This is a genomic window from Nodosilinea sp. LEGE 07088, from assembly GCF_015207395.1.
GTDB lineage: Bacteria > Cyanobacteriota > Cyanobacteriia > Phormidesmidales > Phormidesmidaceae > Nodosilinea.
This window is the reverse complement of record NZ_JADEWX010000007.1, coordinates 1-56,037: the sequence shown is the minus strand read 5'-3', so window position 1 is coordinate 56,037 and position 56,037 is coordinate 1. Positions and strand designations below refer to the sequence as shown.

Here is a 56,037-nt window from a genome sequence, read left to right as displayed (position 1 = left end):
GGGCTTGCCCTGGTACTCGGGGAAGTCTCGCTGCTCTACCGACGCGTAAAACGCATCCATGTCGATGTGAAGAATCTTGCGCATCGGCTCGCCTGACACCTGGGCTGGATGGCGGTTATACCCCCCCCAGCTGAGGGCTTTTCCCACCTGTGTAAGCGGGGGCTAGCCGCGATGATCTAAGTATAGAAAGATAGGGAGTTCTCGCTATGGCTACGTGGCTGTCGTCTCGGCAACTCTACAATCAACCGATTTGGAATCCAGGTGCGGCCCAGGCCCAGATGGATGCGATCGCCGCCGCCCTGATGCCCCTAGGGGTGTCGGCCTCGGGTCGGGTACAGGTGCCCTCAGTGGAAATCGAAGACACCGCCGAGGCCCTAGTCGTGACCGCCTTTTTACCGGGGGTAGATCCCCGGGCAGTCCAGGTACGGGCCACCCAAAAGTCGCTGACGTTCTCGGGTCAGCGGCAGTCGGGCTTCCGTAGCCCCCTCATGCAAGGGCTGGGCATCAACTACTTTCAGCAGACTGTGCCGTTGCCCACTCCGGTGATCGATCGCCAGATGCAGGTGGCCTACCACAGTGGGGCAATTATCGTGACCCTACCCAAGCGCGGCGATTGGGCACAACAGCTGGTTCAGAGCTGGCAGCGTACTCGCCGCTGGCTGGGGCACACCCTCAAAGCCTGGGGCCAGCGTCTGTTAGAAGATCGGTAACAGAATCTAAAGCCTAGGTAAGAAAAACCGCTAGGGGCCGACATCTGATCGACACTAAACAGTATTCCAAGCCCTAGGATTTCTTACCCTCTATGAGTGACTTCGACGATTTTCTCCGCCACAAATACGCCTACGTAGCCATTGGTGAATTTAAGCCCGGCTGCTTTAGCGAAGCTCGCCAGCTCTACGAAAAAGCTGTGTCTACCTTTAGCAAAGGCTTTCAGGGGGCTTACCTGCTGCAAGAACCCGGCAGCGATCGCGGCATTGCGATCATCCTCTGGGACAGCATTGAAGATATGGACGACCACAACAGCGACCTCTATAAGCAGACCCTGGGCAAAATTGCCCACCTGTTTGAGGCCCCGCCTGTAACTTCCTTTTACGAAGTTTGTAGCGAAATTGGCTTACCCCAGGTGTTAGCCACTGCTGCTGTCGCCCAGGCATCGTAGCCAGGTTCCGCCTGAGTTCGACAGGAGTGCTAGCGGGGCCAATGCCTGTTCAGCAGGTTCGGTATGAACCAGACCCTGTAGATTAGGGCCAGATTGTCCCTGTGGGGCGGCAATGGCCAAAGATCTCGTGCCAGCTCACAACGGGGCCAATCACCGCCACCGCTGGGGCTTCAAACCCGACTTCGGCCACCTGGTCAACGATGGTTTGCAGGGTACCAATCAGGGTCTCTTGTTGAGGGTAAGTGCCCCAGCGAATCAGCGCCACTGGGGTTTCAGGGCTGAGGTCAGCCGCCAGCAACTCAGTGGTAATGGGGCCGAGATTGTGAATGCCCATATACACCACAATAGTTTCTGACCCCTGAGCCAGTGCCCGCCAGTTGACCTTAGGACGATACTTACCGGCTGCCTCATGGCCCGTGACGAAGGTCACCGATGAGCTCTGGCTGCGGTGGGTGACTGGAATACCGGCGTAGGCGGGCACTGCCACCCCAGCGGTAATGCCAGGTACGATCTCAACCGCTATCCCCATCTCTACCAGGGCCGCCATTTCTTCGCCACCGCGACCAAACACGAACGGGTCGCCACCCTTGAGGCGCACTACCACGGCATGGAGTCGGGCCTGCTCGATAATGAGTTGGTTAATTTCTGTTTGATTGAGCGAGTGACGCCCCCGGCGCTTGCCCACGTTGATGACTGCGGCCTGGGGGTTGATCATCGCCAAAATTGGGGCACTGACCAGCGCGTCGTGAATCACCACCTCGGCGCACTCTAGCAGCCCTTTACCCCGCAAGGTAAACAGGCCTGGATCGCCAGGCCCAGCCCCCACCAGGTACACCTTGCCGTAGACTGATCTGTTCCCAGGTCTGGTCGCTGCCGACACCATACACGCTGTAACTCCGCTATAGAGAAACTATTCGATCATCCTAAGAGCTGCTGTAGACGTAGCTCAGACCCAAGCTAAGATACCATCGACGACGAACGTATGGTGTGGCGAAAGGCTACCCGCTGCATAGGAGCCGCGGCTTGCTGTGCCTTGGCGGGCACTCGGCCTAGGGCTAAATCAACCACCAGCCGGGCTAGTTCAGGCGAAGGCCCTAGGGGCGGCAGCAGGTGAAAGCCCATGCTGGGAAAGCGCTCGGCCAGCTCTTCAGTGAGGTGAGTAATGGCGTCGGTGGTACGGCCTGTAAACAGAAAATACGGCAGAATAGCTACTCGCTGTACCCCCGACTGCAGATGGTGAATGACCTGAGATTCGAGGTTTGGCGCTACGGCCCAAAAAGCAGCTGTGCCTCCTAGCGATCGCGCCAAAGCAGACACCGTTGCATTGCCGCCAGGACGACGACTGCCGTGGCCCAGCAAAATCAGCGTTTCGCTAACGGCGGTACGGAGCTTGTGGCGCAACACCCCCTTAATGCCAGGATGACTGCCCAGATGCGAGCATACTTCGAGGGTAAGGTCGGGCACCAGCTGCTGTGCCCGATTTACCTCGGCAGGGATATCGTCTAGAACGTGAACCCCAGCCAGCAAAAATAACGGTACCAGGCGTATTCGCTGCGCACCAGCTGCCTGGGCACGACGGCTAAAGCGGGCGATCTGCTGGTGAAGCGGCACAGCTCCCAACTCTAGACAGGCAGTACCTACCAACGGGGCGCTGTCGAGCTGAGACAATTGGCTGCGAAAGATAATGGATTTTGCAGAGATCGGGGTATCCCCATCGGTACACAACCAGTCGGTCGGCATGGCGCGACGCAGCGATTGCCCTGCAACCGTTAGGCGCTTGGCGGCGTCAAGGCGGTGATCTAAGCCAGCTTTGATATCAGGAAGACGGCCCCATAGATCACCCTCCGGCGATCGCACAAATTGAGCTAGCCGCTCCATCCCTTGCCCAGGCCGGGGGTCGCGGCTACCGTGGGAAATTAACAGATAAGCTGTCGATGCAGATGCAGATGCAGACACAGGCAAACCCTAAAATCGTTGAACAAAAATAGCTGGCTGCGAAATACTGCACTCCTCAACACCTTGACCCTGGCGCTGCCTTAGGGCGCTGGCGATCGCGCCCGAGCTAGCTACAGGGTTCTTTATTATAGAGAATTGCCCCATAGCCCCTGGTATCAAAACCATCAAAAGGGCTTAAATTAGAGATTGGATCTGACTCAGGGCCCAGTTCTACCCCAGCATTATCGGCCCACCGCCTCGGCTAGCCCAAGCCAGTATGGTAAAATCGCAGCAAATTTGCGGGTGTAGTTTAGTGGTAAAACCTTAGCCTTCCAAGCTAATGATGGGGGTTCGATTCCCCCCACCCGCTTTTAGTACAGTGACGATTTATTTGTCATCAGTGACCCATTAATGTCATTGATGACAGATTGATGTCATCGAGACATAATCATGTCGTTTAACAACGGGTGACACATGATTGGTCGCTTAAGAAGCCTGTAAGAAGGCTAAGGTTTTACCTTTTACCTCTACAAGAGTCTAGGATGCCTATCTGATAGGCATCCTAGACTCTGCGCGGATCGTTCAGGATGACTTCACCCCGTTGAAAACCCTTAAACCCAGTATTGGAGCGAGTGGGCTGATGACGCCCAGCCCAACCTGGGCCAACGTCGCTATGGTCTAGCCCGAGAAGCCCTAGAGCCGCGCTTGCAGTTGGCCAAAGCCTGCTTCGACCAGGGGCAACCTGTCGCTGCGATCGTGGAGGTGCTAATGCCTGCTTAGACCAAATCCTGGTTAGCTATTCCCGATTCCCCAGTGGTGCTCCTGCGGCCCAATATTAGACTTGGGGCTAGCGATCGAGCGAGTCGTACTGTTCGCCCACCCAGGGCATGGTGGCTAAGTCTTCAAAGCTGACCTGGCGGTCTTTTTCGAGCGCTTCGATGCGGCGCTTTTCGGCGTAGATTTGGCGCTGATATTCCGCAAATAGAGCCGGGTCAGTGGTGCAGTCAGTTTTTTCCCACAGGGCCAAGAAGTGACGATAGCGCTTTTCGCAGAGGTTTTTTTCCATGCAGGCGGCGGCGGCACGAATCACTAACGGGGCGCGCAGCACGTCGCGCTTGGTCTTTTCACTCAGGTGCAGCAGTGACTGCAGGGGGGTGGTGGCCAAGCCAGTGTCTGCCAGGTGGTTGCGTAGCTGCCCAACTAAATCAACCCTGGGGTCGTCTGCCTCGGCGAGCAACCGCTGCATCTGTCGCCATAGGGCGCGGTGGTGAGAGTAGCTAAACTGCAAGTCGCGGTCTTCGAGCACCTGGCGGATCTCATCGCGGTCGGCGGCAGCGTGGAGAAAAATACGCAGCAGAGCCGCCTCGGCCTGCTCTAGGGAGCTGGCGCTGGGGGTAGTGGCGGGGGCCGATCGCGTCGGGGTACCTGAGGAGGTGGTGCGGCGCTGGCGACGCACCTGGGTGACCAGGTTCTCGGCCAGCAGGGGCACGAGACGGCTGTCGCCGTTGCTGAAGATTTCGGCGCAGTAGCGCACATAGTGGGTGCGGGTATCGGCGTTGGCAATATCGCTGAGCAGCTTCACCACCGCCTGGCTGGTCTGCTGAAATTGGTCGGCCTGGCGCAGGTCTTTGCCGCCGATCAGGTTGTGAATTTGCCAGTCGATCCACAGGGGTGCGGCTTCGATCAGGGCGTGGTAGTCGGCGGCACTGTGGTGCTGCAAAAACTCGTCGGGGTCTTTGCCATCGGGAATGTTCAGCACCCGCAGCTGCACGTCGCCCCGGTAGGCCATCTCCTCGACTTCGCCGATCGCCCGCTGGGCTGCTTTTACCCCGGCGGCATCGGCATCAAAGTTGAGCAAGATTTGTTTCGACTCGGTGTAGCGCAAGAGCTGCCGTACCTGGGTCGCGTTGAGGGCCGTGCCCAGGGCCGCCACCGAATTCTCTAGCCCGGCGGCGTGGAGGGTGATGACGTCGAAGTAGCCCTCGACGACGATGGCGCGATCGTTTTTGGCGATCGCCGCCCGGGCCAGATCGAGGCCGTAGAGGGTCTTACCTTTGTCGAATAGGTCGGTATCGGGGGAGTTGAGGTATTTGGGCTTTTCGTCGCCCAGGGCGCGCCCGCCAAAGCCAATCACCCGGCTCTGGCCATCGCGAATGGGGATCATCAGGCGATCGCGAAACCGATCATAAAATCCGTCGCCCTTCTGCCGGGGCACAATTAGCCCCGCCTGCTCTACCAGGTTGACCGGGTAGTGCTTTTGCTCGACCAGGTAGCCGTAGAGGGTCTGCCACCCCCCCGGCGCAAAGCCCAGCTGAAACTGCTGAATCGTGGCGTCACTCAGCCCCCGGCGATCGCGCAGATAGACCAGCGCTGCGGCCCCGTCGCTCTGCTGCAGGGCATGCTCGTAGAACCGAGCCGTGACGGCTAAAATCTCGTAGAGCTGCTCTCGCAGGGTGAGCTGCCGCTGAAGCTCCTGGCGTTTGGCGGGTTCTAGGGTGGTGACCGGCACCTGGTAGCGCTGGGCCAGATCTAGCACCACATCCGCAAAGGAGCGCTTGTTGAGCTCCATCAAAAACTTAAAGGCATTCCCCCCCGCCCCGCAGGAAAAGCAGTAATAAAACTGCTTGCCGGGGCTGACGCTAAAGCTGGGCGACTTGTCTTCGTGGAAGGGGCACAAGCCCACAAAATCTTTGCCCTGCTTTTTGAGCACCACGTGCTGAGAGACCACATCGACTATGTCGGCGCGATCGCGCACCGCTTCGATGGTGTCGGGGTGGAGACGAGGGGTATCCATGGGGGCGCTAGATATGGGCCATTGTGCTCAGTAGGCCGCCAGATATTGAGAATGGCTTGATTGTAGCTTACGGGGCTCAATCCTCCGGCCAGATTCGCGGTTAGATCTATAGCGGTGTGCAAGTGAAACAAGTACACTCTGTTCCCTGTCACCTACTCCCTGTTCCCTTGGGACTGCACTTAAGCAACATGAATAAGGCTGTATTGGATTAAATCTCACCCCAATTACCGAAAACTCCCAGGCATGATAGCTACTCTGATTTGATTGACCAATGCCGATGGCGTCGAGCCCTACCAGCCACAAAACCGACTCTAGATTCTAGCCAGGGTAACCTGTTCGGCCTGGTCTTGATACTTGCCTTGGCGGGTGTCGTAGCTCACCTGGCAGGGCTCGCCCTCAAAGAAAATCAGCTGAACGACGCCCTCGCTGGCATACATGCGGCAGTCGGCGCTGGATGAGTTAGAAAACTCCAGGGTGAGATGGCCGCGCCAGCCCGCTTCTGCGGGAGTCAGATTGGCGATAATGCCGCAGCGGGCGTAGGTAGACTTGCCAATGCAAATGACGCTGATGTTATTGGGCACGGCCAGTTTTTCAAGAGCCACCCCCAGGCCATAGGAGTGGGCCGGCAAGATGAAATAACTGCCGCTTTCGTCGGTTTTGAGCTCGGTCGGCTCTAGGTTGGCCGGGCTAAAGTTTTTGGGGTCAACGACCGTTCCGGGAATATGGCGAAAGATTCTAAACTCCGCTGGAGACAGCCGAATATCGTAGCCGTAGGAGGATAGCCCATAGCTAATGACGGGCTGTCCCAGGCTGGCTGCGGTAGCCGTTAGGTGCCGTACCAGAGAGGGCTGAAAGGGCTGAATCATTCCTTCAGCGGCCATTTTGGCAATCCAGGCGTCGTTTTTAATCATAGTGAGTGCTTAATCCCAGGATGGGTTGGTGGGGCTGAATGGGCTAGGGCAGCAGGTTGCGGCGAAACTCGGTGACCTGGTCAGCGACAGCCGTTAACGATTCAGGCATATCTGGGCCAGTGAGAATGACATCCACCTGGGGCGGCCGCTGCTGGATAAACTCGACGACCTCCTCGGTCGGAATCAGGCCATAGTTAACCGCCAGGCTCAGTTCATCGAGTACCACAAGACCGTAGCGCCCCTTAGCCACGAGGGACTGCGTATGCAGCCACAGGTCTTGAATCGCCTGCTTTTCGTCAGCACTGACCAGGGCATCGTGAATACAGCGGGGCATATCGCAGCGGATCCAGTCTAGGTTTTGGCCCAACTGCATGGGGTGATCTGGCCCCTGGTGAATGCCTCCCTTGAGAAACTGCACAATCAGCACGGCTTTACCCTGGTCGGCAATGCGCAGGGCCTGCACCATGACGTTGGTAAAAAAATTGCGGTGTAGGGCGGTAAATACCTGTACGGTGCCTTCTACCGTCTGCAAGAGCGGATGCCTGACAATCGTAGGCCCAGAGGACAAAGACAGGGGCTTGAGCTGAGAAACCATGGACGAGCACACCAGGAAAGGGGCGTTGGCATTGAGTGGCGATCGCGCCTCAAGACCACTCAATCTAGGGCATCGCTACCCGGCGAAGTCAGAGTAATCTCGAAGACTTGGCTAAATATAGCGTAATTCCCCGGCAATGAATCGCTCAGCCACGCCACATACATTCATAGTATTGACGCACTACAGCTATTGAATAGATTCTGTATAGCAGGGAACTCAATCTAGAGGGAAGCTGAAGAAACCTCCTGACAACGTTAGCCTGCTGTATTCTGAACGAGGCAACTCGGTCTTCATTATTATGGCTTGGCAGCGTCCAGACGGTCGACAACCCGACCAGCTTCGTCCCATCTCGTTTGAGCGGCAATTTACCAAGTTTGCCGCCGGGTCGGTGCTGACCCGGTGTGGCCATACCCAGGTGCTCTGCACCGTGTCGGTAGAAGACGGCGTACCTCACTTCTTAAAGGGCTCTGGCCAGGGCTGGTTGACGGCAGAGTACCGCATGCTGCCCGGGGCTACCCCCCAGCGCCAAGCCCGAGAAATTATGAAGCTATCCGGGCGTACCCAAGAAATTCAGCGTTTAATTGGCCGCAGTTTGCGATCGACGCTAGATTTCAACCTACTGGGCGAACGCACCCTGCTGGTCGATGCCGATGTGCTCCAAGCCGATGCCGGTACCCGGACAGCCTCTATCACTGGAGGGTATGTCGCCCTTAAAGACGCCGTGCGGAGCTTAGTCGAGCAAGGCATACTGACGCGATCGCCCCTGGTTCACGCCGTAGCCGCCGTATCGGTAGGCTTAATTGAGACTGAGCCGATGCTTGACTTGCAGTACGACGAAGATGTTGCTGCCGCCGTAGATTTTAATCTGGTGCTCAACGAAAACCTCAATATTATTGAAGTGCAAGGTACAGCCGAAGAGGGCAGCTTCAGCCGACAGCAGATGAATCAGATCCTAGAGGTGGGTGAGTTAGGGATAAAACAGTTACTCGCAGCCCAAGAAGCCGCATTTCTGTAAGTTCTGCTAGCTTTTGCATCCGGCCAAAGGGCGCTATGCGATCAAAGCTCGTTGGTAGATAGTGCTATGGCAAAGCGGCAATGCCCTGAATTTGGTACTAAAATTTTCTCGAACCCTTCATTCTGAAGGGAACGGTCGTATATTTACTATTTGTTTCCCGAGAAATAAATTTAGGATAGAGAGATACTGCGTACACATACTGGCAGCATTCACTGACATCAGTTAATTTGCGGACTAACACTATAAGAATTTAGAAGTAAGCCCTCAACTCTTGTTAAGAAAAAATCAAAATCATCGGCAGAAATTCTCCCCTGGGCAGCCTGGTAATAGACCATGAACTGAGATGGTCTTTCTCATTTAGGAAGGTTTGCCATGACATCTACAGATGAATTTGCGGTGAGAGAAATTACAGTTGACCGGCAGTCGCCAGCCGCAGAACGCCAGGCGGCCCTAGTCCAGATTTATGCCCAGGTGCTCGAACGCCAGCCCTACGCCTTTGAACGCAAGCAGCTCGCTGAAATCGAGGCCGATTTTCTGCGAAAGAAAAGCGGCGTCAAGCGTTTTTTGCGTGATTTAGGCCATTCTGAGGTCTATCTAAACGAGTTTTACTACAATTCTTCTAATCCTAAATTTATTGAGCTGTGCTTTAAGCACTTCATTGGCCGCGCCCCGAGCAACCCTGTAGAAATGCGTCGCTACTGCGATATTCTGATGCGCAACGGTGTTAAGGCGATGATCACCGCCTTGCTCGACTCTGAGGACTACAGACGGCATTTTGGCTGCTTTACGGTGCCCCATGCCTGGGCCGAGGACAGCTATCCCTCGCCGCGAACCTTTTGGGAAACCGAGGTGCTGCTGCACGAACTCCACGGTCGCCGGGGCTGGACGTTGCCGACCATGACCTGGCACAACCTGCACCTCGACTGCGAGGGTGGTATCTGCCATTTGCCAGAGAGCCATTTGCCAGAGAGCTATTTGCCAGAGAGAACCCCAGCCTCTGGGCAACCAGCGGCAACAAACCTAGGGCTAGATGCGTTGCACCAGGTGTTGAGCACCATGGAACCCCAAGACTTAGAAAAATTTGCCGCGACGTTGTCTGGGGCTGAGCGCGACAAACTACGCCACCTGCTGCTGCCTACCCCCTAGCCATGGCGTTGCCCCCAGGTTCTCCCCGGCTTGTAGCTACAAAGCATTGGTCTAGAGGACCAACCGGGAGAACTTCTTCTTCCCAACCTGTACGACTTTGCCAACCAGTTGTTCAGGGCTGTCAAACTCCTGATTTGGGTCGCTGACTTTTTCCCCGTCGAGCTTGACAGCGCCGCCCTGAATCTGACGGCGGGCTTCGCTACTGCTGGCACATAGGGGAGTCGCCCCCACTAAATAAAACAATTTAGCCGGGAAATTAATTGCCGACAGGGAAAACTCCGGTACTCCGGCAGCGGGTTCACCCGTGCCTTGAACCAGGCTGATGGCCGCTTGCTGAGCCTGCTGGGCTGCGGTTTCGCCGTGGAATTGCCGGGTGAGATATAGCGCCAATAGCTTCTGGCGATCGCGCGGATTGTCGGGCAACTGGCTCAGGTCGAGGGCCGTCAACAACTCAAAGTAATCGTGAATCAGGGCATCGGGTACTTTTTCGAGCTTGGAGTACATGCTCAGCGGGTCGTCCTGTAGGCCGACGTAGTTGCCCAGAGATTTCGACATCTTTTGGCTGCCGTCGGTGCCGATCAGCAGCGGCAGCAGCAGGCCAAACTGGGGCGGCAGGCCAAAGTGCCGCTGCAGGTCGCGGCCGACGGCAATATTAAATTTTTGGTCGGTGCCGCCGAGCTCCACATCTGACTGCACCGCTACCGAGTCGTAACCCTGCATCAGCGGGTAGAGAAACTCGTGCAGAAAGACCGGATCACCCTTGCCGTAGCGCTCCGAGAAGCCCTCCTTGGCCAACATTTGCCCCACCGTCATGGTGCTGAGTAACTCCAGGGTTTTGCCCAGATCGAGGGTCGCGAGCCATTCGGAGTTGTAGCGCACCTCTAGGCGACCAGGGGTGTCAAAGTCAAGAATCGGGCGCACCTGCTCCAGGTAGGTTTTGGCATTGGCTTTGACCTCGGCCTCGCTCAGCTGGCGGCGCACCTCCGACTTGCCAGTGGGGTCACCAATGCGAGCCGTAAAGTCACCAATAATTAAAACCGCAGTGTGGCCAGCATCTTGAAAAGCGCGCAACTTACGCACCGGAATGCTGTGGCCCAAATGAATTTCGGCCCCGGTGGGGTCAATGCCGAGCTTAATTCGCAGGGGGCGATCGCACTTTAATAGCCGCTGAGTCAGGTTGTACTCAGGGTCTTTAGAGTCGGGCTGGTCAGGGAATACCTCGCTAATGCCGCGATAGATCAGCTCAAACTGGGCGGGGGGCGAGTTGCAATCGGCCTGGGTCATGGTGAATAGGCGCTAGGGCAGCGGGGATATTTGGCAGAGTCGTGACGATAAACCGGTTATGGGCAGCCGAGGTCAATTCCATAGATTTTTGCAAATTTGGGCCTTGACATCTCCCGATCAGCCTTGGCAAAGCTAGGATAAGCGTGCCTAGAGTGCTTCATCCTCTGCCGCTGACATGTCCTAGCTGCCGTAACTCGGTTCACTTGCCTCGAGGGTCATTATAATGGCCTAACCGTCACCTGCCGATGGGCATCTACTCCTTAAGTAACAGTCCAGTACCCGTCAGTTTTTTAACCGCCCTTGCCATCCCAGCATCGTCCTTTTTAGCCGCCTTTAATAGCCAACGTGTCAACTACTCTTCGCCCTAACAGTCGATCTCAGCCCCGGCCCCTGCGCCGATCGCCCAACTTGCTGAAGTATGTGCAGGACGTCGGCCAAGTGTCGGCGGCGGCTCTGCTAGGCACCACCATGATTGCCAGCTCAGTGCTAGCTGGCGGTCTAGTCGGCTTGGCCATTAGTTTTCGCAACCTGCCCGATGTGCGGGTGTTGCGTAACTATGTGCCGAGCGAAACTAGCTACATCTACGACATCAACGGCACCCTACTCTACAGTCTGCACGACGAGGCCAACCGTGAGGTCGTCGATACCAGCGAAATATCACCTCACTTAAAGCGAGCGGTGTTGGCGGTAGAAGACAGCTACTTTTACTCCCACAATGGCATCAACCCCAGCAGTGTGGGTCGGGCTATGCTCGCCAACGTAGAGGCCGGCTCGACGGTAGAGGGGGGGTCTACCATCACCATGCAGCTGGTGAAGAATTTATTTTTAACTCCCGAGCGGGCTATTAGTCGCAAGGTGGCTGAGGCCGTACTCGCCCTACGCCTAGAGCAAATCTTCAGCAAAGACGAAATTCTGGAGATGTACCTCAACCAGGTCTACTGGGGACATAACAACTACGGAGTTGAGACCGCAGCCCAGAGCTACTTCAATAAGTCTGCTAAAGACCTTAGCCTGCCCGAAGCCGCCATGATGGCAGGGTTGATTCAGGCGCCCGAGAGCTATAGCCCCTTCTACAATTACCAGAGCACTAAACAGCGCCAGGCGATCGTACTCAACCGCATGCGCCAGCTGGGTTGGATTACCCCCGACGAGGAAGCCGCCGCCCGCGATGCGCCCCTGCTAGTCGGTGAGATCAAGTCCTTTCGCAGCAGCATTTCTCCTTATATTACCGAGGCAACCGTACAGGAACTCAAGCAGCGTTTTGGCAATGACGCCGTCGTCAAGGGGGGCATGCGGGTGCAAACCACCGTTGATTTGGGCATGCAGCAGATGGCAGAGGCGACGGTGCAGCGCCACAACGCTCGCATTCGCAACGTGGCTGACCAAATGGCGCTGGTGGCAATTGACCCCCGCACGCACTTTGTCAAAGCCATGGTGGGCGGTGTGAACTACCAAGAGAGCCAGTTTAATCGCGCCATTCAGGCCTACCGGCAGCCGGGTTCAGCCTTTAAGCCCTTTGTGTACTACACCGCGTTTGCCACCGGGCGCTATACCCCAGCCAGCTCTATTGCCGATACACCCGTCAGCTATCCCGATGGCTATCGCTACTACAGCCCCAGAAACTACGACGGCAGCTTTATGGGTAATATCCCGATTCGCACTGCCCTGGAGGTATCGCGCAACGTGCCCGCCGTAAAACTGGGGCAGGCCGTGGGCATCAACCAAATTATCGAACTCTGTCGCACCCTGGGCATTACCAGCCCCATGCCAGCGGTAACCTCGTTACCCCTAGGCGCGGTTGACCTGACGCCAATGGAAATGGCCGGGGCCTACGCCACCTTTGCCAGCAATGGCTGGTATTCTAAACCGACGTTTATCGTGCAGGTCACCGATAGCAGCGGCAATGTGTTGCTCGACAATACGCCCCAGCCGCAGCTGGTGCTTGACCCCTGGGCCGCCGCATCGCTCACCGATGTGCTGCAGGGAGTAATTGCCCGAGGCACCGGTAGAGCCGCTCAGATTGGCCGACCAGCGGCCGGAAAAACCGGCACCACCGACTCCCAGCGCGATGTCTGGTTTGTGGGGTATGTGCCCCAGCTGGCCACGGCGGTCTGGATTGGCAACGATGACTACTCGCCGATGCGATCGGGCGCCACCGGCGGCACCTATGCCGCGCCAGTGTGGCAAGACTTTATGCGCCAGGCGCTGGTTGACGTACCGGTAGAAAACTTTAGGCGACCTTCGGAGTTTGTGCAGCCCTAGGGGCTGTCATCAATTGATTGCCGATGACCCGAGCATCAGCTGTTATAGCTCCTAGTACTTCATGGCGGAAATAGCTCAGCTGTTTACTCACGCGGAAATCCTTGTGATACCTGGAGTTCCCGTTCTGCCTTCTGCCTTCTTATACGAAATCCGATTTGGAAAACCCCGATTCACAATTAGGAACCCCGTAGGGGCATAGCATGCTATGCCCCTAGCAATCGGGGGTATGTAACCAGGATTTGGTATTACTTCTGCCTTTCGGTACTAGCCTGTTTCTAGGTCGGGCGTGGCAACGCTGATGGGAGCAGGATTGTGGCCAGAATTGATCACCCGCCCTAGAACGCCGATACAGAAACCCGGTTTCTCGGCCAGAATGCCAGTCATGCCGTTAGGTCAGGACAAAGAAACCGGGTTTTTAGCCATACTGTACCGATGCCCTAGGGGCTGGCCTCGTCGATTTGAGCCAAAACGCGATCGCGAAACTCAGGATCGCTATTGGCCAACCCCAACAGCTCCCAATAGTCAGACAGACTGAGCCCCTGAGCCTGGATCAGATCGAGGGCCGCCGCCTGAATCTCCTGCTGCATCTGGCGCGATTCGGTGTCGGTTTCGGCTTGTTGCAGACTGAGTTCCCGGGACTCAATCAGCTTGACGACGGCCATGTAAGCCTCCACAAAGCGGCTGACGGTTTCTGAGGGAATGTCATTGGCATCGGGTTTAGCCGGAGATGCCGTGGGGCCAGAGTCTTCTACCTCAGGCGAAGGAGCGGTAGCTGCCCCAGCAGGGGCAGAAAACCCTATCAGCAGCAGACCCATTAGAGCTACCGCCAGCCCGTATCGTCTTACTGGCTGACTCCAGTGATTCAGAGCCCCAACCCACCTTACCCTCGTTCCATGGGCAACCGATGCCATCTCGCCAAGGTGCATAGAACTATCGCTCAGAATGCTTTTCACCAGCCTAGCTGAAACTAGATCGCCTATAGTAAAGGTATGCATTAAGCATAAATACATAACGACTGAGGAAAGCTCCATGGCAAGTGATGACATATCTCCAGTGCCTGGTCAAGGGAGCCTCTCTGACCGAGAACTACAGATCGTTGAGCTCGTGGCATCTGGGTTAACCAATCAGGAAATTTCGGAAAAGCTAGAGATCAGCAAGCGCACCGTCGATAACCACATCAGCAATATTTTGACCAAGACAGCCACCGGTAACCGGGTGGCTTTGTTTCGTTGGGCATTGCAGTCGGGCAAAGTCTGTATCGATGAGGTCAACTGCTGCCTGCTGCCCCAGACCCGGCCCGAAAGTCAGGAGGTCTAGGACAAGGGTTACAGGCTCGGCACAGGCTATGATAGGTGTTCTGTATTGACCACCGCGAGCGCCTCACCCAGCTATGGAGCCGATTCAATCTCTGCCCGGAACCGAAGACATTTTGCCCAAAACCCAGCTGGTGGGCAAAGACGTGAAGGTAGCTGACATTCACACCTGGCAGCGGGTCGAGGCCACGGCCCGGGAAATTTTGGCTCGGGCTGCCTACCGCGAAATTCGTACCCCGACCTTTGAGGCGACCTCCCTATTTGAGCGTGGCATCGGCGTAGCCACCGATGTCGTCGGCAAGGAAATGTATAGCTTCAAAGATAAAGGCGATCGCGGCTGTACCCTGCGTCCCGAAGGTACCGCTGGCGTGGTGCGGGCCTACGTACAGCACAGTCTCTATGCCCAGGGGGGGGTGCAGCGACTCTGGTATACCGGCCCTATGTTTCGCTACGAGCGACCCCAAAAGGGTCGTCAGCGGCAGTTTCATCAGGTCGGGGTCGAGGTGTTGGGCAGCGCCGACCCCCGTGCCGATGTGGAGGTGATCGCCCTGGCCACCGATATTTTGCAGGCCCTGGGGCTAAAGAATTTGACCTTTTATCTAAATTCGGTGGGGGATAAACGCGATCGCACCCGCTACCGCCAGGCCCTGGTCGACTATCTCACCCCCTATGCCGCCGATTTAGATGCTGACTCGCGCGATCGCCTCAGCCGCAACCCGCTGCGCATTCTCGACAGCAAGGATGAAAAAACCCAGGCCATTACCGCCGCCGCCCCCAGTATTTTGGACTACCTAGGGCCTGACTCAAAGCGCCACTTTGACCAGGTGCTCAGCCAACTCAATGCCCTGGGTATCGCCTACGAGCTCAACCCGCGCCTGGTGCGAGGGCTCGACTACTACACCCACACCGCCTTTGAGATTCAGTCCAGCGATCTGGGTGCCCAGGCCACTGTATGCGGCGGCGGGCGCTACGACGGCCTGGTCGAAGAACTGGGCGGCCCGGCCACCCCAGCGGTGGGCTGGGCCATTGGCCTAGAGCGCCTCACCCTGCTACTCGAAACCCTGCAACAGCCCATCATGGCCAACCCCGATATCTATCTGGTTTCTCGGGGCGAACAGGCCGAAGCCAATGCTCTGCAATTGGCTCAAAAACTCCGCCACCAGGGTCTAACGGTTGAGCTTGACCTGAGCGGGTCTGCCTTTGGCAAGCAGTTTAAGCGGGCCGATCGTAGCGGGGCCGCCGTTTGTCTGGTTTTAGGCGACGATGAAGCCATTCAGGGTACGGTGCAGATAAAATGGCTGGCCTCTGGTGAGCAAACCAGCTGCCCCCAAGCGGATTTATTGCGGGATGCTGCCAGCCTACGACAGCAGATGGCGACGGCTCAAAGTAGCTAGGGGGGCGATCGCCCCAGGTCAACCCACGATTTTCCCATGGTTACTCCCTAGGCCCAAGAGTAACGGCAGATTATCAGGTCGTTTTTCCACCTCTCCCGAAAAAAGGTGCGTTAAGATCCACGTAACGCTTCGTAAACATAAATTTGAGCAATGGCTGTTACCTATCCTCGCAAGTTTCTCAATGCTCTGAGTGCCCGCGATGTCATGAATCGGGTCGTCCATGATCCAGAAATTCACCACATCACACTCAATCGCTATCGCTACAACGAACAGCGGAGCTGCAAAGACCTGACTGATTTGATTGAGACCCTAAACGGCAAGCCTGCCGATCTGGTCAAAGATCTGTCTCACCATGTGTCGGATGAAGCCCGTCACGCCGTGTGGCTAACGGATCTGTTGGTCGACCTGGGCGTTGAGATTAGTACTCCCCCTGGGCTCTCCTATATCGATGAGTTTGAGCGTCTGCTCGATCAAGACAGTCTGAAAGACGCCAACGATCCAGAAACCAGTGTGATCGCCGCCCTGGCATCGATCAACGTCACTGAGAAGCGGGGCTGTGAATATTTTGCCGCTCATATTCATGCCCTCAAGTCAGCGCCTCAAACCCCTGAGAATATTAAGATTCGCGAAACCCTTGAGCGCATTCTGCCCGAAGAGGCTGGCCACGTGCGCTGGGGCACCCGCCGACTGGCAGAAATCGCCCGCAAAAGCCCCGCTCACCGGGAACGGGTAGAGTTGGCGAAGCGCAAATATACCGCCATTGAGCAAACGGCCTTTGAATCGGGCATGGACATCACCCTCGGGGCCGAGCTGCGCCGGGTCAGTAACCTACTCGATATTGCCAACACCCTGCCAGTGTGGGAACGGCCTGGTTATCTGCTGGAGCGCCTGCCCGCTACGCTGCTGGCCCCAGAGGTGCAGAAAACGCGACTCACGGCGGCCCAAAAAGCCTGGCAGCGTGACCCCGAAACCTTCATCAAAACCTTTTTGCCGATGTTTCTAGCAGGGGTGCAAAAGCCAGCTGCGAAACCCTCCTCCCAGGTACAGAACGCGACCAGCTAGTACCGAAAGGCAGCAGTAAGAAGGCAGAGGCAGAACGGGAACCCCAGGCCTCATAAGGGTTTCCGCGCGAGTAAACAGCCGGGTTATTTCCGCCTCAGAGTACTAGCCCCCTTGCCAGGTTGCGATCGGTACAGCCTGGTCTGGTACCAAATCCAAACCGTATACCCCCGATCCTGTAGAGGCCCACCTGTCGGGGCGAATGGCATTCGCCCCGACAGAATCGGGGGTTAGCAAAACAGGATTTAGATCGCCACATCCCAGGTCATAGGCCACATCGGTGGGGCTGAGATCCGCCAGCTTGAGCATGGCGACCCTGGCATCGGCGGGGGTGGGCACAAAGCCAATATCGGGACGCAGGTGAGAAGACATTAGGCGGGGTTGAGGGTAGCCCAGTGGGCTTGAATATCCTGGATGTCAAACAGAGCTTTAAACGGCAGGTTGTGGCTTTGATAGAGCTCCGCTCCGCCCTGCTGGCGATCGACTAGAGTTAAAACCTGGTTGACTCGATAGCCTGCGGCCTGGAGGCGATCGACGGCTTGGAGGGCAGACTGCCCCGTTGTTACCACATCTTCTAGCACCGTGACGACACTGCCCGGAGGCAGGGTGAGCCCTTCAATATAAGCGCGGGTTCCGTGCCCCTTAGCCTCTTTGCGAATAATCAGCGGGAATAGCGTGCGATCTTGGTAGGCCCCTACCAGGCTGACGGCGGTGACCAGCGGGTCGGCCCCCAGGGTCAGCCCCGCTACCGCTACGGTTTCGGGTGAGACTAAATCGAGCAGTAAGCGACCTACCATCAGGGCTCCCTGAGGATGCAGGGTGATTAACTTACCGTTGGTGTAGTAGGTGCTGCGCTGCCCAGAGGTGAGGACAAAGTCTCCTTCTTGGTAGGCACCCTGACAAAACAAATCGAGGAGTGGCGATCGCAGCGCAGCCAGGTCTAGAGTCAACAGTGATGCCATGGGCAGATCGATTAAAAGCTCGTCCATCGAAAGTAAATTCCTTAAAAATGCTCCGGTTTTGTGCGATCGCGCTATAAATGACATGCACTAGGTGATCAGTTCAATTAAGTTTTGTGTAGCCTAAGGGAGCTATGGGTTCTCGGGTACACTTGGACTGATGGCGATCGCGATGCTAGAACCGCACCAATCCAACGAGTTGAGGAGTCTTGGCCATGGGCATTCAATTAAATCATATTTCTGGCCTGACGCTGTCACTGCTGACGGCGCTTGCCCTTGCAGCACCGTCCGGGCAGGCCCAAGAGGCCACGGTTCAAACCATTCCTGACGCCCTAGATGATTTAACCAGCACCTACTCTGGCGATTATTTTGAAAATCGCACCATCACCCGCCAATTTAACCGCATTATTGGATTTGGCTTCCCCGAGCGTGAGCTGGAGTGGGATGGCAACGGCACCTCTGCAGCGGTAAGAGATATTTTGCTGCTGCAAACTACTGCTGATCCCACTATCCGGGTTCCCGATTTGGTGAACCCTTACACAACAACCCTGCTAACCATGCCCAGTGACCAGACTCCCTACGTTGGCTCAGAGTTTATCTTTGAGTCCTTCTAAACCGTGGCAACTTCATCAACGGGTTCAACGCTTGCACCGGTTAGTGGTAGTCATAATCCAGGGTGCAGGAGTTGAACCTGCCTGGGGCGAATTATGAGTTCGCTGCCTAATCCGCTCGGCCAACCCTGGTGCTATCCCATATGGGGACAATACATTTTACTGCAAGACCTGAAATCTCGGGCAGGCTTTAAACGTTATTCAACGCTTAAATTTATAATTGCTGTGTATCAAAGTCGGCTGTGGTGATGCCGTCTGCGATAGGTTTAGGTTTTCTCCCAGTTATCTTTTGCCCCTGCCATGAACCCTGCCGTAGCATTTACGTTGATTTTGCTCTCGCTCATGATTGGTTCGGGAGTCGTTAGTGCTTCCTGGGGGTTTACCCTGGGTCGGCAAGCGCTGACCGGCGTGCGCCAGCCCGAAACCAGACCCACCAGCGGTACCCCCGCTGGTGGGTCTGGCAGCCCTGGGCAAGGCAATGTGATCTTGGTCAATGAGGCCGATGTTTTGCAGCAGGTGAAGTCTCGGACTAGCGGTGGCCAGTAGCTCTTAGGCGCTGGGCTATGTGTGTGTTTCCTTCGCTATCCACTGTTGTTATTCCCGACGCCCTACCCGCCGCCGCCATTGTCTCTCGGCTGTTGGCCGTGGTGGTGCTGATCGGCATCAATGCCTTTTTTGTGGCAGCTGAGTTTTCGATGGTTTCGGTGCGGCGATCGCGTATCAGCCAACTGGTGTCTCAAGGAGATGTGCAGGCCAAAACCGTTCAGCAACTCCAGCGCAGCCTCGACCGCCTGCTCTCGACTACTCAATTTGGCATCACCCTATCTAGCTTGGCCCTAGGCTGGGTGGGCGAAGGCACCATTGCCATACCCCTGGCGTTTTGGATTACCCAAACTCCGCTGACAACGGCCCAAAGTGAAGCGCTAGCCCATGCGCTCGCCATTCCGCTCGCCTTCTTTCTAGTGGCTTACCTGCAAATTGTCTTGGGCGAACTATGCCCTAAGTCAGTGGCCATGCTCTACCCAGAGCAGGTGGCTCGCTTCCTCGGCCCCCCCAGCTTGACCATCGCCCGCCTGTTTAACCCTTTCATTTGGGTACTCAACCAATCGACCCGACTGCTGCTGCGGCTGGCTAATATCCAGTACAGCAATCAGGTGAGCTATAGCCGGCTCACGCCCGAAGAACTTCAGCTGATTATTCGCACCACCGCCGAAACCCCTGGTTTAGAGGCTGAGGAACGGGCGTTGCTCAACAATGTGTTTGAGTTTCGAGAGGTTACCGCTGGCGAAGTGATGGTACCGCGTACTCAGATCAGCGCCATTGCCCTGGCCGCCAACTTTAGAGAACTGCTCGAAGTCGTGGTTGACACCGAGCACTCGCGCTATCCCGTGATGGGCGACTCCCTGGATGACATTCAAGGCATGGTAGAACTCAAGCAGTTTTTACAGCCCCTAGCGCGCCAGCAGATCACCCTCGAAACCCCCATTGCTCCCTGGGTTAAGCCTGCTCGCTTTGTGCCTGAATACACGCCCCTACACGAGCTACTGGCCACCATGCAGCGCACTGGTCAAGAATTGGTGATCGTGGTCGATGAATTTGGCGGCACCGGCGGGCTACTAACCCTGCGCGATCTGACGACTGAAATTATCGGCAAAATCCATGAACCCGATGACCATGACGACGATCTAGTCCAGGTTGTCGATGAGTTGTCATACCGCATTAAAGCCCACACCGATCTCGAAGAAGTCAACGAGTTGCTCAATCTCGATCTGCCCTATGCCGATGACTACCAGACCCTTGGCGGGTTTTTAATCTATCAAATGCAGAAAATTCCCCACGCGGGTGAGCGGTTGATGTTTGCCGATCGCGAATGGGTGATTCTATCGACGGATGGCCCCCGCCTAGAAGATATTTTGGTGCGGCAAATAAACGTTCCGCCGTCACCCTTAGCGCCGCGATCGCCATCCCCGCCTCACCCGACCGATGCTTGAGAAGGTTCGCTCAGTCTGGCTAAGACAGCTGATGAACTGCCACAGACTGATGAGCACTAGCGGCGGCAATCGGTATGGTAAAGCTAGTAAAAATAATTCTCAAAAAACAGTTACTCTAAGGGCGCCGAGAAAATTGGTCGCCATTTTCCTTAAGGTAATGTCTCTATTCTTTACAGAGTGAAGCATTGTGATACTATCTGAGTAATTTTACCTGGCCGTCTTAGTTCCTCACTCACTCTGACGTTCGCAACGTGTTAGCTGTCGGCGTATCTTCGTCTCAATTAAGGAAGGACAGGCGTGCAAGATTCAATGTTGTCATCTGCCTTAGAAATGCACCTATCTCGAAATTTGCCCGATCCCGTTCGTGTTGGCGTTATTGGTGTGGGCAACATGGGCCAACATCACACCCGTGTTTTGAGCCGTTTTAAGGATGTGGATTTAGTTGGCGTCTCTGATGTCAATGTTGAGCGCGGCCTCGATACGGCGGGTAAGTATCGGGTGCGTTTTTTTGAAGACTATCAAGAACTGCTCAAGCATGTCGATGCGGTCTGTATTGCCGTGCCGACTCGCCTCCATCACTCGGTGGGGATGGCCTGTCTCCATGCCGGCGTTCACGTGCTGATTGAAAAACCCATTGCCGCCAGCATTGCCGAGGCTGAGTCGCTGGTCAATGCCGCCGCCGAGACCAACTGTATTTTGCAAGTGGGTCATATTGAGCGGTTTAACCCCGCCTTTCAAGAGCTGCATAAGGTGCTGAAGACCGAGGAACTGTTGGCTTTAGAGGCTCGTCGCATGAGCCCCTACTCCCAGCGCGCTAACGATGTGTCGGTGGTGCTGGATCTGATGATTCACGACATTGACCTGCTGTTAGAACTGGCGGGTTCTACCGTGGCGACGCTGACCGCCAGCGGCAGCCGCGCCTCTAACTCGGGCTATCTAGACTACGTCACCGCCACCCTGGGCTTTAGCAACGGCATTGTGGCGACCCTGACCTCCAGCAAAGTGACCCACCGCAAAATCCGCAGCATTACCGCCCACTGCAAAAACTCCCTGACCGACGCCGATTTTCTCAACAACGAGATTTTGATCCATCGACAAACAACCGCCGACTGCTCCACCGATTATGGCCAGGTGCTCTATCGTCAAGATGGGCTGATCGAGAAGGTTTATACCAGCAATATTGAACCTCTGCATGCTGAGCTAGAGCATTTCATCAACTGCGTGCGCGGCGGCGAGAAGCCCTCGGTAGGTGGAGAACAGGCGCTTAAGGCGCTGCGGTTGGCCAGTTTAATCGAACAAATGGCGCTGGATGGTAAACCCTGGCATAACCTGGATGGGACTGCCGTGGGGAAAGAGGTTTCGGTAGCTGTGTAGGGTTAGCGGTTGGGCAAAGGGGCGATCGCATGCCTCCTAGCCCGATCTAATTGCGCCTGGGCCAGTCGATTAGGGCACTACCTTGATAGGGGTGCCAACATTGAGGTGGCTATAGAGCGTTTGAATATCTTGATTGAGCATGCGTACACAGCCGTGGGAAACCGCTTCCCCAATTAGGGTTTCTTGGTTGGTGCCATGGATACCGATGTGGTACTGACCCTGTACCAAAAAGCCTATCCAACGAGACCCGAGGGGATTGCTGGAGCCGGGGCTAACGGCTTCTTTGGTAATTGGGTGCTGCCAGACCGGGTCGGTGCGCATGTCCTGCACGGCGAACTCACCGGCTGGAGTTTGCCAGTCATCCTGGCCAATGGAGACAGGGTATTCATCTTTGACCGCGCCGTTTTGATAGAGGATTAAACGGCGGCGGCTGAGGCTGATCACGACTTCAACATTGGCGGTCATCAAGGTCTCGGGGGCCTGGCTCAAGCGAGACGACAGTCGAGCCAGGCGCACGGGCTCAAAGGCCTGCTCAAACCGCCAGCGATCGCTCACCTGGTCATGCCAGGCCCCAGCGGCTAGCAACCCTGCGGCGGCATAGCACAGCACCATAAGGCAGCGTTTTAAAGGAGATGGCGCATCCATCGACAGCGGCGGTAGGGGTTGCTCTAGCGTTGCCTACCTCCAGCATACTGCGATCTTCTTGCGATCGCGCCCCAAATCGCTCATGCAGGGCAAGTCAGGCCGGGGTTGATATGATTGAAGCGCAGTTAACATGGCGGGACTTTAAAGACTTTGGCAGTAAAACCAGACTGGTTACGGGTAAAAGCTCCCCAGTGGGAACGGGTGGGAGAGGTTAAGGCAATTTTGCAAGACCTGGGCCTCAATACCGTGTGTGAAGAGGCCTCGTGCCCCAATATTGGCGAATGCTTCCAGGCGGGGACGGCCACATTTTTGATCATGGGCCCGGCCTGTACCCGTGCCTGCCCCTACTGCGACATCGACTTTGAAAAAAAGCCTGTCGCCCTTGACCCCACCGAACCCCTACGGCTAGCAGAGTCGGTGCGGCGGATGCGGCTCAAGCATGTCGTGATTACCGCCGTGAACCGCGATGACCTGGCCGATGGCGGTGCCAGCCAGTTTGTGGCCTGCCTTGAGGCCGTGCGGCAGGTAATGCCAGCGACTACCATCGAAGTGCTGATTCCCGATCTGTGCGGCAACTGGGAAGCGCTGGCGACCATTTTGGCGGCGCGCCCCCATGTACTCAACCACAATACAGAGACGGTGCCGCGCCTCTATCGCCGGGTGCGCCCCCAGGGCGACTATGCCCGCTCCCTAGAGCTACTGCGCCGCAGCCGAGAGCTGGCCCCCTGGGTCTACACCAAGTCGGGCCTGATGGTGGGCCTGGGTGAAACTGACATCGAAGTGCAGCAGGTGATGGACGATCTGCGAGCCGTCGACTGCGATATTTTGACCCTGGGTCAATATCTGTCGCCGAGCCCTAAACATCTGCCCGTGGCGGAGTTTGTCACCCCAGCGCAGTTTACAGCCTGGCGCCAGGCAGGCGAGGCCAAGGGATTTTTGCAGGTGGTATCGTCGCCACTGACCCGCAGCTCGTACCACGCTGAAGATGTCCAGCGGTTAATGGCCCAGAACCCGCGTTTGGCTTAGGGCTGGGTGACCTGGTTCAGGAGTGGCGGAACCGGTCATTTTACAGACTCGTCATGGTCAGTAGGGCGCTCTACTACAGCACGACAGTCCATTTATCTGGAGAATTGCCATGCCCTGTAGACATCGCGCTTTGTGGGCTGGGCCAGGCATTGCCCTGGTTGCCCTCGCCACGGTCACCGTTGGGTCGGTGGTGAGCACGCCGATCGCGGTAGGCCAAGCCGCCCCAGCGCCCATGACTCAGACTGACATCCCGCTGGCAGAAGAACTGCTCAGGTTGGTCAATGCCGAGCGCCAGCGCGTCAACCTGCCGCCCTTGGTGCTCAACGAGCAACTTACAACCGCAGCCCAAGGCCACGCCCAGGACATGGCCACTAGTGGCCGCCTCAGCCACGCCGGGTCTAACGGGTCAACGATGCGATCGCGCATTGACGCTACCCAGTACGATTGGTCGACCATTGGCGAAAATGTGGCCTTTGGCCAGCCTACGGCCACTGCCGTCATGACCGCCTGGATGAATAGCCCCGGCCATCGCCAAAATATTCTCAACCCGGCGTTTACAGAACTGGGCATTGGGCATGCGGTAGCCGCCAGCCGACCCTACTGGGTACAGACCTTTGGCCGACCGCTATAATTCTGTTGCCAGAATGACCAGCATAGAAGCGCGAGTAAAAATATAACCAAATCATCCCTTGGAAAACCACTAAAACTGTATATCGCACTACAAATATTGCGATGGGTAAACAAAGGTAAGGATACGCATCAACTGCTTTGAACCTAGCTCCTCGGGCTGCACTATAGGGGTGGTCATTGAATATCCTTAGTGCCATCCAGGCTTGGAGGGCTGCGGCCATGACAACCCAGACAGCTAATCCAGCGATCGCTCGTCACTATACCCTTGAGGCCCTGCGCCATGAGGCCAAATACCTTGTCGAGCGCGGCACCTTAGATCGATGTCAGCCCATCTGTGCCCTATGCGGCTATATCGCCGCTCGAGAATGGCCCTTTATGGAGGCCGAGCTAGAGGAAAACGACTACTGTCTGAGCGATCGCATTGGCGATCTGCTGCCCCACGAAACCTGGAGCAACGACTAGCGATCGCCAGATGCCTAAAGCCTGGCTGTAGGCTGGCTGGGACTGTGTTCCAACCAGTGCTCTCCGACCTGATTGAGTGCCGCCATAATGGGCTGCACCTCACGGCCCTTGGGGGTTAGCGAGTACTCAACCCGAGGCGGTACCTCAGGGAAGACTGTGCGATTGACCAGTCCATAGCTTTCAAGCTCTCGCAGGCGGGCGGTGAGAGTTTTGGTGCTGATACCAGGCAGGGCCGACAGAAACTCATTGGTGCGGCGGTTGCCCTGAAATAGCTCCTGCAAAATGAGAATAGCCCACTTGCTGCCAATGTACGACAACACCAAATGAACCGGACAATCAAGCTTCGTACCGTTGGCTATGTGAGGCATCAGCATCACTCCGGTATGGGTCTGTCATTTTCCATTGTGAAGGATTATTCCGAGGATGTGGTTATCGTGGTATCAGATGCCTGAAATTTAATCTTCTTTTCGGATCTCTGCTTCGTCTTTAGTTTTTGGCTTTGAGGAGCGGTTGACTGAGGCTAGAGCCCTATGAGTGGGGTCATCCGCCTCAGATGACTAAGGGCGATGGATGCTGTCACCGACCGCGACTGACCGCTGGATTTTGGCTGCTTTAGGATGGAGACGCTGGCATTTTCGTCTCCCAGTCCTGGGCCATGCAACAATTAGCATGCTCGGAGATGGAGGCAGCGTGCTAGCCTGGGAATTCTCTTGAATTGTTGGTTGTTAATCTGTATCAGGTGCGGCCATGTCCTCCCCCAAGCCTTCTCGCAACCCCAATCGGTCTTCTGGGTCAGAGCCTCGTAAGCAATCTGAAGGATACCAGGGGGGCAAACCTCGCTATGACGGCGGTAAGCCTCGTCCTCGGGCTGACAAACCCCGCTATGGTGACGACAAACCGCGCTATAAAGACGCCAAGCCCGGTGACGGTAAGCCTATCTACAGAGATGATAAGCCCCGTCGCAGTGACGGCAAACCTCGCTACGACGGCGGTAAGCCCCGCTATAAAGAGGATAAATCTCGCTCTGGGGATGGTAGGCCCCGCACCAAGGACGAGCGACCTCGCTACAGTGACAGCAAGCCCCGCTATGAGGGGGGTAAGTCGCGGCCTCAAGGAGAACGATCCCGCGAGGGCGGTGATTCGTTTCGGTCCCGGACGACCTCTGGGCTATCGTCTAAGTTTAGTGGGGGCGACCCAGCCCTGGGTGAGGGCGATGACGTTCAAGATGAAACCGATCTGATTTATGGTCGCCATGCGGTAGAGGCGGCACTCCAGGCCCAGCGCCCCTTAAATCGGGTATGGGTCAATGACCGTATTCGCTACGATCCTCGGTTTTTGTCGCTGATCGATGAGGCCAAGGCTAGCGGTGCAGTCATCGACGAAGTCGACACCAAGCGACTCAATCAAATCACCGCTGGAGCCAATCACCAGGGTATTGCCGCCCAGGCCGCTGCCCATGCCTACCATGATCTTGACGAGATGATTGAGACGGCTCTTGAGGCCACCAAAATACCGGTCATCATTGCGGCTGACGGCATTACCGATCCCCACAACTTGGGGGCAATTCTGCGTACTGCTGAGGCGCTTGGAGCCCAGGGCATGGTCATTCCCCAGCGACGGGCGGTGGGGGTGACGGCAACGGTAGCTAAGGTGGCAGCAGGGGCCCTGGAGCGATTGCCGGTAGCGCGAGTGGTCAACCTCAGGCGAGCCCTGGAGACACTGAAAGAAAAAGGCTTTTGGATCTACGGTCTCGCCTCGGCAGCCAGCCAGCCCGTGCATCGCACCACCTTCGATCGCCCGACGGTAATTGTGGTGGGAGCTGAGGGCAGCGGTCTCAGCCTGACAGTGCAGCAGAGCTGCGACACATTGGTATCAATTCCGCTGCGGGGCACAGTGCCTAGTTTAAATGCATCGGTAGCTACAGGCATGGCGCTCTATGAGATCTATCGTAATCAGTGGATGATGCAGCAGCAAATTTCCTCTTTGCAAAATCAAAAGCAAAACAGTATAAACAAACAGGGGCAATTATTCTCCCAAGATGGGATAGAAGCCTAGTTGCCCAGAGCGATCGCTTTTTACGCTTTTTAAGCAACAAGATTTGAAGACATCAAAAGGCAGGTAGGACGGTGTTATGAATAACTTTTTGAGTCGCTTGTTAGACAATTTGCGGGGCCAGAGCAAGGCCTGGTGGGTTGAGATCAAAACCAGCCAGCCAGCCTGTACCTATTATTTTGGCCCCTTTGATAGCGAAATTGAGGCCACTACTGCCAAGGGCGGCTACATCGAAGATTTAGAGCAGGAAGGGGCCCAGAATATTCAGACCTTAGTAAGCCTGTGCAGTGACCCCGATCAGCTCACCATCACCGATGAGTGGGATACCCTGATGGTCGGCCCTAGTCGGATCGCGGCTTAAGGAATGGCATCTGAGTTGCTAAGCCCCAGCACCTGGCCATGGTTGGCCAGCCAGTGATGAATATCTGCCAGCATTTGATGGGGAATCTCCCAGGGCAGCAGGTGAGCGGTGTTGGGGTAACAGTGACTGTGGCATTGGGGCAGGTGAGCAGCGGTTTCCAGGCTGGCCTGGGCGGTTATATGCCTATCCTCTGCCCCACAGAGCACCAGACAGGGCACCGCAATTGTGTTCAGATCGGGTAAACGATTGTAGCGGCGGGCCAGGGCACGGTTGAGCGCCCGATGGGCCAGGGGTGAGGTGCCCAGGTAAGCCCAAAATCCTTCCTTGGCCAGATGCTGGTAGGCCAACGGTGTGTGCTGCCTGAGTAGGTAACGGTAGAGCGATCGCGGCCCCAGCCCCTGGGTCACTAGCGGGTTGCCCGGAGCTAACAGATTCAAAATTGACCCCAGGCCGGTGTTAATGAGTTCGAGCCAGGTCGGCGGGGGATGGTTGCCCACGGGTCGCGCAGCGGTGGCGATTAACACCAGGCCCACCACTCGCTGGGGATAGCGCAGCGCCAACTCTAGGGCCAGAATGCCGCCGAGAGACCAGCCCAGTACTAGGCAGCGTTCAATGCCCTCGCCATCGAGCAGTTCAATCAGATCGGGCAGGCTGTCTTCGAGGGCAAAGGGCGATCGCGTGCGGCTGCGGCCATAGCCCCTCAGATCGGGAGCCAGCGTCCAGTAGCGATCGCTGAGCCCTTCGACAAATACTCCCATAGTCTTAGCCGACCCAGGATGGCCATGCAAACACAGGATGGGAAAGCCCGCCCCCTGTTTGATGTAATGCAGCTCCATAGGTTTGGCAACTCCTGCTACAGCCTGACCTCACTGCCTCCAGTCTAGAGCGATCGGTGACGGCTAGACCCAGATCAGGGCCTAGGAGCCTAGGCGTAGGCTGGGTGACGATTGCCCATAACCAGGGGGAAGAGGTTCTAGAGAACTAGGGGAGCTGCCATGGTGGCAACCCCTCTGCCCAGCAGCATCAGTCTAGTTCAGGAGTCGGCAAAAACTCTACCGCAGAAATGGCCGTAGCCGAGCAGTGCGATGCAGCTGACTGATCGCGATCGGGCTGATCAGGGTAGGCGTCAGGCTGGCTGGCCTTAACTCGGGAATTGTTACCCTCTGGGGCCATGGGGAGTTCGCTGACGGCTAGGCAGTGGCTGGCGGGTAAGCCCTTGGGATCTGCGGTGACCGGTAGAGTGAGCTGCACCGCCGCTGGGCTTACTTGAGTCAAATGCCTGGTTGCTGAGGAATCTGTCGATAGGGCGATGCCCACGGCAGCAACCGAGTCAGGCCGTTGCGGGCTGAGCTGGGGGGCTGCCGTGGCGAAGGGCAAACTCTCGGGCTGGGTTGTCGCCCCAGCGGTGGGGGTGGCGCGATCGATCGCGCCACCCGTCGGCGAATGGGCCGATAGAGCGGTCGGGGGATTGGGTACTAGCCCAAGGGACTCAGCCGAAGACACGAGGTTCCCTCCCTGCTCCTGGTGGAATCTAGCGGCCGGGACGACGGCCTCGGATGCGCCGGAGCGAGTCAACGTCAAGGCAATGCTGCCACTGCTCTGGTGGGTTGTCTGGGATGGCGAGGCCGCTTGAGGGGCCTGGTCTAGAACTAATTCTGCGCTAGATGATGGGCCCTCGGCGGCGGTATCTACCTCAGGTTGTGTCGGTGCGATCGCAATCTCAGCCTGCTCTAGAGGGATCGCTAAGGCGTCGCCGTGGAGTCTGGCAGTAGCCGTAAGAGTTGGCGGCGTGTTTAGCACAACGCGCTGGCTATGGATACGAGCACTACGGCCCTGGTGGCGAACCGGCGCAATGGGAAAGCTGCGATCCACCGTCGCTGATGCGACTGAACCTAGGGCGCTCGCCGCACCCAAGGGACGATCTAAACCCTCTGGAGCCGTTGGGGCGGGGCGAACCGTTGCGGTCAGGGGAGTCGTCTGCCCCGATCGGGCTGGTTTGCCCAGTCCTGGGGAGGGGATTGGCGTCGGGCTAGACCTTGCGATCGCCACTGGCTCCGGCTGCCCAGCAGAACTACTCGGAAAAATCTGGGCTTGGGGGCGCTGCGGCGTGGGAGAAGCCTGGGCTGAGCGTACCGGTGTGGTAACGAGAGCCTGGCTCGACGGCAGACTAGCGCTGCGTCGCTGTTGCAGTTGTTGCAGTCGTTGACGCAGTTGGTTGCTCTGGGATGACGATGGACTGGTGGAGCTACCTCCCCGGGGTGCCGACTGTGCCAACGACAGCTGCGGTCGCTTGGTCTCGGTTAACCCGGTTCGAGGACGCACCCCGGAGCGTACTACGGTGCCGGGGGATACTGACTTAGAGGGGGCATCGACCTGGGGGGTATCATCGCCCTCGGAAGAGGCGGTACCCGGTGTAGGAGAGTTTGACTGTTCGGCACTACAGGCCGCTAGGGCTAGGAGCCCACCACATGATGCTAGCGCCCAGACACGCATAACGCAGACCTCGCTAAGGGGGTAGACTGTCTTGGTTCTGTTTACGTCGCCTGAGCTATTGATCAGCACGATCTTGATGGATAAGTGTAAAGATTTTGTTAGGGCTGGCTCGGGCAGCATTCCTCAAGTGGGTAGCGGCAACGGCTACCTAACAACCTATGCGGGGTGAACTAGCGGCCTTAACGGCGGCTTTTTTGTGGGCCGTGGCCACGGTGATGTTTGGCCGGCTGGGCAAGGCCTTGCCGCCGCTGGTGCTCAACCTGGCCAAGGGGGCGATCGCCCTAGGGCTGCTGGCCCTAACGCTGCTTCTGCTGGGGCAGCGCCCGACGGGCCTGACCTCTCAGGGGTTAGTTCTGCTCACCCTCAGTGGTGTAATCGGCATTGGTTTGGGCGACACCGCTTACTTTGCCGCCATCAATCAGCTGGGACCCCGGCGAGCGCTGCTGCTCGAGACCCTGGCACCGCCCCTGGCGGCCCTGCTGGCCCTGGTGTTTTTGCAGGAAGCTTTAGCCCCTAGGGCCTGGTTAGGTCTGGGTCTGACCTTAGTCGGCGTAGTGTGGGTGATTGCTGAACGGGTACCTGCCGATGCGGCGGTTTCGGCTAGCAGCCTAGGCGTCGTGTATGGGGTGTTAGCGGCCTTGGGGCAGGCGACGGGAGCCGTGCTGTCGAGAGCCGTACTGGCCGATACCGATGTGGCCCCTCTGTGGAGTTCGCTGCTGCGCCTGGGAGGTGGCTTGGGCATGATTGTGGCGATTTTGCGCTCCCAGGGGCCGGTGACGGGGGCGCTGCGACCGCTGCGATCGCCACGGGTACTGGCTGGGGTCGCCGTGGCCGCTATACTAGGCACCTACCTGGCGATTTATCTTCAGCAAATGGCCCTCAAATATTCGGCCACTGGCGTTGCCCAGGCGCTGACCTCCACCAGCCCACTGTTTGTGCTGCCCCTGGCGGCGGCCATGGGCGATCGCGTCAGTCTGCGGGCCATCGCCGGAGCGGGGCTGGCCCTGGTGGGGGTGGGCATTTTAGTCAGTGGTTAGGGCCATTAGCCCTGAGGCTCATTGGCGAGCCCGGTTTGAGGTGGCCCGAGCAGCTGGCTGAGAGAGTTCGGATCGATGGCGTAGGCAGCCCCAAAACCCATCACAAATCGTCCTTTTTGGGGGCTAAGACAAAAAATTTGAAAGTCGTCTAGCGATCGCAGCATAGCGATGATGTCGCCAAAGCGCTGCTCAAAGCGGTCGGCAATGCCCCCCCAGGGGTCGCTACCCCGAGGCAGCAGCGTGACATTGCAGTCATAGGTAATGCGCTGACGGGCAAACACCTGCGGGGCGGCGGTCTCGTCTTCAATCAGCAGAACACTGGCCACCCCTGTCGCTTGGAGGTTGTTGGTATGGGCCGACAGACCGCTGGTAAAAATATAGATCTGATAGTCGTCGTCAAGGATGTAAGGGGCGTAGCTGGCGTGGGGTGAGCTGTCGCCGCTGACGGTGCTGAGCATCAGGCTGCGCACTCGTTGGGGTAGATCCTGGTAAGCCGCTAAAGCGGCATCAAAACTAGGCATTAGATGGTGAGCACAACCTATAGAAACAATTGCGGATCGCTGTGATGGCCTTAGGTTAGCGTTACAGTAGTAATGTTCTGACTGCTGGTATTATGTCGCGTTTATCTCGTCAGGTTCAGCCTGCTGACGCCTATCTGGCCAAACTAACCGAGGCTGACTGGGCGACCCTGGCCAAGCGCGATGTGGTCGTTAAGGGTGGGCAGGGTCAGTATGGGCTCATGTTGGCTACGGCAGTGCCACCGACTGCCGCCTGGGCTGTGCTGACTGACTACAGCAACTTCTACAAATTTTTGCCGACGGTGGTCAAAAGCCGAGTTGTCGAGTCCGACGGCGATCGCACCATTGTCGAACAGGTCGATCGGCGGCGCATTTTGCTGACCACGATGGAATCCACGGTGTTGACCGAAAATCTGGAGCTCAATGGTCAGCAAATTAGTTTTCGCCTGCTCGAAGGCAACTTGGAGTACATGTATGGTCATTGGCGCATTGATGAAGCAACCGCTGATCTTGACTCTCGGGGCTACTGCCTGATATCTCAGCAGGTGAGGGCAGAAGCTGATGTTGGCCCCTTTAAGGCGATGTTTTACAACCTGTTTGAGGCTAGCTTAATCGACACCATTAAGGCCCTACGGGCCGAAATGGAACGCCGGGCGGCTTCATCAGCACTTTAAGAATATTTAGCCTCCCAGCACTTTTACGTAGATTGCCTGAAGTTTTTAATTAAATGCCCAAAATATTCCTAACCTTGAGAGAATGGTGATCAGGCAGGGTAAGCCCTGAGACTTTTGGGCTGTTTGCCTTGGCCTAATAGGGGGTGTCGCCTCCTTTACACCTGAGAAAATCCACCCTAAAATTCTGCCGTGTGGAAAACTTGCCCGGTCGATTGTGAGGAATTCATAAACCCAGCTTCAATTCCGGGCACTGGTGTGGGTAATTTATTTGAAAGAGTAGGGGCAATACCAAGTGCTTACACTAAGCACTTCTTTGGGTCGTTTGATTTTGGTTTTGGGATATGCAAGCTTCGGTTTCCCCTGGTATAGCCCGCTATGCCCCAACTGTTGAGCATCATCTGCTGTTTTATAAGATCATCTCTGATGCCGAAGGGATTCGATTGCGTATTTGGGAAAGCGCAGCTCATTTAGATCAGAGTCCCTCGCCTTATCTCTACATTCTCAACCTGCGGGTGAGCTCTTTGGAAGAGGCTAAGAGGCGACTTAAAGCCCACCTGACCCTCAATGGTGGCATGCTATCCAGTGGTCAGGCTTTGCCCCACAAAGGTAAAGTACGGCTTATGCCCCACGCCACCTGGAACAGTGACGACGGTAACGTTTACTAGCCTAGTACTCCACGGCGCAAGTTTAGATACTATTCCTTAGGGCTAGGGAGCAGGGGAGCTAGGGAGCCAAGCGATCCGGAACGGTGGATATATTTCAGCCTTCGAGTACTAGTGATCCGATTTAGTCTGGGCGGAGCTTGAAGGAGCGGCTACTCCAGGCCGACTGAACTGGGTAGTAGCTGGCCACGATGGCGATCGTCATCCACCACAGGGTGCTGATCTGGGGCCGATACATGACGGTGTCGGCAATGCCCTGGCCCAGGATGCCCGCAATCGATGCGATCGCTCCGATCAGCCAGTAGCCCTGAGAGTCTTGGGTGGTTCGCAGCCGCTGAAGCTGAGTCCAGCCTTGATAAAAGAGCAGCAGCAGCAGCCATAGAAATGCGGCCATACCGACAATGCCGCCTTCGACCAATACCTCTAAAAAGACTGAATAGGCGCTGAGGGCGGTGTAGCGGGGGCGCTGGTAGAGCGGGTAAACGCTGTTAAAGGCCTCATTGCCGGGGCCGATGCCGAGCACCGGGCGAGCTTGAATCATATCTATTACAGCGGCCCATACGTTCATGCGAAAGTTGTTGCTGCTGTCGGCTCGCCCGACAAAGAGACTCAGCACCCGCGCCCGCAGAGAACTCACCGACAGCACCCCCAGCACCACCACAGCGGCGGCTCCGCCCAGCAGCGCTGGTAGCGCCCAGCGTTTCCAAAAGGGCGAAAACCAGAGGCTCCAATACTGCACTAGCAGGGTCAGCAACACGAATCCGGCGATTAAGAAGCCAATCCAACCGCCCCGACTGAGGGTCAAGATCAGGCACAGGGTATTGACCAGGGTGGCCAACAGGGCTAGCCCCTTCGGTACCCAGCGGGGCCAGGCAAATACCGCCACCGCGCTCAGCATGACCCCCGGTATGAGATAGCCCGCCAGCAGGTTAGGGTTGCCCAAAAAGCTGTAAACGCGGGTGGCATCAGCCGCTGCCGAGTTGGCATCGACCCAGGTCGCCAGAGCCGTAGCCCCAAAAAAGTATTGTCGCAGACCATAGACCGCCACCGGCAGGGTGGTCAAAATGTAGGCCAAAATTAGCAGACCTCGGGCCCGGGGTCGCTGGGCCACCCGCGCCACCAGCAAAAACAGCAGCAGGTTAAGAGAGAGCTTGATCAGCCCGCTGAGGGCAGCCCCTCGTACCGGAGATAACGCCGTAGCCAACACCATGACGCCCCAAAAGATGGCCACGGCAATGTGCAGCGGCGTCATGCCGCTACCGGCCTCGTCGGTCAGGGTGAGCAACACCCATAGGGCCGCTACCGCCAGCAGCAGGACCCCGATCAGGGTGGTAGAGACGTAGGGAGCCAGCGCAAACAGCACAGCCACAATGGTCAGGCCGATCCAATCGCCCCAGGCCAACAGCCAGCTGCCCTGACGCCACTGGCGCAGTGGGGCCAACAGCCGGTGAATTAGACTCACAGCGCGCCATTGGTCAAAGGCAAAGGCCGATAGGGTCAGGTGATGCCACAAATTGGTGAGCATAGGTAGGACGCGATCGCAGATTAAATCCTCCCCATCATGCCAAGGTTTGACCGATCTGAGGCAGCCAATTATTTACGCTAGCCAGCGCATAACGTGGGTAATCCCCCAGCAACCCTTAAGAAATATGGAGAAAACCATGGGCCTGACCCATTAGCGCAACGTTTCGTAATGCCCCGGTAGCTTTAATTAAGGGATAACAATGGCCTTTGATCCCCTGTTTAGAATGTGGGCAACTTCAAAACCCCTTGCCCCCTCGACTTTCAGGAGAACACCATGGCTAGTCTGCTAGAGCAGCTCCGACAAATGACCGTTGTGGTCGCTGACACGGGCGACATTCAAGCGATCGAAAAATTTACCCCTCGCGACGCTACCACCAATCCTTCGCTGATTACGGCAGCGGCGCAAATGCCCCAGTACCAGGCCATTGTGGATGACACCCTGCTCAAGGCTAAGGCCGACTCGGGGCCTGCTGCTACGGATAAGGATGTGGCCAATCTGGCCTTTAACCGCCTGGCAGTGGCCTTTGGGCACAAGATTTTGGGGATTATTCCCGGTCGGGTATCGACGGAGGTCGATGCGCGCCTCAGCTATGACACCGAGGCGACCCTGACTACGGCGCGCAACATCATCGAGCAGTACGGCGAGCTGGGCATTTCCCGCGATCGCGTGCTGATTAAAATCGCCTCTACCTGGGAGGGCATCAAAGCCGCCGAAATTCTAGAAAAAGAAGGCATCCACTGCAACCTGACGTTGCTGTTTGGTTTACACCAGGCGATCGCCTGCGCCGAGGCCGGTATCACCCTCATCTCTCCCTTTGTGGGCCGCATTCTCGACTGGTACAAAAAAGATACCGGCCGCGACTCGTACCCCGCCGCAGAAGACCCCGGTGTGCTGTCAGTAACTCAGATCTACAACTACTACAAAAAGTTTGGCTACAACACCGAGGTCATGGGAGCCAGCTTCCGCAATGTGGGCGAAATCACCGAGTTGGCAGGCTGTGACCTACTGACCATTTCGCCTCAGCTGCTGGCCCAACTCGACGGCACCGAGGCCGACCTACCGCGCCAGCTTGACCCCGCCAAGGCCGCATCCATGGAGATTGAGAAACTCTCTCTGGACGAGGCCACCTTCCGCGCGATGCATGAGCGCGATCGCATGGCCAAAGAAAAGCTCGACGAGGGCATTAAGGGCTTTAGCAAAGCCCTCGAAAGTCTGGAAGATTTCCTCGCGACTCGCCTGGTGCAACTGTCCCAGGGCGAAGTCATGATCACCCACGCCCGCGACGACCTGTTTAAGGCCTACGACCTCGACGGCGACGGTTTCATCACCCGCGAGGAGTGGCTGGGCACCGATGCGGTCTTTGATGCGCTTGACCTCGACCACGACGGCAAGCTGTCTCCCGCAGAAATCGGCGCTGGTCTAGGCGCAGCCTTTCAGCTGGCTTAATCACTGGCCGGCGCTAGTCCCACGGCCTCGATGGGAGCCATACTGCCCAGCGCTAACGCGAAGTCAGGGAGGCTGGCAGAGTTAACGCCTCCGCCAGTCTCCCTGACAAAATGTATTTAAGGCTACAACTTGGGCCTCTGTACCCCAGTATTCGTTAAAGTCGGTTGGCTACTTTGCCCGACAGAGTCCCGACAGAGTCCCGACAGAGTCCCGACAGAGTCCCGACAGAGTAGTGAGTGGTGTCACTGGTCGTGCCCTAGACGACTCATCTGACGCCTGTTCCTGAATTTGAGGAGACCCCTGGTGCTATTTGACGCCTACGACCCCGGCGATTTTTTTGATGAACTGTTTATGGCCCCCGGCCAGCCCCGTTCTGAGGCCGAGCTATTGGTGCAGCGGGTCAATGCCCTCACTCTGGACGATTTGCAGCAGCGGCAGCAGACCGCACAAAATGCCCTGTTTAAGCTAGGGGTCACGTTTAACGTCTATAGCGATAACCAAGGCACCGAGCGCATTTTGCCCTTCGACGTGATTCCGCGCATTGTGCCGGGCCACGAGTGGGAGTGGCTAGAGAAGGGCCTCAAGCAGCGCATCTATGCCCTTAACTGCTTTATCCACGACGTCTACAACGACCAAAAAATTCTCAACGATGGGGTCATTCCCCGCCACGTGGTGGAGTCAGCCCCTGGTTTTTTGAAGCCCTGCATGGGTCTTAAGCCGCCCAATAATATTTGGTGCCACATCACCGGCACCGACCTGGTGCGCGACAAAGACGGCAAATGGTACGTGCTGGAAGACAACATGCGCTGCCCCTCGGGGGTCTCCTACGTGCTTGAAAACCGGCGGGTGATGAAGAACACCTTCCCCCATCTGTTTGCGGCGATGGATATTGCCGCTGTGGATGACTACGCCAGCCAGCTGCTGGAGACCCTGCTCAACCTGGTGCCCGACACGTTGATTTCGCCGCGGGTGGCCGTCTTGACCCCAGGGGCCTACAACTCGGCCTACTTTGAACATTCATTTTTGGCCCAGCAGATTGGTGCTGAGTTGGTCGAAGGGCGCGATCTGGTGGTGGCGGATGGCTATCTGAAGATGCGCACCACTAAGGGGCTAGAGCGAGTGGATGTGGTCTATCGCCGCATCGACGATGACTTTATTGACCCGAAAGCGTTTCGGCCTGACTCGCTGCTGGGAGTACCGGGGCTAATGGAGGTCTATCGAGCTGGGCGGGTGGCGATCGCCAATGCTTTGGGCACCGGCGTCGCCGATGACAAGTTGGTCTACGCCTACGTGCCTCAGATGATTCGCTACTACCTCGACGAAGAGCAGATGATTCCCAACGTGCCCACCTATCTATGCGAAGACTCGACTCAACAGGCCCATGTACTGAGCCATCTCGATCAGCTGGTGGTCAAGGCCACCAATGCCTCCGGTGGCTATGGCATGTTAGTCGGCCCCCACGCCACTGAGGAACAACGGGCAGAGTTTAGCGATCGCATTCTCGCCAATCCCCGGGGCTACATCGCCCAACCCACCCTCTGCCTGTCCCGGGTACCCACCCTATTTGACGATGGTCTGGCGGGCTGTCACGTCGATCTCAGGCCCTACATTCTCTACGGCCAAGATATTTACGTGAATCCGGGCGGTCTCACCCGCGTTGCCCTCAAGCGGGGTTCCCTGGTGGTCAACTCCTCCCAGGGCGGTGGCAGCAAAGATACCTGGGTAGTCAAATCTGTGGATCCCAATGCTCAATTGCCCCACGATCAACAGCAGGGGCAATAGCTAGAAAGATATGCCGGGGGCTTGGCCCCCCCCGGCAGTCGCTACCATCGAGAAAGTTGATCGAGAAAGTTTGCGGCCCGCCACAGTTTAGGATCAGCCGTCATGATACAGCTCTCATCCAAAACATTGACCCTTCAGGAGTTTCTGGATCTGCCAGAAATGAAACCTGCTAGCGAATACATCGATGGTCAAATCATTCAAAAGCCCATGCCGCAGGGAAAGCACAGCGCTATTCAGGGTGAGTTAGTTGCGGTTATCAACACTACACTTAAATCTAAACGCAGCGCTCGCGCCTTCCCTGAACTCCGCTGCACCTTCGGCGGACGATCGACAGTTCCAGATGTTGCGGTCGTAGTATGGAGTCGAATTCCCCGCGATCAAAATGGTGAAGTCGCCAATACCTTCCCCATCGCTCCAGACTGGACTATTGAAATTTTGTCTCCAGAGCAAAGCCAGACTAAAGTGACCAAGAATATCCTGCACTGCCTTCGGCATGGAACTCAAATGGGCTGGTTGATTGATCCCGATGAACAAACCGTATTTGTCTACCGTCCCAAACAGGAAACCGAAGTCTTTGACCAGCCTGAAGACAATCTCCCTTTGCCGCGCTTTGCCGAGGGGCTCACCCTGACGGTCAAAACGCTGTTTACCTGGCTCCTAGACTAGTACTCTACGCGCAAGTTTAGATACTATTCCTGAGGGCTAGGGAGCAGGGGAGCTAGGGAGCCAAGCGATCCGGAACGGTGGACATATTTCAGCTTTCGAGTACTAGGCTCTGTTTTAAAACCCTCTGAAGCCCTTGATCCTTCGTACGAGAGAATCAGGCTTTGACCAAGTTTTAAAACACGCCCTAGTCTGAAAAAACCGCCGACTCATTTTCTCCACTGCTTCTACAGGTTCTATCCGTTGATCTGGCTGACTACCTGATCGTCCTCATCCCCTTGACTCACGACCTCTCCTTTACCCATCACCTACTGCCCCTATGCTTAGCCGCGTCGCCGATTCTATCTACTGGCTCAACCGCTATGTTGAGCGAGCTGAAAATGTGGCTCGCTTTGTGGATGTCAACCTCAATATGCTGCTCGATGCCCCGTCGGGCATGGAGCAGCAGTGGGAGCCATTGGTTTTTATCACCGGCGACCAGGCGCGCTTTAAGGCCCGCTATGGTGAGGCTACTGCCGAAAATATTTTGCGGTTTCTCACCTTCGATCGCGAGTACTCAAACTCGATCATCTCCTGCCTCTGCTCCGCCCGGGAAAATGCTCGCTCGGTGCGAGAAGTGATTTCATCTGAAATGTGGGAGCAGGTGAATTCGTTTTACCTGATGGTGAATGAGGCGGCAGATGTGGGGGCAATTTCAGATCTGCACAACTTTTTCCCGGAAGTCAAAATGGCCAGCCACCTGTTTGCCGGGGTCATGGATGCCACCATGGCCCACACCGAGGGCTGGCATTTTGGTCAGCTGGGGCGGCTGCTGGAGCGGGCCGATAAAACCGCCCGCATTCTCGATGTGAAGTACTACATTTTGCTGCCTTCGGTCACCGATGTGGGCTCGCCGTTGGACGACTTGCAGTGGATTGCCCTGCTGAAGTCGGCCAGCGCCTACGAGATGTATCGCAAGTGCCAGTACCGGATTACGCCCCAGGGGGTGACCGAATTTTTGATTCTCAACCGGGAGTTTCCGCGATCGATTCAGTTTTGTTTGATCGAGGCCGAGCGATCGCTGCACTGCATTTCGGGCACCCCGATGGGGAGCTGGCGCACCGACAGCGATCGCACCCTCGGTCGCCTGCGCTCGGAACTGGACTACCTCACCATCGATGAAATTAGCCAGCAGGGGCTACACGAGTTTCTCGACGACCTGCAAACCCGCCTCAACGATGTGGGCGAGAAAATTTTTACCGACTTTTTTGCCCTCCAGCCAGTGGCTTAACGCACCAGCACCAACGCCAGGCTCAACAGCAGCAGCCCCCCCAGGGCGACTAGACCGCGATGATTGCGCAGCCAAAAGCTGAGCTGGTTGCCAAACGATGGGGGCGGTAGCGCCAGATCTTCTACAGCGTTGATGGATCGATAAAGGGTACAGGTCTCAGCGTGGGGACGCTGGGGAAAGTTGCAGGTGTCGTCGGCATCGTAGACACAGGTGGCACAGAGAGCGGTTTCACCCTCGCTGCGGTACAGCGGCATACCCGGATGACCGTGGGCCTTGAGGGCGAGATGACAGCGCGGGCAGTGAATGGTCGTGGGCTCGATGGCGGCCTGACAGCGGGGGCACGACAGCATAGGTAATCGGAGGCGTGACTGCCCGTATCCTAGCGCAGCCGCTGCCCTTAGCTTTGGCCCCAGCATCAGGTCGCCGCTGGCCTAGGTGGAGACAGCGGCGACCGCCGTGGATTGGGCGATCGCCTGCCAGTCATCATCGGGGCTGAGATACCCCACCGCCACAATGTAAATGCGATCCCATTGGGGAATGGATAGGTACCAGTCTTGGGCAAAGTCATCGTGGCAAAGCTGTTCGGTCACGGGCGACGGTAGCGGCAGTTGGGTAGCGCGCCCGGTGACATCGTAGAGCCGTAGGGCCATAGTCTCACTCCCCTGCTGCTTGATGCGATCGCGATCGTCAGCGTCAATTTGCCACACCGCATAAAAGCGAGCGCGATCGGCGTCAATCGATAGACGAATCCAGCTGGCGGATTCAGGCCCAGCGACGACGACCTCGTCGGCACTATCGCCGTCTGGTACTACATTGGGCACCACATCGGGCACTACCCCAAAGCTATCGGGCGACCCAGGGGGAATGCTGGCCAAAGCCGCCATCACCTCCGGCGGTAGCCCTGCTAGCGCTGAGTCTGACCCAGCCTCGTCAGTCTCGGGCGGCGGTGGCACGTAGTCGCCGGGTTCTATTGGCACGGGGGCGGGCCCCGGCTCTGGAGCTGGGCGCAAGGGCGGCAGACCCGATGTTATCTCATCGGCAGCGGTGGTCGGCTCAGCCGCCATAGGCGCTAGATGCTCCTGAGCGATCGGGTCATTCTCCAGATCGGGGGGCACCGGCCCGGCGGTGATCCCTCCCGAACCCCAATCGTCTTCCAGCCCTGGCGCCATGTCACCCGAGTTGTCGCTCTCCGGTGGAACTGGCCCTGGGGTGATCGGTGGCCTGCTAGGGATGGCGCCGATAGCTGTCATGGCAGGGGCCGTTTCGGCCTGGGCCGACAGACTGGCCGCCTCTGTGGCCAAGGCCGCAGGAACATCGTCGTCGCTAGCGCTAGGGGATTCGGCCAGGTCAACATCGGCGGAGGTCAAACCCGCTACCATCTGCTGTAGATCGAAGGGGACATCCTGGTCGTAGGCGCGTGCAGGGGCCGCCTCGGTCGCGACTGGTTCAGAGGAGACGCCGTCACTGGACTGGAGATTGGGGGACTGGAGATTAGGGGGCTGGAGATCGGTGAATAGACTGGTGCTAGCCAGCGCGGTATCACCCCCGAGGGTAGCTGCCCGGCGGAGACAGGTTTGGGCGTCGCTCTGACGCCCTAGCTGCATGAGCGTCTTCCCTTTCCCCGTCCAGGCTGCAACCGCAGCGGGGTCAAGCTCAAGGGCCGTATCGAAACAAAACAGGGCCTCGTCGTAACGCTCCATATTGTGCAAGAGCTGCCCCTTGCCAATCCAGGCCTCAATCACACTAGCGTCTAGCGCCAGGGCCGCGTTAAAGCTGTTCATGGCGTCGCTGGGTTCTTCCAAAAGCATCAGGGCCTGGCCTCGCTGGGCTTGGGCTTGAGCTTCAAGCGCGTTAACTCCCTGGGCCCGACCTCCCGTCGCGGTCGCTTTGCTGCGCTCGACTTCAATCGCTTCTATGGCCTGGTTAACGTAAAACAGCGCATCGCTGTAGCGGTTTTCTCGTATCAGCCTGCGGCCCTCGGCCAAGTCAATGCGAGCCTGCTCAAGTTTGCTGGAAGCGACGGCCCCAGTTGTGTAGTCACCATCCCTCGGCACCAGGGCGACTTCGGGGGGGAGCGGAATAGCGGCGGGGCGATCGGTTGGATCAGATACTGGCGGATCAGATACTGGGCTCACCACAGCCTGAGAGTTCTGCCCGATGTCTGAGAAATCAATATCTAACCCCGGTTCGGGGGTGAGGTCGGCGTCTAGGGTGTCTTTATCCTCATCCTCATCCTCGTCCTCGTCGTCATCGGGATGGGAACTGCCCAACAGCGATCCTACAATGCCCGCTAATAGAAGTAGCGCAGGAATCGCTGCCAGCATCCACCAGGCGCTGGGAGGGAGATTTTGAAAACGCTGCCATAGATTGCCCAGATCGGTGGCGGGGTTGGTCGATTCGCTGTCAGCCAGCAGTGTGCCCTCGCTGTCGCGCAGCTCAACGGTGCGATCGCTACCACCCACCACCAGTTGCCCTGCCGGGGTATAGCCGAGAGAAGCCGCCGGCCCCTCTAGCATCACTGGCTCCGGTAGGCGAGCCGTACCGTCGGGGGCAGAGAGTTGCAGGGTGCCGTCAGTGCCAGCGGTGGCGATGGTCTTACCGTCGGGGGCATAGGCCACCGCGCTAATGGCACTATCGTGAACCTGAATAGGCTCTCCCTGGGGCTGCAGCGTCGAGCGATCCCAGTTGCGCAGGGTGCCATCATCGCCAGCGGTGGTAATCACCTGGCCATCGGGACTGCTGGTAATTGCCGTGATGCCACCCTTATGGGCAGCGGCGTTCTTGCCGGCAGCGGCACCGTCAACCGTCCAAATTCCCAGGTCACCGGTGCTGCTACCCGTGATCAAAAACTGCCCCCCGGCAGGGTAATTGAGGGCCTGCACTGGCCCACCATGGGCCGCAATCGGTTGGCCTAGGGCGGTACCGTCAGCGACAGACCAACGCTCCACAGTGCCGTTGGCGTTGCCGCTGGCCAGGGTTTGGCCGTCGGGGCTGAGGGCCAGGGCTAAAATCGGCCCACCGCTTCCCACCATGGGTTCTCCTAGGGGATTGCCGTTGCGATCCCATCGCCGCAGGGTACCATCGGCACCGCTGGAAATCACCGTCTGGCCATCGGGGCTCACCACTACCGCTGACACAGCCCCTCGATGGGCATCGGCAATCACGGTTTCGGTGGGGTTGCCAGCGGCATCGAGCCATTGTAGTTGGCCATCTTCGCTGCCGCGCACCATAAAGCGTCCATCGGGGGACAGGGCCAAACCTCCGGGGAGTTTATTGGCCCCCACGGTGACATTGGCGCTGGCGGTCTGTTTGGCCTGCTCAATGGCTGCCTGGCCTGCATCGCTGGTGGCAAAGCCCAAAAACGCTTCTACTGGCAGGCTGGGCTCGCCGCGGTAGATATAGTTGCGGGGCTGGGAGTAGGGATAGCGTGAATCGTCGGGCAGGGTGCCATCCATGCTGACCGGACGCACGGCATCTTGGTTGAGCACCTCTGAGGCGATCGCATAGCTGAGACCGTCGTTGCCCAGTTCTCGCACCACCGCTGCCGTGTCGTCTTCGGCTACCTGCACAGCGTTATCGCCGGTTTCAAAAGGTTGATCGGCAAAGATTTCGTAGTCAGCCAGGGCTAGCCGGGTAGAGCTGTCGGCGGGGCGGTCGATAAACCGAATGGGCCGATTAGGCCCACCGACCTCCGACCAGTTGGTAATTTCGCCGCGAAAGATGGCGGCAAAATCATCAAAGGTCAAATCGCCCCGGAAGGGGTTATCGCGCCCCACGATGATGGCAATTTTCTCCCGCGTGACCGGAATCGACGTCAGGCTGGGGTCTTGTTCAGCCTCGCCCAACGCCCGCCCCAGGGCCGCCAGATCGATCGTGCCTCCCCGCAGCGCCTGTAGCGCCTGCTCGTCGCTGCTAATCGCCGCTGTCACATCGGTATCGGGGTAGCGTTGTTCAAACCCCTCCGCCAGGCTTTGGTTCAGCCCTGCCATCGATGGTGAACCATCAATCGACAGGGTGGTACCCGGGGCAACGCTGTCTTGCAGCGTAAAGGTCGGGATGGGTGTCGCCGGGGTTTGGGCTAGCATCTGGGCTAGCCGTTGAGGCTCAGCCCTCAAGGCATCGATAGGCAGCGTGGCCAAGGTGCTAAGCAGGGCCAACAGGGCCAGAGATGGCTGGCGAAGCTGATGCATGGCGGTACCCATGGAAAGTCAGTAAAACATCTGCTAAAGGATACACGCTGGGGCGCGAGATGGCGGGGTTTTTTGGTGCCGCAGATCACCAATAGCGGGATTATACTAGGCGGCTCTGTGACCATCTTCCCGCCTCCCTGCCCAGCAACGTTTGACCTCCAGCCTAGATTTACTCAGGTTTTTAGAGTATTTAGCAACGCCGTCGAGTCGGCCACCGCGCCAAACACCCCGCCCTGCATTTTGATCATCTGGAGCGCGGCCAGGTGGTTGCCGTAGTCGGTGGCGCCGGTACAGTCGGAGAGCAGTAGGCATTCATAACCGCGATCGTTGGCGTCGCGCATGGTGGTATGTACACACACGTCCGTGGTGATACCCGCCAGCAGAAGGTTGCGAATGCCTTTGTTGTTGAGCACTAAATCCAGGTCGGTGGCGTAGAACGACCCTTTGCCGGGCTTATCGATAATGACTTCACCGGGTAGGGGGGCCAGTTCTGGAATGATGTCCCAGCCGGGTTCGCCGCGCACCAAAATCCGGCCACAGGGGCCAGGGTCGCCAATGCCCGCGCCAATTTGCTGCGATCGCCAGCGTTTGTTGGCTGGCAGATCGGCCAGGTCGGGGCGGTGGCCCTCACGGGTATGAATAATCGTGAACCGCTGCGATCGCAGCACCGCCATCACCCCTTTAATCGGTTCAATGGGGGCGCGAGTGAGGGCCAGGTCGTAGCCCATTTTGTCTACATAGCCGCCCACGCCGCAGAAGTCTGTCTGCATGTCGATCACGATTAGGGCGGTGTTTTCGGGGCGCAGGTCACCATCAAAGGGGTAGGGGTAGGGGTCAGCGGCAATGTAGCGTTCCACAGTCAGGGCTCCTTAGGGTCAGATAATGGTTGAGAACTGTCCTAGGCGTATCATCTGAAGGCAGCGCCAAAGTGTTCTGGCTGAACTCTACCCTTGCCCATTCCGGCCCCTGTGTCCATGGCGCTAACAAATCGCGATAAGCTGATAGAGCTTAAATCGGCTTACCCTTCGGTGACCTATGGCATTACGCAGTATCTTCACCGCCCTCCTCATGGTTGGCCTTTGGCTGATCAGCGGCGTTGGGCTCACGGCCCAGGCGCTCACCCCCATTGAGCTGACCGATCTGAGCTACAGCCCCTGCCCCCCAGAGTATGCCGAAGGGATGGTGGCCGCTGGCTCGATTCAGCAGGCCAACTGCTTTTTGATTACGGGCAAAGCCATTAACCGCTCCGGCAAGCCCGTGATCGATGCCGATATCTTTGGCCGCATCTTTGACGCCGACGACAACCCAGTGATGCAAAACCGCAGTCGCCTGGGCGGCATCAAAGAGGTGCCCCCGGGGGAAAGCGACTTTGAGTTGCGCATTTCGGTGGCTGCCAGCCAGCCCGAACCGCTCAAACTGAAGAAATTTAAGGCCTCGGGCTTCTCTAGCCTGGTGCGGTAAGGGCGCATGCATAATGGCGGTAGCCAGGTCATCTCCCCGGTTGTGTCAAGCAGCGGCACTGTGAAGAAACTAAAAGATGCCCCGGAAATTCACCCGGGAATGGTGGATTAGCACTGTAGAGACCTGTCCGATGGAACAGGCTGATGAGACAGTGTTAACCGAGAATAGAGGATTTATGAGACAACTCCGCCTTGCCAGTGTCTGGAGTTTAGTGCTGGCCAGCCTAGCTCTACCTGCGATCGCCCAGTCTGAACGCCACCCGACTGACGCAGAGCTGCAACAACTGGCTCAGGAGCTACGGCAGAAGATCCCCAACCTCCAAGCCACTGATTATTACCGCGATCGCCGCAGCTTGGAAGACTGGCAAGCCCTATCGGCCTACGTAGAAACCTGGGAAAGGGCCGATCCGGCGATCGCGCCCTTTTTGGGTGAATGGGTGGCCATTGAAGAGGCTCTCTATATTTACCCTTCCACCACTCGATCAGAGGTTTGCATCGTCGATATCAACCTCGATCAGGGTGACTTCTACACGGGCCAGGTGCGCAACGGCAAGGTTTACACCGACCAGAATCTGGTCTTCTTCTTAGACAACAACTTCCTGGGCAGCACCTTTGTCTACGACGACCGCCCCGGTATCTATGAGTACGCCAATCCTCGCCCGCTGCCCGATCCAGCGGCAGACATGGGGCAATATTTTCCTGAGGCGGTGGCGGCCTTTGAAGCCGCAGGGTGCCTCATTGATTTGCCCGAGTAGGGTTTGACCTAGTGCTTTAGAGCCGTAGCCCACCAGTGGACTGCGGTTTGCCCCTGGGCGCTGCCTTGAGGTTGAACCGGGCCAGACGCCAAAGCATTGAACCTTGTCCCAAACCGGATTTGGGATTACACCTCCACTGCGGAGGGCAGGGGTTCTTTTGGGGCTTTCTTGGGGCGGTTGATGGGGTCCATGTAGGCCTCTAGGCGCTTGAAGGCAAAGGACGCCAGTGAGGTCATCACCAGGTACACGATCGCCACCGCCAGATACACCTCAAAGGCGCGGTAGGTAGTCGCTACCGTCAGCTGACCCTGGCGAAACAGCTCTTCAAAGCCAATCACCGCCGCCAAACTGGTGTCTTTGATCAGGGTAATGAACTCGTTGCCCAGGGGCGGCAAAATCCGCCGAAAGGCCTGGGGAAAGATAACGTAGCGCATAGTCTCCACCGGGTTCATCGCCAGCGACTCGCCCGCTTCCCACTGACCGCGATCGATGGACTGAATGCCGCCGCGCAAAATTTCGGCCAGGTAGGCTGCCACGTTGAGGCTAAGGGCAAAAATGGCGGCAAAAATGCGGTTAAAGCTGATGTCAAGGCCCATGCTCTGAAACAGGGCCGGCAGACCAAAGTAGATCATAAACAGCTGCACCAGCATCGGCGTGCCGCGAAAGAAATCGACGTAGATGCGGCACAGCAGGCGCAGGGGCTTAATGGGCGAAATCATGGCGAAGGCCACCAGGGAGCCGCCAATCAGCCCAAAGAAGAATGAGGCGGCGGTCAGCCAAATGGTGACCCAGGCACCGCGCATCAGGTTCTGGAACAGCCGTCCCCAATTCAAACCTGTTGCGGTGGTAGCGTCGGCCAGGGCTGGGGCCACCAGCGGCAGTTCGGGCGGGTCAGCCGAAAACCAGCGCCGATAGATCTCAGCGTAGGTACCATCTTGCAGCAGAGTATCGATGGCGGTGTTCATCGCCGCCAGGTCTGCAGAATTTTTGGGTAGCGCGATGCCGTAGTACTCTTCGGTGACCAGTTCGCCCACAATTTTGATGCCCTGGATATTGGCATCATTGATCGCAAACAGAGTGGCGGGCAGGTCGTTGACGACCGCATCGACGCGACCGTTGAGGAGTTCTTGTAGGGCTAAAGGCGCGCTGTCAAAGGTGCTGACTGTGGCCCCTTCAACCTCTCCAGCCTGTTCGGCCCCGGTGGTGCCGATCTGTACCGCAATGCGTTTACCCGCCAGGTCTGCCAGCGATTGAATGTCGCTGTTGCTTTCCTGCACCGCGATCGCCAGACCAGCCTCAAAATAGGGCCGCGAAAAATCTATGGTTTGGGCTCGTTCGGCGGTAATGGTCATACCACTGATGGCCGCGCTGATAGTGTTTGACTGCAGCGCCGGAATCAACCCGTCAAAGGGAAGGGCGATAAATTTGACCTCTCGCCCGGCGGCTTCGCCCATGGCCGTCATCAACTCGATGTCAAAACCAATTAGCTCACCGGTGGCCTCGTCTTTCATTTCAAAGGGCGGAAAGGCGGGTTCGGTACCAACCTCCCAGACCGCAGGCGGATCTTGGGCCAAACCCGTGAGCTGAGCAGCGCCGACACCCAGCACCAGCCCCAGCACCAGGGCGAGACAGCGTTTTAGCCAGCGTGAGCTAAGTAGACGAGACATCATGGGGCAAATCTATACATACAGACGACACCCGCGCGATCGCGGCTGGGATGTGTTGCACCATAATCAATTCCCTTTAGGCGAAAATGTTTCCTGCGATACAGATGTCTCCGGTTGCCAGTGATTCGCTGAAGAGGTTATGCCCTGCATTGACCCTATCTATGACCACCACCCCTGCAATCGCAACGCCGGTCATCGCCTGCGACAACCTCCACAAGAGCTACGGTTCAGTCGAAGTTTTGAAGGGGGTGAGCACCGCCTTTACCCAGGGCGATGTGGCGTCGATCATTGGCCCTTCGGGATGCGGCAAGAGCACGTTTTTGCGCTGCCTCAATCGCCTAGAGGCGATCAATCAGGGCCATTTAGAAGTCATGGGCCAAGACGTATCGGCCACTAAGCTGCCCCGGCAGGCGCTTTACCACCTACGCAGCCAGGTGAGCATGGTCTTTCAGCATTTCAACCTGTTCCCCCACCTAACCGTGCTGGAGAACTTAATGCTGGCTCCCCGGCGGGTACTCAAGTTTCCGGAGGGCGATTGCCGCGAACTGGCCAACCACTACCTCACCAAGGTCGGCCTCGAAAACCGCGCCGATGCCTACCCCGAGCAGCTTTCCGGCGGCCAAAAGCAGCGGGTCGCCATTGCTCGCAGCCTCTGCATGAAGCCCGTTGCGATTCTCTTTGACGAGCCCACCAGTGCCCTTGACCCCGAACTGGTGGGCGAGGTGCTGGGGGTGATGCGGCAGCTGGCCACAGACGGTATGACCATGATTGTGGTCACCCACGAAATGCAGTTTGCCCGCGAGGTCTCAAACCGGGTGCTGTTCTTTAACGACGGTGTCGTGGAAGAAGAGGGCGACCCCGCCGAGGTGTTTAAAAATCCTAGCAGCGATCGCCTCAAAGCCTTTCTGAGTCGCCTGAGTGAACACTAGTACTGAAAGGTAGAAGGCAGAACCAGAAGGCAGAACGGGGAATCTAGGTTTCACAAGGGTTTCCGCGTTAGCAACCAGGTGAGTTATGGCCGCCGCCGAGTCCTAGAGCGGGGACGAGCAGACAAACTTTATAGCTCCAGCATTGATCCAAAGACGTATTAGCGCTAAGATTAGAATCTTTGGAAATTGCTTCCGCCTTGGAATTTGTTCGGAGAGTAAACGTTTATGGCGCGATATAGAGGCGCTCGCCTACGGGTTGTACGCCGTCTGGGTGAGCTACCGGGTCTGTCCCGCAAGTCCCCCCGCAAGGCTTATCCCCCTGGGCAGCACGGCCAAGCCCGCAAGAAAAAGTCTGAGTACGCAGTCCGGCTTGAAGAGAAGCAAAAGCTGCGGTTTAACTACGGCCTCACCGAAAAGCAGCTGTTGCGCTACGTGAAAAAAGCGCGTCGGGCTGGCGGTTCGACTGGTTTGGTCATTCTTCAACTGCTAGAAATGCGGCTCGACAACACCGTGTTTCGGCTCGGCTTTGGGCCGACGATTCCGTCGGCTCGGCAGGTTGTCAACCATGGCCACATCTGCGTTAACGGCACCGTCGTCTCGATTCCGAGCTACCAGTGTCGTCCCGGCGATGTGATTACCGTGCGCGATCGCGACGCCTCTAAAAAACTGGTCGAGGCCAACCTGGAGTTCCCGGGTTTGGCCAACGTACCCAACCACCTCGAGCTCGACAAAGCCAAACTCACCGCCAAGGTCAACGGCATCATTGAGCGCGAATGGGTGGCCCTCAACATCAATGAACTTTTGGTGGTTGAGTACTACTCCCGTAAGGCCTAAGGCTGCTGGCCATTACTGGATTCTGTGCTGGCCGATACGGCCCATCGCTTACCGCCCATAACGCATTACTCTAAATCGATTTACCACTTGGTCTCTGGCCCGTCAGCCAGGGGCCAATTTTTTGTCTGGCAAGCTCGCTTTAGGGGACTAGTAGAGGGCGGCGTAGCTATGCCCACCATTGGCAATGACTGGAGTAGGGGGATGCAAGGTTTACAGTTCTGCTCTTTTGGAGAGACTTCGCCAATAGCCTCTGGGAGAAGGTTGAGTGCCTTGAGCTAACACCCAGCCTATCCTCCAGATGGTTCAATTTCGCGAATTTCGCCTCTCTACTCATTAAAAGTCTGTCTTCTCAATCAGCAGTGTGATGATCAATATAGGGGCTGCAGTGAGTAATTGTTTGAATGCTTACTTTCTGTCGTTATAGTTAGTAGCAATAGCAACTAAAAGTATATTTCTTTTTAAAAAATGGTCTGCATAGAGATAGCCAATAGTTTTTCATTAGAAACCCAGCCTGGAATTCTTATCTTTGAATACGATGCTCATCTTTAGAATATTCAATGCCTGGAAGAATCAACTCTTGCCAAAATCATTTTTGTATCAGCAGCCGACTACTCTACAAAAGAAAATTATGGGGCTTGAAATCAAAAAATAGCTTTAAATTGGCATTGCATATATAGTTATCAAATGCCTTTGATTTTTAGTTTCATTCCTCAATGAAACTCCTCTGTCGAAAATCTTTGCCGAGATTCGAATGGTTCTGGTCGCCAGTTTTTTGAGCTTGTTTACTGCACTCTGCAAGGAATTTCAATATGGCTACATCAGCTGAGTCTGCTGCTCCTAGCTTCTTGAGGGATGCGTTTAAGTCCCACGCCAACTTCAGTAGCTCACAAAGACAAGATGCTCAAAAGCGTGCCCTCAAGTGGTTGCAGTTGCACATCGAAACAGATCTGTCCGACGAAACCATTCTCAAAAAATTTACTCAAATGTGGCGTTCAGAAGCAAACTCTTCTCAGGATGCCGAGCAGTCACCTTTGCATTTTGAGAATTTGCCGGGTTCCTACAAAGGCACAAAATCGATCAACAGTCACCAGGAGGATGCGCTGAGTTTTATACAAGCAGCCGTCCCTTTAAAAATGCAGGAAGATTTTAGTCAAAGATGGGACGCTAAGACCAAGTTAGAGGTCTCTAACTCTTCAGGGGCTTGTTTCAAGATCGATAGGCAAGAAATAGCTGTTTTGCAACAAAAAGATCCCGATGGTGATGGAACTGCCTGGTATCAGGTAGACGATAAGCAGATTTACTATCTGCTCTCTTCAGAGCCAGCGGGCGATGATTTTTTGATTGTGTTGAGTGAAGAAATTAGTCCGCAAAATAAGAGCACCTGGTTTGTTGCCCAGGAACATGTCAAGATCGCCAACATTTAGCGCCCCCTTCAAACTAGTACCTGACCAGGCTGATGTTGACAGGAGGCCGTAGCCTGGGGTCAGGGTTCAAGGTGTGAGGTATACGGTTCAAGGCCAACCGCAAACCGCAAACCCCGCTGACCTGTCATCTTTGACTTGGCAGACTATTAGCCAACCTGTGAGCCGCGCCTTGAGGTGGGCACAGCGTCATTACCTAGAACGTCGGTACAGAAACCCGGTTTCTCGGCCAGAATGCCAGTCATGCCCTTAGGGCAGTGACAAAGAAACCGGGTTTTTAGCCATACTGTACCGATGCTCTAGAATGCTAAAGCTCTAGGTTTTGGGACGTGCCGCAGTAACGGCAATAGGGCAAGTATTTATAGGTGGGCTGATGGCAGTGGCCGCACTCTGCCTCCTGGTAAAAGCCGCAGTGGGGGCAGTGGGTATCGCCAAGGCGCAGCTTTTTGGCACAGCGAATACACTTTTGGTTTTGCACCCGCCCCGCCACCTGGAGCCGGGGATTGAGCACCACCTGTTGAAAGAATTTGATCGTGCCGTAGCCCACCAGGGGCACCAGCAGAATATACAGGTAGTTGATCAGAAACAGCAGGCCCCCAAACAGCGCCAGCACCAGCTGCGACAGGGCATTAAACAGCGCTCCAAACTGCAACACCTCAAACAGCTTAATCACCAGAGGAATGCAGAAAATGACCAGCAGGTGCCAGGCCTGCAAGGCGATCAGACCATAGCCGCGACGCTCGGCGACACGGTAGACCCCCCAGGTCATGACCACCAAGGGCAGCAAAAACAGACCCTGAAACAGCATCTGCACCGTAGGGCGCCAAAACGAAGCCCGTCGGAACTGGCGCTCTAGCTGCTGAAACTGACCGTCGTCGTTGAGCAGCGCCAGAAATTCCTGGCTCGGGGGGGTTTGGGTAAGCTGGGTTTGTAGCTGCTGCTGCTGTTGCTGAAGGCGGTCGATTTCGGCCTGGTTGCGCTCTAGGGTGGCCCGCGCCTGGGAGGCCTCGACCTGGTTAATTGATTGCTCTTGGGGCTGCCCGGCGATCTGCTCTAGCAGGGTTGAGTCGTACTGGCTGCGAATCGTTTGGTTTTCTTGCTCCAGGCTGGCGATCGCGCGCTGGTTCTGGGTGAGGCTGTCGATAATTTCGCGGTTTTCGCTGGTGTTGAGCCCATCAGCTCTGGCCGCATAATCGAGACAAAGAGGAGACACCTGCCCCAAGTGGCCAGTAGCCCCTTGGCGAAAGTCGCGTTGCCAAGTCCCCGCAGGCTGGTCAGGCAGCCGGATGCTGTTCTGCAGAATGTCGGCGTCGGGGTTGCCCTGGGTTTGGCTCCGATATTCGGCCCAGGAGCTGTGGCAGGGGTAGGCTTGGGTAGGGCTGAGGGGCCAGCGGCTAATGTCGTTAAGGCCGCTAAACACGTTGAACAAAATAAACAGGTTGATCAAAATGATCACCGCCAAGCTGGCCCGGTTGACGGGTTCGTTGTTGACGGTGCGCGCCTGCCTAAAAAAGCGGCGCAGCCACCGTCGCATGCGGGTAAACATAGCCCTGGCTCCTTAAGGATGTCTTTGCCGACTGTAGCCTTGGCCTAGGTTGCCCCTCGGCTTTCGCAGCCAGTTTCTCGTTCTGTCCTGAATGACACCGTTGAGGATGCAGAGTTGATCTGGAGCGGTTGATTTTCGTATTTGGACTTTTAGCAGGGCTAGATTGGTATAGTCCAATCCTAGAAACGTCTATGGCCGGGCTACTGCAATCGTCGGTGGGGCTACTGCGATGGTCAAAGACCCGACCTCCAGGGTCGTCGCGCCTGTCGCGGCAGATTGTAGCCTGGGTATTTTTTAGCCTGCTGGTCATAGAGGGCATTATTTTTGTGCCCTCGTATCTGCGGCGGCGACAGGTTGAGCTACGGGATCTGGAGCAGGTTTCAGAGGAGCTGCTGTTTGCCCTCAAAGCCAGCGCGATGGGGGGACAAGACATCGATACGGTGTTTTCTCTGGTGCAGGCTCAGCTCAAACCCGACTCGGTGGTGCGGGGAGCAGCCCTGTACAAACCCGATGGCACATTGCTGCGTCAGTTTGGGGATGCCCCCGACATCGACGTTACCAACCTAGACGCCGAGGAAATGCGACGACAGCTGAACGAAGGGCGATCGCGCTATGACGTAGCCTGGCCCAGCAATCAATTTCAGGGACAGTACGTGCTGGCGGTGCGCCACGATGCCACCGGGGTACAGCAGGCCATGGTGCGCTACGCCCTCGCCATTGCTGGCCTAGTGGTGCTGATCTCACTGTTCGTAACCCTGGTCACGATTTTGGTGCTAGAGCGGCTGTTAATTAACCCCCTGCTCTACCTGCGTGATGACCTGCTGGCTGCTGGGGAAGCCGCCAGCCGTGACAACGATCCTGATTTCCACTCCCTTTCCCTCAATCGCAACGACGAATTAGGAGATGTGGCCAAGGCCTTTCGCCAGATGTTTGAGCGCGTATCCCACGAAATTGATGAGCGCCGACAGGTTGAGCGGGCGCTGCTGGAGGCCAACGCCCGCTCCGAACGGCTCTTGCACAACGTGCTGCCGGTGAGCATTGCCGAACAACTCCTCAACCAAGAGACCGGCATGGCGATCGCCTCTCGCTTTGACGAAGCCACTATTCTCTTTGCCGACATCGTTGACTTCACCGGGCTGGCGGCGGAGGTGCCACCCACTCAGTTGGTGCAAATGCTCGACGACATTTTCTCGGCCTTCGATGCGATCGCCGATCGTCTGGGCCTGGAGAAAATCAAAACCATCGGCGATGCCTATATGGTGGTCGGAGGCCTGCCCACCCCCCAGAACGACCATGCCAACCGGGTGATGGCCATGGCGATCGCCATGCTGAAAGCGGTTAAAACCTTCCACCGCCAAGATGGCAACCCCTTTTGCCTCCGCATTGGCATCAACACAGGCCCGGTGGTAGCCGGGGTGATTGGCACCAAAAAGTTTAGCTACGACCTCTGGGGCGACGCCGTCAACATCGCCAGCCGACTCGAATCCCACGGGCTGGTCGATCGCATTCAGGTGAGCGAGACCACCTATCAGCACCTCCAGCACCTCTATTCCTTTGAAGAGCGGGGCTGCATCGATCTCAAAGGGCGGGGGCTGATGAGGACGTATTTGTATTGTGGGGAAGTGGGGGATGAGCGGGTAGTTGAATGAGCATTTCGATGGCCTCAAGTCTCGGTGGAGGCAGGAGCTGATACCTGGCTTGTTAGAGCACAGCAACGTAAGCTTTGGGGAGCAAATCCAGGTCAATTATTGTGACGTACAATCTGGACATTTCTGTTCCTTGTTCTCGTATGTCCAGAAGGAAAATATTTAAATGTCTGTCAACTTTGATGTCATCATTACCTCAAATTCGGAAGAAAGCTTTTTGCGAATCTTTCAAGACGCGTTTTCTGAACAAGATCAGCTATTCCTTGAATCATATCGAACAATTTTAGTAGCCTGCTACAGAAACCCAGGACTTTCTCCAGCTCTAAAAGCCAATACACAGGAAATGTTGGCTAAGACCTGGTTGAAGAAATATAGAAATAGCTATGAAAATAGAATTTCAAGACGAATCTCACGGCCACCAGGAACAGTCGCAGATCCAATTGTTAGTACGATTATCAATGCCCGATTGAAAGGGCTGACAGCAAATCATATTGAGCAAATCAAGTATGCTCACAGACTATCGATGTCAGCAGAAAATATTCAGGGATTATTGCTAGAAGAATTTCTGGCCGAACAACTTTCTGATTATGGTTGGTATTGCTGTTGGGGAGAATCAATTCGCCATGTAGATTTCTGCAACATTGATGGTGCTCTCTTACAGGTTAAAAACCGCAGTAACTCGGAAAACAGTTCATCCTCTAGAGTAAGAATCAACCAGCCAATTGAAAAATGGTATAGAGTTGATGCCAGAACAGGCTTCTATCAGTGGTCTTACTTCAACGAAAAATACAACACGGATCGGTTCTCTGAAGAAAATTTTGTTATTTTTGTTCAACGGGTTTTGCATGGCAACCCAGATGCCTTAGCTGTAGAAGCAAATAATCCTTGGCAAGACTTATCTGACTCATCAAGTCAAGGTTAGAGATAACTGCTTTCCCGGAGGCTCTTCAAGATGACCCAAAGTATCAATTATCCAACTTGCATCGTCAGTCCTATGGTATCGAGAATAGGGAAAATCTGTATAAATGTTTGGTGCTTCGCCCTTTAGATGAGTCAGCAACATCCTAGCAATCGCTCTTCCTAGGGAGCATGGTACTGCATTTCCAACTTGTCTATATTGATCAAGCAAAGTGCCTGCAATAGTCCAATCATCTGGAAATTCTTGAATGCGCTTGTATTCTTCAATACTTAGCGGTCTATCTTCTTCTGGATGCGCTAGATCGGTTGCAGGCATAGCTGGGTGTGTTACTAAAGTTGGGGCAGGCTTATCCCAATCTAGCCTTCGGTAAAAACCAGTTTTTCCCCCTCCCGCATGATAAGAAGCCCCTAGTGCTTCTTCGTGCAACTCTTCCGGTAAATCCCGCCAATATTGCCCAGGCTTGAGAAGCCTGTAATATTTGAGCCGTTTTTCAGGGAATTTAACAAAATGATGTCTATTTTTTGGAAGAGTTTCTAAAGCCTCTCGCAAAGTTATCCATCCTGGAAGGTCATACAAATTCTTTTCTGAGTGGGTCGGCGTGAGATAGGGAAGTTTTTTCCCATCACGGCTACAAGTAATAACAACTCTTTCTCGTTTTTGTGGCGATCCAAAATTAGCAGAATTATATAAATTGAAGGAAACGCCATATCCTGCCTCTTTCAGCTTTTGCGTAATGAAGAGCAAAGCACCGCCTCTTTTTTCATCCTGGGATAAAGCTGGAAAATCCTTCCCTCTCATTTCATGAGGTCGATGTTTCAGCGGAGCAGATAATAGTCCCCTAACGTTTTCAATTACTGCAAACCTAGGCTTAAGTTCTATGATTAAATCAATAAATGTCAAGAAGACATTGCCTCTATCATCATTGAATCCTTGTCGCTTTCCTGCACTGCTAAAGGCTTGACATGGTGGGCCGCCAACAATTACATCAATCTCATCGGTCAAACTCAATCCCGCTTTCTCCCGAATTTCTGCTGCTGAATAATCTCTGATATCCCCAATCAGCGCTATATCCGGTCGATTTATCTCAATGGTTTTTCGGGCAGCTGAATCGATTTCGCAGGCCAATAGTACTTTGATGCCTTCCTTTTCTAGCCCCAAGTCTAGCCCCATGCAGCCAGAAAAAAAACTCAAGGCTTTAAGCTTAGGCTTGCAAAATGAGCGCCGCCCATGATCAGGAACGCTTAAGCTTACGTCTTCTCCCTTAATGCGGTAATCCTGAACGGACTCCGATGCTACAATCCACCGACTGCTAATCCTCTCACCGCTGATTTCACCATATCGAAGCAACTGGCGAACATATTGCTCCGAGCAGTTTAGGATTTCAGAGGTTTCTTTCACGGAGAGGTATTGGTCAGTCATGATTTCGGACACGAAACTAAAATTAAGTACCAATACTACGAGCAATGCGGTATGCTTGCAAGCTTTGTGAACAAATGTTCTCATGCTCCTGTCTTGCCTAGAGTTAGTATCCAGGGCCATTTCATTCTCAAGGGAGCCTAAAGATGCTAGAGTTTCAGGCTAGTTCCAATGGTTCTAGCGTTTATGCGTCTGCCCCCTCCCGC

General features: G+C 56.3%; 53 protein-coding genes and 2 tRNA genes (1 of these 55 only partly in view). 32 read left to right on the top strand and 23 right to left on the bottom strand.

What is annotated here, in order from left to right:
- Positions 1–84, bottom strand: partial view of a DNA polymerase IV gene (gene dinB, locus IQ254_RS03520; protein WP_193964452.1) — the beginning only. Its footprint begins 984 nt before the window's first position; the window shows 84 of its 1,068 coding nt (coding positions 1–84); its start codon is at positions 82–84; the stop codon falls past the left edge of the window.
- 122 nt (positions 85–206) lie between these two features.
- Here dinB and IQ254_RS03515 point away from each other — a divergent pair, with 122 nt between their 5' ends.
- Positions 207–710: an Hsp20/alpha crystallin family protein gene (locus IQ254_RS03515; protein WP_193964405.1), complete on the top strand. Its 504-nt coding sequence runs from the start codon at positions 207–209 to the stop codon at positions 708–710.
- A gap of 92 nt (positions 711–802) precedes the next feature.
- Entirely contained in the window at positions 803–1,159 is a 357-nt protein-coding gene (locus IQ254_RS03510) for an antibiotic biosynthesis monooxygenase (protein ID WP_193964404.1), read from the top strand.
- 82 nt (positions 1,160–1,241) lie between these two features.
- On the opposite strand, the gene cobA is transcribed toward IQ254_RS03510, so the two are convergent.
- Together cobA and IQ254_RS03500 are read right to left on the bottom strand one after the other, a co-directional pair.
- On the bottom strand, positions 1,242–2,042 hold the full coding sequence (gene cobA, locus IQ254_RS03505; protein WP_193964403.1) for a uroporphyrinogen-III C-methyltransferase: 801 nt from the start codon (positions 2,040–2,042) through the stop codon (positions 1,242–1,244).
- 74 nt (positions 2,043–2,116) lie between these two features.
- A complete protein-coding gene (locus tag IQ254_RS03500; protein WP_193964402.1) occupies positions 2,117–3,115 on the bottom strand; it encodes a sirohydrochlorin chelatase in 999 nt (332 codons plus the stop codon).
- 278 nt (positions 3,116–3,393) lie between these two features.
- On the opposite strand from IQ254_RS03500, the gene IQ254_RS03495 reads away from it, so the two are divergent.
- Positions 3,394–3,464, top strand: a tRNA-Gly gene (locus IQ254_RS03495).
- A gap of 477 nt (positions 3,465–3,941) precedes the next feature.
- Here IQ254_RS03495 and dnaG read toward each other — a convergent pair.
- The 3 genes from dnaG to IQ254_RS03480 form a co-directional block, all read right to left on the bottom strand.
- Entirely contained in the window at positions 3,942–5,888 is a 1,947-nt protein-coding gene (gene dnaG / locus IQ254_RS03490) for a DNA primase (RefSeq protein WP_193964401.1), read from the bottom strand.
- A 311-nt stretch (positions 5,889–6,199) separates the two neighbouring features.
- Positions 6,200–6,799: a dCTP deaminase gene (gene dcd / locus IQ254_RS03485; RefSeq protein ID WP_193964400.1), complete on the bottom strand. Its 600-nt coding sequence runs from the start codon at positions 6,797–6,799 to the stop codon at positions 6,200–6,202.
- A gap of 43 nt (positions 6,800–6,842) precedes the next feature.
- A complete protein-coding gene (locus IQ254_RS03480) occupies positions 6,843–7,394 on the bottom strand; it encodes a P-loop NTPase family protein (protein WP_193964398.1) in 552 nt (183 codons plus the stop codon).
- A 298-nt stretch (positions 7,395–7,692) separates the two neighbouring features.
- On the opposite strand from IQ254_RS03480, the gene rph reads away from it, so the two are divergent.
- Positions 7,693–8,409, top strand: coding sequence for a ribonuclease PH (gene rph, locus IQ254_RS03475; RefSeq protein WP_193964397.1), 717 nt, complete (start codon positions 7,693–7,695; stop codon positions 8,407–8,409).
- Between the two features lie 372 nt (positions 8,410–8,781).
- Entirely contained in the window at positions 8,782–9,555 is a 774-nt protein-coding gene (locus IQ254_RS03470; protein ID WP_193964396.1) for a phycobilisome rod-core linker polypeptide, read from the top strand.
- Positions 9,556–9,606: 51 nt separating this feature from the next.
- Here the strand turns inward: IQ254_RS03470 and tyrS are convergent, their stop codons facing one another.
- A complete protein-coding gene (gene tyrS / locus IQ254_RS03465; RefSeq protein ID WP_193964395.1) occupies positions 9,607–10,839 on the bottom strand; it encodes a tyrosine--tRNA ligase in 1,233 nt (410 codons plus the stop codon).
- 408 nt (positions 10,840–11,247) lie between these two features.
- Between tyrS and IQ254_RS03460 the strand changes: the two genes are divergently transcribed.
- Positions 11,248–13,101: a penicillin-binding protein 1A gene (locus IQ254_RS03460; RefSeq protein ID WP_228040075.1), complete on the top strand. Its 1,854-nt coding sequence runs from the start codon at positions 11,248–11,250 to the stop codon at positions 13,099–13,101.
- Positions 13,102–13,538: 437 nt separating this feature from the next.
- On the opposite strand, the gene IQ254_RS03455 is transcribed toward IQ254_RS03460, so the two are convergent.
- Entirely contained in the window at positions 13,539–13,916 is a 378-nt protein-coding gene (locus tag IQ254_RS03455) for a DUF4168 domain-containing protein (RefSeq protein WP_193964394.1), read from the bottom strand.
- A gap of 214 nt (positions 13,917–14,130) precedes the next feature.
- On the opposite strand from IQ254_RS03455, the gene IQ254_RS03450 reads away from it, so the two are divergent.
- The 3 genes from IQ254_RS03450 (at position 14,131) to IQ254_RS03440 (ending at position 16,870) form a co-directional block, all read left to right on the top strand.
- Positions 14,131–14,418, top strand: a complete 288-nt coding sequence (locus IQ254_RS03450) for a helix-turn-helix transcriptional regulator (protein WP_193964393.1) — start codon at positions 14,131–14,133, stop codon at positions 14,416–14,418.
- Positions 14,419–14,491: 73 nt separating this feature from the next.
- Positions 14,492–15,808, top strand: coding sequence for a histidine--tRNA ligase (hisS, locus tag IQ254_RS03445; protein ID WP_193964392.1), 1,317 nt, complete (start codon positions 14,492–14,494; stop codon positions 15,806–15,808).
- A 150-nt stretch (positions 15,809–15,958) separates the two neighbouring features.
- A complete protein-coding gene (locus IQ254_RS03440; protein WP_193964390.1) occupies positions 15,959–16,870 on the top strand; it encodes a ferritin-like domain-containing protein in 912 nt (303 codons plus the stop codon).
- 102 nt (positions 16,871–16,972) lie between these two features.
- Here IQ254_RS03440 and IQ254_RS03435 read toward each other — a convergent pair whose 3' ends face one another.
- Complete coding sequence (locus IQ254_RS03435; protein WP_193964388.1) at positions 16,973–17,239, bottom strand: hypothetical protein; 267 nt, start codon at positions 17,237–17,239, stop codon at positions 16,973–16,975.
- Positions 17,239–17,856, bottom strand: coding sequence for an orotate phosphoribosyltransferase (gene pyrE, locus IQ254_RS03430; protein ID WP_193964385.1), 618 nt, complete (start codon positions 17,854–17,856; stop codon positions 17,239–17,241). Before pyrE ends, IQ254_RS03435 begins: the two co-directional genes overlap by 1 nt.
- Positions 17,857–18,041: 185 nt before the next feature.
- Between pyrE and IQ254_RS03425 the strand changes: the two genes are divergently transcribed.
- Complete coding sequence (locus tag IQ254_RS03425; RefSeq protein WP_193964383.1) at positions 18,042–18,440, top strand: hypothetical protein; 399 nt, start codon at positions 18,042–18,044, stop codon at positions 18,438–18,440.
- A gap of 56 nt (positions 18,441–18,496) precedes the next feature.
- Here IQ254_RS03425 and IQ254_RS03420 read toward each other — a convergent pair.
- Positions 18,497–18,569, bottom strand: a tRNA-Ile gene (locus tag IQ254_RS03420).
- 168 nt (positions 18,570–18,737) lie between these two features.
- Between IQ254_RS03420 and IQ254_RS03415 the strand changes: the two genes are divergently transcribed.
- From IQ254_RS03415 to IQ254_RS03405, 3 genes are all read left to right on the top strand, one after another.
- Entirely contained in the window at positions 18,738–18,983 is a 246-nt protein-coding gene (locus IQ254_RS03415) for a hypothetical protein (RefSeq protein WP_193964381.1), read from the top strand.
- A 17-nt stretch (positions 18,984–19,000) separates the two neighbouring features.
- Positions 19,001–20,428 (top strand): hemolysin family protein, encoded by a 1,428-nt coding sequence (locus tag IQ254_RS03410; protein WP_193964379.1) that lies wholly within the window; start codon positions 19,001–19,003, stop codon positions 20,426–20,428.
- 330 nt (positions 20,429–20,758) lie between these two features.
- Entirely contained in the window at positions 20,759–21,802 is a 1,044-nt protein-coding gene (locus IQ254_RS03405; protein WP_193964377.1) for a Gfo/Idh/MocA family protein, read from the top strand.
- A 69-nt stretch (positions 21,803–21,871) separates the two neighbouring features.
- Here the strand turns inward: IQ254_RS03405 and IQ254_RS03400 are convergent, their stop codons facing one another.
- Positions 21,872–22,414 carry a L,D-transpeptidase gene (locus tag IQ254_RS03400; RefSeq protein WP_228040067.1) on the bottom strand — a complete coding sequence of 181 codons (543 nt, stop codon included), beginning with the start codon at positions 22,412–22,414 and terminating at the stop codon, positions 21,872–21,874.
- Positions 22,415–22,597: 183 nt separating this feature from the next.
- Between IQ254_RS03400 and lipA the strand changes: the two genes are divergently transcribed.
- The 3 genes from lipA (at position 22,598) to IQ254_RS03385 (ending at position 24,565) form a co-directional block, all read left to right on the top strand.
- A complete protein-coding gene (gene lipA, locus IQ254_RS03395) occupies positions 22,598–23,473 on the top strand; it encodes a lipoyl synthase (RefSeq protein ID WP_193964373.1) in 876 nt (291 codons plus the stop codon).
- 109 nt (positions 23,474–23,582) lie between these two features.
- Complete coding sequence (locus IQ254_RS03390; protein ID WP_193964370.1) at positions 23,583–24,104, top strand: CAP domain-containing protein; 522 nt, start codon at positions 23,583–23,585, stop codon at positions 24,102–24,104.
- Between the two features lie 218 nt (positions 24,105–24,322).
- On the top strand, positions 24,323–24,565 hold the full coding sequence (locus IQ254_RS03385; protein ID WP_193964368.1) for a DUF4327 family protein: 243 nt from the start codon (positions 24,323–24,325) through the stop codon (positions 24,563–24,565).
- A 14-nt stretch (positions 24,566–24,579) separates the two neighbouring features.
- Here IQ254_RS03385 and IQ254_RS03380 read toward each other — a convergent pair whose 3' ends face one another.
- Complete coding sequence (locus tag IQ254_RS03380) at positions 24,580–24,933, bottom strand: helix-turn-helix domain-containing protein (protein ID WP_193964366.1); 354 nt, start codon at positions 24,931–24,933, stop codon at positions 24,580–24,582.
- Between the two features lie 379 nt (positions 24,934–25,312).
- Between IQ254_RS03380 and rlmB the strand changes: the two genes are divergently transcribed.
- The gene (gene rlmB / locus IQ254_RS03375; RefSeq protein WP_193964364.1) at positions 25,313–26,620 is read left to right on the top strand and encodes a 23S rRNA (guanosine(2251)-2'-O)-methyltransferase RlmB; all 1,308 of its coding nucleotides are present in this window, start codon (positions 25,313–25,315) and stop codon (positions 26,618–26,620) included.
- Positions 26,621–26,696: 76 nt separating this feature from the next.
- Positions 26,697–26,978 (top strand): DUF1816 domain-containing protein, encoded by a 282-nt coding sequence (locus IQ254_RS03370; RefSeq protein WP_193964362.1) that lies wholly within the window; start codon positions 26,697–26,699, stop codon positions 26,976–26,978.
- Here the strand turns inward: IQ254_RS03370 and IQ254_RS03365 are convergent.
- Positions 26,975–27,814 (bottom strand): alpha/beta fold hydrolase, encoded by an 840-nt coding sequence (locus IQ254_RS03365; protein ID WP_193964360.1) that lies wholly within the window; start codon positions 27,812–27,814, stop codon positions 26,975–26,977. The genes IQ254_RS03370 and IQ254_RS03365 overlap by 4 nt on opposite strands.
- 187 nt (positions 27,815–28,001) lie before the next feature.
- Complete coding sequence (locus tag IQ254_RS03360; RefSeq protein ID WP_193964358.1) at positions 28,002–29,471, bottom strand: hypothetical protein; 1,470 nt, start codon at positions 29,469–29,471, stop codon at positions 28,002–28,004.
- 158 nt (positions 29,472–29,629) lie between these two features.
- Here IQ254_RS03360 and IQ254_RS03355 point away from each other — a divergent pair, with 158 nt between their 5' ends.
- Positions 29,630–30,508: a DMT family transporter gene (locus IQ254_RS03355; RefSeq protein ID WP_193964356.1), complete on the top strand. Its 879-nt coding sequence runs from the start codon at positions 29,630–29,632 to the stop codon at positions 30,506–30,508.
- Positions 30,509–30,513: 5 nt separating this feature from the next.
- On the opposite strand, the gene IQ254_RS03350 is transcribed toward IQ254_RS03355, so the two are convergent.
- Positions 30,514–31,029, bottom strand: coding sequence for a HugZ family protein (locus tag IQ254_RS03350; RefSeq protein WP_193964354.1), 516 nt, complete (start codon positions 31,027–31,029; stop codon positions 30,514–30,516).
- Between the two features lie 92 nt (positions 31,030–31,121).
- Between IQ254_RS03350 and IQ254_RS03345 the strand changes: the two genes are divergently transcribed.
- Positions 31,122–31,700, top strand: coding sequence for an SRPBCC family protein (locus IQ254_RS03345; RefSeq protein WP_193964352.1), 579 nt, complete (start codon positions 31,122–31,124; stop codon positions 31,698–31,700).
- Between the two features lie 341 nt (positions 31,701–32,041).
- A complete protein-coding gene (locus IQ254_RS03340; RefSeq protein WP_193964350.1) occupies positions 32,042–32,365 on the top strand; it encodes a hypothetical protein in 324 nt (107 codons plus the stop codon).
- 121 nt (positions 32,366–32,486) lie between these two features.
- Here the strand turns inward: IQ254_RS03340 and IQ254_RS03335 are convergent, their stop codons facing one another.
- Positions 32,487–33,887 (bottom strand): IctB family putative bicarbonate transporter, encoded by a 1,401-nt coding sequence (locus IQ254_RS03335; protein WP_193964348.1) that lies wholly within the window; start codon positions 33,885–33,887, stop codon positions 32,487–32,489.
- A 273-nt stretch (positions 33,888–34,160) separates the two neighbouring features.
- On the opposite strand from IQ254_RS03335, the gene IQ254_RS03330 reads away from it, so the two are divergent.
- The 4 genes from IQ254_RS03330 (at position 34,161) to IQ254_RS03315 (ending at position 39,048) form a co-directional block, all read left to right on the top strand.
- On the top strand, positions 34,161–35,333 hold the full coding sequence (locus IQ254_RS03330; RefSeq protein WP_193964346.1) for a transaldolase: 1,173 nt from the start codon (positions 34,161–34,163) through the stop codon (positions 35,331–35,333).
- 303 nt (positions 35,334–35,636) lie between these two features.
- Positions 35,637–37,115 carry a circularly permuted type 2 ATP-grasp protein gene (locus IQ254_RS03325; protein ID WP_193964344.1) on the top strand — a complete coding sequence of 493 codons (1,479 nt, stop codon included), beginning with the start codon at positions 35,637–35,639 and terminating at the stop codon, positions 37,113–37,115.
- A 102-nt stretch (positions 37,116–37,217) separates the two neighbouring features.
- On the top strand, positions 37,218–37,781 hold the full coding sequence (locus IQ254_RS03320; RefSeq protein WP_193964342.1) for a Uma2 family endonuclease: 564 nt from the start codon (positions 37,218–37,220) through the stop codon (positions 37,779–37,781).
- A 316-nt stretch (positions 37,782–38,097) separates the two neighbouring features.
- Positions 38,098–39,048 (top strand): alpha-E domain-containing protein, encoded by a 951-nt coding sequence (locus tag IQ254_RS03315; RefSeq protein ID WP_193964340.1) that lies wholly within the window; start codon positions 38,098–38,100, stop codon positions 39,046–39,048.
- Here the strand turns inward: IQ254_RS03315 and IQ254_RS03310 are convergent.
- The 3 genes from IQ254_RS03310 to IQ254_RS03300 form a co-directional block, all read right to left on the bottom strand.
- Positions 39,045–39,398 (bottom strand): hypothetical protein, encoded by a 354-nt coding sequence (locus IQ254_RS03310; RefSeq protein ID WP_193964338.1) that lies wholly within the window; start codon positions 39,396–39,398, stop codon positions 39,045–39,047. The two genes, IQ254_RS03315 and IQ254_RS03310, sit on opposite strands and share 4 nt — an antisense overlap.
- Before the next feature lie 81 nt (positions 39,399–39,479).
- Entirely contained in the window at positions 39,480–43,250 is a 3,771-nt protein-coding gene (locus IQ254_RS03305) for a substrate-binding domain-containing protein (RefSeq protein ID WP_228040065.1), read from the bottom strand.
- A gap of 161 nt (positions 43,251–43,411) precedes the next feature.
- On the bottom strand, positions 43,412–44,095 hold the full coding sequence (locus IQ254_RS03300) for a cysteine hydrolase family protein (protein ID WP_193964334.1): 684 nt from the start codon (positions 44,093–44,095) through the stop codon (positions 43,412–43,414).
- A 178-nt stretch (positions 44,096–44,273) separates the two neighbouring features.
- Here IQ254_RS03300 and IQ254_RS03295 point away from each other — a divergent pair, with 178 nt between their 5' ends.
- On the top strand, positions 44,274–44,699 hold the full coding sequence (locus IQ254_RS03295) for a hypothetical protein (protein WP_193964332.1): 426 nt from the start codon (positions 44,274–44,276) through the stop codon (positions 44,697–44,699).
- Positions 44,700–44,829: 130 nt separating this feature from the next.
- A complete protein-coding gene (locus IQ254_RS03290; RefSeq protein WP_193964331.1) occupies positions 44,830–45,453 on the top strand; it encodes a hypothetical protein in 624 nt (207 codons plus the stop codon).
- Between the two features lie 125 nt (positions 45,454–45,578).
- Here IQ254_RS03290 and IQ254_RS03285 read toward each other — a convergent pair whose 3' ends face one another.
- Entirely contained in the window at positions 45,579–47,120 is a 1,542-nt protein-coding gene (locus tag IQ254_RS03285; RefSeq protein ID WP_278000295.1) for an ABC transporter permease subunit, read from the bottom strand.
- Between the two features lie 161 nt (positions 47,121–47,281).
- On the opposite strand from IQ254_RS03285, the gene IQ254_RS03280 reads away from it, so the two are divergent.
- From IQ254_RS03280 to IQ254_RS03270, 3 genes are all read left to right on the top strand, one after another.
- Positions 47,282–48,049 carry an amino acid ABC transporter ATP-binding protein gene (locus tag IQ254_RS03280; protein WP_193964329.1) on the top strand — a complete coding sequence of 256 codons (768 nt, stop codon included), beginning with the start codon at positions 47,282–47,284 and terminating at the stop codon, positions 48,047–48,049.
- Positions 48,050–48,274: 225 nt separating this feature from the next.
- Positions 48,275–48,883: a 30S ribosomal protein S4 gene (gene rpsD / locus IQ254_RS03275; RefSeq protein ID WP_193964328.1), complete on the top strand. Its 609-nt coding sequence runs from the start codon at positions 48,275–48,277 to the stop codon at positions 48,881–48,883.
- Positions 48,884–49,692: 809 nt separating this feature from the next.
- Positions 49,693–50,307: a hypothetical protein gene (locus IQ254_RS03270; RefSeq protein WP_193964327.1), complete on the top strand. Its 615-nt coding sequence runs from the start codon at positions 49,693–49,695 to the stop codon at positions 50,305–50,307.
- A gap of 304 nt (positions 50,308–50,611) precedes the next feature.
- On the opposite strand, the gene IQ254_RS03265 is transcribed toward IQ254_RS03270, so the two are convergent.
- Positions 50,612–51,850 carry a zinc ribbon domain-containing protein gene (locus IQ254_RS03265; protein ID WP_193964326.1) on the bottom strand — a complete coding sequence of 413 codons (1,239 nt, stop codon included), beginning with the start codon at positions 51,848–51,850 and terminating at the stop codon, positions 50,612–50,614.
- 191 nt (positions 51,851–52,041) lie between these two features.
- On the opposite strand from IQ254_RS03265, the gene IQ254_RS03260 reads away from it, so the two are divergent.
- Together IQ254_RS03260 and IQ254_RS03255 are read left to right on the top strand one after the other, a co-directional pair.
- Positions 52,042–53,499, top strand: coding sequence for an adenylate/guanylate cyclase domain-containing protein (locus tag IQ254_RS03260; RefSeq protein ID WP_193964325.1), 1,458 nt, complete (start codon positions 52,042–52,044; stop codon positions 53,497–53,499).
- A 163-nt stretch (positions 53,500–53,662) separates the two neighbouring features.
- Positions 53,663–54,418, top strand: coding sequence for a SinI family restriction endonuclease (locus IQ254_RS03255; RefSeq protein WP_193964323.1), 756 nt, complete (start codon positions 53,663–53,665; stop codon positions 54,416–54,418).
- On the opposite strand, the gene IQ254_RS03250 is transcribed toward IQ254_RS03255, so the two are convergent.
- A complete protein-coding gene (locus IQ254_RS03250; protein WP_228040063.1) occupies positions 54,404–55,834 on the bottom strand; it encodes a DNA cytosine methyltransferase in 1,431 nt (476 codons plus the stop codon). The genes IQ254_RS03255 and IQ254_RS03250 overlap by 15 nt on opposite strands.
- Between the last annotated feature and the right edge of the window lie 203 nt (positions 55,835–56,037).

Coding starts and splice junctions, on each gene's coding strand:
- IQ254_RS03400 (WP_228040067.1), bottom strand. CDS start 22,414: ATGGTGCTGTGCTATGCCGCCGCAGGGTTGCTAGCCGCTGGGGCCTGG.
- cobA (WP_193964403.1), bottom strand. CDS start 2,042: ATGGTGTCGGCAGCGACCAGACCTGGGAACAGATCAGTCTACGGCAAG.
- IQ254_RS03295 (WP_193964332.1), top strand. CDS start 44,274: ATGGCATTACGCAGTATCTTCACCGCCCTCCTCATGGTTGGCCTTTGG.
- dcd (WP_193964400.1), bottom strand. CDS start 6,799: ATGATTAAAAACGACGCCTGGATTGCCAAAATGGCCGCTGAAGGAATG.
- IQ254_RS03290 (WP_193964331.1), top strand. CDS start 44,830: ATGGAACAGGCTGATGAGACAGTGTTAACCGAGAATAGAGGATTTATG.
- tyrS (WP_193964395.1), bottom strand. CDS start 10,839: ATGACCCAGGCCGATTGCAACTCGCCCCCCGCCCAGTTTGAGCTGATC.
- IQ254_RS03335 (WP_193964348.1), bottom strand. CDS start 33,887: ATGCTCACCAATTTGTGGCATCACCTGACCCTATCGGCCTTTGCCTTT.
- IQ254_RS03415 (WP_193964381.1), top strand. CDS start 18,738: ATGAACCCTGCCGTAGCATTTACGTTGATTTTGCTCTCGCTCATGATT.
- pyrE (WP_193964385.1), bottom strand. CDS start 17,856: ATGGACGAGCTTTTAATCGATCTGCCCATGGCATCACTGTTGACTCTA.
- IQ254_RS03515 (WP_193964405.1), top strand. CDS start 207: ATGGCTACGTGGCTGTCGTCTCGGCAACTCTACAATCAACCGATTTGG.
- IQ254_RS03510 (WP_193964404.1), top strand. CDS start 803: ATGAGTGACTTCGACGATTTTCTCCGCCACAAATACGCCTACGTAGCC.
- IQ254_RS03425 (WP_193964383.1), top strand. CDS start 18,042: ATGGGCATTCAATTAAATCATATTTCTGGCCTGACGCTGTCACTGCTG.
- IQ254_RS03330 (WP_193964346.1), top strand. CDS start 34,161: ATGGCTAGTCTGCTAGAGCAGCTCCGACAAATGACCGTTGTGGTCGCT.
- IQ254_RS03320 (WP_193964342.1), top strand. CDS start 37,218: ATGATACAGCTCTCATCCAAAACATTGACCCTTCAGGAGTTTCTGGAT.
- IQ254_RS03260 (WP_193964325.1), top strand. CDS start 52,042: ATGGCCGGGCTACTGCAATCGTCGGTGGGGCTACTGCGATGGTCAAAG.
- IQ254_RS03310 (WP_193964338.1), bottom strand. CDS start 39,398: ATGCTGTCGTGCCCCCGCTGTCAGGCCGCCATCGAGCCCACGACCATT.
- IQ254_RS03385 (WP_193964368.1), top strand. CDS start 24,323: ATGACAACCCAGACAGCTAATCCAGCGATCGCTCGTCACTATACCCTT.
- IQ254_RS03435 (WP_193964388.1), bottom strand. CDS start 17,239: ATGTCTTCTCACCTGCGTCCCGATATTGGCTTTGTGCCCACCCCCGCC.
- IQ254_RS03270 (WP_193964327.1), top strand. CDS start 49,693: ATGGCTACATCAGCTGAGTCTGCTGCTCCTAGCTTCTTGAGGGATGCG.
- IQ254_RS03380 (WP_193964366.1), bottom strand. CDS start 24,933: ATGCCTCACATAGCCAACGGTACGAAGCTTGATTGTCCGGTTCATTTG.
- IQ254_RS03390 (WP_193964370.1), top strand. CDS start 23,583: ATGCCCTGTAGACATCGCGCTTTGTGGGCTGGGCCAGGCATTGCCCTG.
- IQ254_RS03255 (WP_193964323.1), top strand. CDS start 53,663: ATGTCTGTCAACTTTGATGTCATCATTACCTCAAATTCGGAAGAAAGC.
- IQ254_RS03410 (WP_193964379.1), top strand. CDS start 19,001: ATGTGTGTGTTTCCTTCGCTATCCACTGTTGTTATTCCCGACGCCCTA.
- IQ254_RS03370 (WP_193964362.1), top strand. CDS start 26,697: ATGAATAACTTTTTGAGTCGCTTGTTAGACAATTTGCGGGGCCAGAGC.
- IQ254_RS03315 (WP_193964340.1), top strand. CDS start 38,098: ATGCTTAGCCGCGTCGCCGATTCTATCTACTGGCTCAACCGCTATGTT.
- IQ254_RS03305 (WP_228040065.1), bottom strand. CDS start 43,250: ATGGGTACCGCCATGCATCAGCTTCGCCAGCCATCTCTGGCCCTGTTG.
- IQ254_RS03360 (WP_193964358.1), bottom strand. CDS start 29,471: ATGCGTGTCTGGGCGCTAGCATCATGTGGTGGGCTCCTAGCCCTAGCG.
- rpsD (WP_193964328.1), top strand. CDS start 48,275: ATGGCGCGATATAGAGGCGCTCGCCTACGGGTTGTACGCCGTCTGGGT.
- rlmB (WP_193964364.1), top strand. CDS start 25,313: ATGTCCTCCCCCAAGCCTTCTCGCAACCCCAATCGGTCTTCTGGGTCA.
- dnaG (WP_193964401.1), bottom strand. CDS start 5,888: ATGGATACCCCTCGTCTCCACCCCGACACCATCGAAGCGGTGCGCGAT.
- IQ254_RS03340 (WP_193964350.1), top strand. CDS start 32,042: ATGCAAGCTTCGGTTTCCCCTGGTATAGCCCGCTATGCCCCAACTGTT.
- IQ254_RS03405 (WP_193964377.1), top strand. CDS start 20,759: ATGCACCTATCTCGAAATTTGCCCGATCCCGTTCGTGTTGGCGTTATT.
- IQ254_RS03470 (WP_193964396.1), top strand. CDS start 8,782: ATGACATCTACAGATGAATTTGCGGTGAGAGAAATTACAGTTGACCGG.
- IQ254_RS03365 (WP_193964360.1), bottom strand. CDS start 27,814: ATGGAGCTGCATTACATCAAACAGGGGGCGGGCTTTCCCATCCTGTGT.
- IQ254_RS03250 (WP_228040063.1), bottom strand. CDS start 55,834: ATGACTGACCAATACCTCTCCGTGAAAGAAACCTCTGAAATCCTAAAC.
- IQ254_RS03440 (WP_193964390.1), top strand. CDS start 15,959: ATGGCTGTTACCTATCCTCGCAAGTTTCTCAATGCTCTGAGTGCCCGC.
- rph (WP_193964397.1), top strand. CDS start 7,693: ATGGCTTGGCAGCGTCCAGACGGTCGACAACCCGACCAGCTTCGTCCC.
- IQ254_RS03265 (WP_193964326.1), bottom strand. CDS start 51,850: ATGTTTACCCGCATGCGACGGTGGCTGCGCCGCTTTTTTAGGCAGGCG.
- IQ254_RS03480 (WP_193964398.1), bottom strand. CDS start 7,394: ATGGTTTCTCAGCTCAAGCCCCTGTCTTTGTCCTCTGGGCCTACGATT.
- IQ254_RS03455 (WP_193964394.1), bottom strand. CDS start 13,916: ATGGGTCTGCTGCTGATAGGGTTTTCTGCCCCTGCTGGGGCAGCTACC.
- hisS (WP_193964392.1), top strand. CDS start 14,492: ATGGAGCCGATTCAATCTCTGCCCGGAACCGAAGACATTTTGCCCAAA.
- IQ254_RS03280 (WP_193964329.1), top strand. CDS start 47,282: ATGACCACCACCCCTGCAATCGCAACGCCGGTCATCGCCTGCGACAAC.
- IQ254_RS03355 (WP_193964356.1), top strand. CDS start 29,630: ATGCGGGGTGAACTAGCGGCCTTAACGGCGGCTTTTTTGTGGGCCGTG.
- IQ254_RS03450 (WP_193964393.1), top strand. CDS start 14,131: ATGGCAAGTGATGACATATCTCCAGTGCCTGGTCAAGGGAGCCTCTCT.
- IQ254_RS03350 (WP_193964354.1), bottom strand. CDS start 31,029: ATGCCTAGTTTTGATGCCGCTTTAGCGGCTTACCAGGATCTACCCCAA.
- IQ254_RS03285 (WP_278000295.1), bottom strand. CDS start 47,120: ATGTCTCGTCTACTTAGCTCACGCTGGCTAAAACGCTGTCTCGCCCTG.
- IQ254_RS03345 (WP_193964352.1), top strand. CDS start 31,122: ATGTCGCGTTTATCTCGTCAGGTTCAGCCTGCTGACGCCTATCTGGCC.